At 72.6% G+C, this 56,534-nt stretch carries 47 protein-coding genes, 1 other RNA gene and 1 pseudogene (2 of these 49 only partly in view); 25 read left to right on the forward strand and 24 right to left on the reverse strand.

Annotation, left to right across the window (positions count from 1 at the left end; all coding sequences use genetic code 11):
- A protein-coding gene (locus ACGF2Y_RS05425) for a heme oxygenase (biliverdin-producing) (RefSeq protein ID WP_392943384.1) crosses the window boundary here: on the forward strand, positions 1-304 show its 3' portion. 362 nt of this gene lie to the left of the window's left edge; only the last 304 of its 666 coding nucleotides appear in the window; the start codon falls outside the window, past its left edge; it ends in the stop codon at positions 302-304.
- A gap of 318 nt (positions 305-622) precedes the next feature.
- On the forward strand, positions 623-2,821 hold the full coding sequence (locus tag ACGF2Y_RS05430) for a trypsin-like serine protease (protein ID WP_392943665.1): 2,199 nt from the start codon (positions 623-625) through the stop codon (positions 2,819-2,821).
- 33 nt (positions 2,822-2,854) lie between these two features.
- Here the strand turns inward: ACGF2Y_RS05430 and ACGF2Y_RS05435 are convergent, their stop codons facing one another.
- The 3 genes from ACGF2Y_RS05435 to ACGF2Y_RS05445 all read right to left on the reverse strand — a co-directional run bounded on the left by ACGF2Y_RS05435 (position 2,855) and on the right by ACGF2Y_RS05445 (position 6,863).
- A complete protein-coding gene (locus ACGF2Y_RS05435; RefSeq protein ID WP_392943385.1) occupies positions 2,855-3,532 on the reverse strand; it encodes a PhzF family phenazine biosynthesis protein in 678 nt (225 codons plus the stop codon).
- A 117-nt stretch (positions 3,533-3,649) separates the two neighbouring features.
- Positions 3,650-5,293 carry an HtaA domain-containing protein gene (locus tag ACGF2Y_RS05440; RefSeq protein ID WP_392943386.1) on the reverse strand — a complete coding sequence of 548 codons (1,644 nt, stop codon included), beginning with the start codon at positions 5,291-5,293 and terminating at the stop codon, positions 3,650-3,652.
- A gap of 91 nt (positions 5,294-5,384) precedes the next feature.
- A complete protein-coding gene (locus tag ACGF2Y_RS05445; RefSeq protein WP_392943387.1) occupies positions 5,385-6,863 on the reverse strand; it encodes an HtaA domain-containing protein in 1,479 nt (492 codons plus the stop codon).
- 135 nt (positions 6,864-6,998) lie between these two features.
- On the opposite strand from ACGF2Y_RS05445, the gene ACGF2Y_RS05450 reads away from it, so the two are divergent.
- From ACGF2Y_RS05450 to ACGF2Y_RS05465, 4 genes are all read left to right on the forward strand, one after another.
- On the forward strand, positions 6,999-8,144 hold the full coding sequence (locus ACGF2Y_RS05450) for a hemin ABC transporter substrate-binding protein (protein WP_392943388.1): 1,146 nt from the start codon (positions 6,999-7,001) through the stop codon (positions 8,142-8,144).
- Positions 8,145-8,194: 50 nt separating this feature from the next.
- Positions 8,195-9,280 (forward strand): FecCD family ABC transporter permease, encoded by a 1,086-nt coding sequence (locus ACGF2Y_RS05455; RefSeq protein ID WP_392943667.1) that lies wholly within the window; start codon positions 8,195-8,197, stop codon positions 9,278-9,280.
- A complete protein-coding gene (locus ACGF2Y_RS05460) occupies positions 9,277-10,116 on the forward strand; it encodes a heme ABC transporter ATP-binding protein (RefSeq protein WP_392943389.1) in 840 nt (279 codons plus the stop codon). The genes ACGF2Y_RS05455 and ACGF2Y_RS05460 overlap by 4 nt, the downstream gene beginning before the upstream one ends.
- 131 nt (positions 10,117-10,247) lie before the next feature.
- Positions 10,248-11,270 (forward strand): hypothetical protein, encoded by a 1,023-nt coding sequence (locus ACGF2Y_RS05465; RefSeq protein WP_392943390.1) that lies wholly within the window; start codon positions 10,248-10,250, stop codon positions 11,268-11,270.
- A 57-nt stretch (positions 11,271-11,327) separates the two neighbouring features.
- Here the strand turns inward: ACGF2Y_RS05465 and ACGF2Y_RS05470 are convergent, their stop codons facing one another.
- Both ACGF2Y_RS05470 and ACGF2Y_RS05475 read right to left on the reverse strand, forming a co-directional pair.
- Positions 11,328-12,074 (reverse strand): bifunctional DNA primase/polymerase, encoded by a 747-nt coding sequence (locus ACGF2Y_RS05470; RefSeq protein ID WP_392943391.1) that lies wholly within the window; start codon positions 12,072-12,074, stop codon positions 11,328-11,330.
- A gap of 163 nt (positions 12,075-12,237) precedes the next feature.
- Positions 12,238-12,906, reverse strand: coding sequence for a TetR/AcrR family transcriptional regulator (locus ACGF2Y_RS05475; RefSeq protein ID WP_392943392.1), 669 nt, complete (start codon positions 12,904-12,906; stop codon positions 12,238-12,240).
- Positions 12,907-13,088: 182 nt separating this feature from the next.
- On the opposite strand from ACGF2Y_RS05475, the gene ddaH reads away from it, so the two are divergent.
- On the forward strand, positions 13,089-13,904 hold the full coding sequence (gene ddaH / locus ACGF2Y_RS05480; RefSeq protein ID WP_392943393.1) for a dimethylargininase: 816 nt from the start codon (positions 13,089-13,091) through the stop codon (positions 13,902-13,904).
- Between the two features lie 120 nt (positions 13,905-14,024).
- Here ddaH and ACGF2Y_RS05485 read toward each other — a convergent pair whose 3' ends face one another.
- A complete protein-coding gene (locus tag ACGF2Y_RS05485; protein ID WP_392943394.1) occupies positions 14,025-15,020 on the reverse strand; it encodes a small ribosomal subunit Rsm22 family protein in 996 nt (331 codons plus the stop codon).
- A 232-nt stretch (positions 15,021-15,252) separates the two neighbouring features.
- On the opposite strand from ACGF2Y_RS05485, the gene ACGF2Y_RS05490 reads away from it, so the two are divergent.
- Positions 15,253-16,581, forward strand: coding sequence for a hypothetical protein (locus ACGF2Y_RS05490; protein ID WP_392943395.1), 1,329 nt, complete (start codon positions 15,253-15,255; stop codon positions 16,579-16,581).
- Between the two features lie 120 nt (positions 16,582-16,701).
- Here the strand turns inward: ACGF2Y_RS05490 and ACGF2Y_RS05495 are convergent, their stop codons facing one another.
- Positions 16,702-18,195: a Bcr/CflA family efflux MFS transporter gene (locus tag ACGF2Y_RS05495; protein ID WP_392943396.1), complete on the reverse strand. Its 1,494-nt coding sequence runs from the start codon at positions 18,193-18,195 to the stop codon at positions 16,702-16,704.
- A gap of 88 nt (positions 18,196-18,283) precedes the next feature.
- Here ACGF2Y_RS05495 and ACGF2Y_RS05500 point away from each other — a divergent pair, with 88 nt between their 5' ends.
- The gene (locus ACGF2Y_RS05500; protein WP_392943397.1) at positions 18,284-19,279 is read left to right on the forward strand and encodes a Gfo/Idh/MocA family protein; all 996 of its coding nucleotides are present in this window, start codon (positions 18,284-18,286) and stop codon (positions 19,277-19,279) included.
- 24 nt (positions 19,280-19,303) lie between these two features.
- Here ACGF2Y_RS05500 and ACGF2Y_RS05505 read toward each other — a convergent pair whose 3' ends face one another.
- Positions 19,304-20,971, reverse strand: coding sequence for an alkaline phosphatase D family protein (locus ACGF2Y_RS05505; RefSeq protein WP_392943669.1), 1,668 nt, complete (start codon positions 20,969-20,971; stop codon positions 19,304-19,306).
- Between the two features lie 144 nt (positions 20,972-21,115).
- On the opposite strand from ACGF2Y_RS05505, the gene ACGF2Y_RS05510 reads away from it, so the two are divergent.
- Positions 21,116-21,943 carry an SDR family oxidoreductase gene (locus tag ACGF2Y_RS05510; protein ID WP_392943398.1) on the forward strand — a complete coding sequence of 276 codons (828 nt, stop codon included), beginning with the start codon at positions 21,116-21,118 and terminating at the stop codon, positions 21,941-21,943.
- Between the two features lie 177 nt (positions 21,944-22,120).
- Positions 22,121-22,975 (forward strand): PhzF family phenazine biosynthesis protein, encoded by an 855-nt coding sequence (locus tag ACGF2Y_RS05515; RefSeq protein ID WP_392943399.1) that lies wholly within the window; start codon positions 22,121-22,123, stop codon positions 22,973-22,975.
- A 165-nt stretch (positions 22,976-23,140) separates the two neighbouring features.
- Here ACGF2Y_RS05515 and ACGF2Y_RS05520 read toward each other — a convergent pair whose 3' ends face one another.
- Both ACGF2Y_RS05520 and ACGF2Y_RS05525 read right to left on the reverse strand, forming a co-directional pair.
- Positions 23,141-24,163: a hypothetical protein gene (locus tag ACGF2Y_RS05520; RefSeq protein WP_392943400.1), complete on the reverse strand. Its 1,023-nt coding sequence runs from the start codon at positions 24,161-24,163 to the stop codon at positions 23,141-23,143.
- A 67-nt stretch (positions 24,164-24,230) separates the two neighbouring features.
- Entirely contained in the window at positions 24,231-24,857 is a 627-nt protein-coding gene (locus ACGF2Y_RS05525) for a TetR/AcrR family transcriptional regulator C-terminal ligand-binding domain-containing protein (protein ID WP_392943401.1), read from the reverse strand.
- Positions 24,858-25,027: 170 nt separating this feature from the next.
- Between ACGF2Y_RS05525 and ACGF2Y_RS05530 the strand changes: the two genes are divergently transcribed.
- Both ACGF2Y_RS05530 and ACGF2Y_RS05535 read left to right on the forward strand, forming a co-directional pair.
- Complete coding sequence (locus ACGF2Y_RS05530; RefSeq protein WP_392943671.1) at positions 25,028-26,419, forward strand: MFS transporter; 1,392 nt, start codon at positions 25,028-25,030, stop codon at positions 26,417-26,419.
- Positions 26,420-26,653: 234 nt separating this feature from the next.
- Entirely contained in the window at positions 26,654-27,556 is a 903-nt protein-coding gene (locus ACGF2Y_RS05535) for a glycosyltransferase family 2 protein (RefSeq protein WP_392943402.1), read from the forward strand.
- 16 nt (positions 27,557-27,572) lie between these two features.
- Here the strand turns inward: ACGF2Y_RS05535 and ACGF2Y_RS05540 are convergent.
- Positions 27,573-28,063: pseudogene (locus tag ACGF2Y_RS05540) on the reverse strand (GNAT family N-acetyltransferase).
- A gap of 255 nt (positions 28,064-28,318) precedes the next feature.
- Between ACGF2Y_RS05540 and ACGF2Y_RS05545 the strand changes: the two are divergent.
- The 3 genes from ACGF2Y_RS05545 to ACGF2Y_RS05555 all read left to right on the forward strand — a co-directional run bounded on the left by ACGF2Y_RS05545 (position 28,319) and on the right by ACGF2Y_RS05555 (position 32,084).
- Positions 28,319-28,711 carry a hypothetical protein gene (locus ACGF2Y_RS05545; RefSeq protein WP_392943403.1) on the forward strand — a complete coding sequence of 131 codons (393 nt, stop codon included), beginning with the start codon at positions 28,319-28,321 and terminating at the stop codon, positions 28,709-28,711.
- Positions 28,712-29,057: 346 nt separating this feature from the next.
- Complete coding sequence (locus tag ACGF2Y_RS05550; RefSeq protein ID WP_392943404.1) at positions 29,058-30,791, forward strand: DUF262 domain-containing protein; 1,734 nt, start codon at positions 29,058-29,060, stop codon at positions 30,789-30,791.
- Between the two features lie 30 nt (positions 30,792-30,821).
- The gene (locus ACGF2Y_RS05555) at positions 30,822-32,084 is read left to right on the forward strand and encodes a type II toxin-antitoxin system HipA family toxin (protein ID WP_392943405.1); all 1,263 of its coding nucleotides are present in this window, start codon (positions 30,822-30,824) and stop codon (positions 32,082-32,084) included.
- 77 nt (positions 32,085-32,161) lie between these two features.
- Here the strand turns inward: ACGF2Y_RS05555 and rnpB are convergent.
- An RNA gene (gene rnpB / locus ACGF2Y_RS05560) (RNase P RNA component class A) lies at positions 32,162-32,570 on the reverse strand.
- A 57-nt stretch (positions 32,571-32,627) separates the two neighbouring features.
- Entirely contained in the window at positions 32,628-33,197 is a 570-nt protein-coding gene (locus tag ACGF2Y_RS05565; protein ID WP_392943673.1) for a Uma2 family endonuclease, read from the reverse strand.
- A gap of 189 nt (positions 33,198-33,386) precedes the next feature.
- On the opposite strand from ACGF2Y_RS05565, the gene ACGF2Y_RS05570 reads away from it, so the two are divergent.
- Together ACGF2Y_RS05570 and ACGF2Y_RS05575 are read left to right on the forward strand one after the other, a co-directional pair.
- Positions 33,387-34,133 (forward strand): MerR family transcriptional regulator, encoded by a 747-nt coding sequence (locus ACGF2Y_RS05570; protein ID WP_392943406.1) that lies wholly within the window; start codon positions 33,387-33,389, stop codon positions 34,131-34,133.
- Positions 34,130-35,026 (forward strand): hypothetical protein, encoded by an 897-nt coding sequence (locus tag ACGF2Y_RS05575; protein ID WP_392943407.1) that lies wholly within the window; start codon positions 34,130-34,132, stop codon positions 35,024-35,026. Before ACGF2Y_RS05570 ends, ACGF2Y_RS05575 begins: the two co-directional genes overlap by 4 nt.
- Here the strand turns inward: ACGF2Y_RS05575 and ACGF2Y_RS05580 are convergent.
- Complete coding sequence (locus ACGF2Y_RS05580) at positions 34,977-36,398, reverse strand: RNB domain-containing ribonuclease (protein WP_392943675.1); 1,422 nt, start codon at positions 36,396-36,398, stop codon at positions 34,977-34,979. The genes ACGF2Y_RS05575 and ACGF2Y_RS05580 overlap by 50 nt on opposite strands.
- A 270-nt stretch (positions 36,399-36,668) precedes the next feature.
- Here ACGF2Y_RS05580 and yaaA point away from each other — a divergent pair, with 270 nt between their 5' ends.
- Positions 36,669-37,469 (forward strand): peroxide stress protein YaaA, encoded by an 801-nt coding sequence (yaaA, locus tag ACGF2Y_RS05585; RefSeq protein ID WP_392943408.1) that lies wholly within the window; start codon positions 36,669-36,671, stop codon positions 37,467-37,469.
- Positions 37,470-37,549: 80 nt separating this feature from the next.
- The gene (gene eda, locus ACGF2Y_RS05590; RefSeq protein WP_392943409.1) at positions 37,550-38,221 is read left to right on the forward strand and encodes a bifunctional 4-hydroxy-2-oxoglutarate aldolase/2-dehydro-3-deoxy-phosphogluconate aldolase; all 672 of its coding nucleotides are present in this window, start codon (positions 37,550-37,552) and stop codon (positions 38,219-38,221) included.
- A gap of 14 nt (positions 38,222-38,235) precedes the next feature.
- Here eda and ACGF2Y_RS05595 read toward each other — a convergent pair whose 3' ends face one another.
- The 4 genes from ACGF2Y_RS05595 to ACGF2Y_RS05610 form a co-directional block, all read right to left on the reverse strand.
- Positions 38,236-39,606: a bifunctional RNase H/acid phosphatase gene (locus tag ACGF2Y_RS05595; RefSeq protein ID WP_392943410.1), complete on the reverse strand. Its 1,371-nt coding sequence runs from the start codon at positions 39,604-39,606 to the stop codon at positions 38,236-38,238.
- Positions 39,606-40,349, reverse strand: a complete 744-nt coding sequence (locus tag ACGF2Y_RS05600) for a zinc ribbon domain-containing protein (RefSeq protein WP_392943677.1) — start codon at positions 40,347-40,349, stop codon at positions 39,606-39,608. Before ACGF2Y_RS05600 ends, ACGF2Y_RS05595 begins: the two co-directional genes overlap by 1 nt.
- Entirely contained in the window at positions 40,346-41,182 is an 837-nt protein-coding gene (locus ACGF2Y_RS05605) for a Nif3-like dinuclear metal center hexameric protein (protein ID WP_392943411.1), read from the reverse strand. Before ACGF2Y_RS05605 ends, ACGF2Y_RS05600 begins: the two co-directional genes overlap by 4 nt.
- Before the next feature lie 144 nt (positions 41,183-41,326).
- Complete coding sequence (locus ACGF2Y_RS05610) at positions 41,327-42,370, reverse strand: ABC transporter substrate-binding protein (protein WP_392943412.1); 1,044 nt, start codon at positions 42,368-42,370, stop codon at positions 41,327-41,329.
- Between the two features lie 212 nt (positions 42,371-42,582).
- Here ACGF2Y_RS05610 and ACGF2Y_RS05615 point away from each other — a divergent pair, with 212 nt between their 5' ends.
- On the forward strand, positions 42,583-43,941 hold the full coding sequence (locus tag ACGF2Y_RS05615; protein WP_392943413.1) for a hypothetical protein: 1,359 nt from the start codon (positions 42,583-42,585) through the stop codon (positions 43,939-43,941).
- Positions 43,942-44,532: 591 nt separating this feature from the next.
- On the opposite strand, the gene ACGF2Y_RS05620 is transcribed toward ACGF2Y_RS05615, so the two are convergent.
- The 6 genes from ACGF2Y_RS05620 to ACGF2Y_RS05645 all read right to left on the reverse strand — a co-directional run bounded on the left by ACGF2Y_RS05620 (position 44,533) and on the right by ACGF2Y_RS05645 (position 53,043).
- Entirely contained in the window at positions 44,533-45,480 is a 948-nt protein-coding gene (locus ACGF2Y_RS05620) for a 3-oxoacyl-ACP reductase (RefSeq protein WP_392943414.1), read from the reverse strand.
- Between the two features lie 34 nt (positions 45,481-45,514).
- A complete protein-coding gene (locus ACGF2Y_RS05625) occupies positions 45,515-46,591 on the reverse strand; it encodes a Zn-dependent alcohol dehydrogenase (protein WP_392943415.1) in 1,077 nt (358 codons plus the stop codon).
- 76 nt (positions 46,592-46,667) lie between these two features.
- The gene (locus ACGF2Y_RS05630) at positions 46,668-47,522 is read right to left on the reverse strand and encodes a MaoC/PaaZ C-terminal domain-containing protein (RefSeq protein ID WP_392943416.1); all 855 of its coding nucleotides are present in this window, start codon (positions 47,520-47,522) and stop codon (positions 46,668-46,670) included.
- A 276-nt stretch (positions 47,523-47,798) separates the two neighbouring features.
- On the reverse strand, positions 47,799-49,256 hold the full coding sequence (locus tag ACGF2Y_RS05635) for an MFS transporter (protein WP_392943417.1): 1,458 nt from the start codon (positions 49,254-49,256) through the stop codon (positions 47,799-47,801).
- 203 nt (positions 49,257-49,459) lie between these two features.
- Complete coding sequence (locus ACGF2Y_RS05640) at positions 49,460-50,653, reverse strand: lipid-transfer protein (RefSeq protein ID WP_392943418.1); 1,194 nt, start codon at positions 50,651-50,653, stop codon at positions 49,460-49,462.
- A 71-nt stretch (positions 50,654-50,724) separates the two neighbouring features.
- A complete protein-coding gene (locus ACGF2Y_RS05645) occupies positions 50,725-53,043 on the reverse strand; it encodes an acyl-CoA dehydrogenase (protein WP_392943419.1) in 2,319 nt (772 codons plus the stop codon).
- Between the two features lie 401 nt (positions 53,044-53,444).
- Between ACGF2Y_RS05645 and ACGF2Y_RS05650 the strand changes: the two genes are divergently transcribed.
- From ACGF2Y_RS05650 to ACGF2Y_RS05665, 4 genes are all read left to right on the forward strand, one after another.
- Positions 53,445-54,032: a class I SAM-dependent methyltransferase gene (locus ACGF2Y_RS05650; protein WP_392943679.1), complete on the forward strand. Its 588-nt coding sequence runs from the start codon at positions 53,445-53,447 to the stop codon at positions 54,030-54,032.
- Positions 54,033-54,066: 34 nt separating this feature from the next.
- Entirely contained in the window at positions 54,067-55,020 is a 954-nt protein-coding gene (locus ACGF2Y_RS05655; RefSeq protein WP_392943420.1) for an N-acetylmuramoyl-L-alanine amidase, read from the forward strand.
- 176 nt (positions 55,021-55,196) lie between these two features.
- Entirely contained in the window at positions 55,197-56,057 is an 861-nt protein-coding gene (locus ACGF2Y_RS05660; RefSeq protein ID WP_392943421.1) for a hypothetical protein, read from the forward strand.
- Between the two features lie 115 nt (positions 56,058-56,172).
- A protein-coding gene (locus tag ACGF2Y_RS05665; protein WP_392943422.1) for an LLM class F420-dependent oxidoreductase crosses the window boundary here: on the forward strand, positions 56,173-56,534 show its start. Its footprint extends 649 nt past the window's final position; the window shows 362 of its 1,011 coding nt (coding positions 1-362); the start codon lies at positions 56,173-56,175; its stop codon lies beyond the right edge, outside the window.

Here is a 56,534-nt window from a genome sequence, read left to right on the forward strand (position 1 = left end):
GCCCGCGGGTTACATCGCCCACCACTACACGCGCTACCTCGGCGACCTCTCGGGCGGCCAGATCATCCGCGACAAGGCGGAGAAGACCTGGGGCTTCGAGCGCAAGGGCGACGGCGTGCGGTTCTACGTCTTCGAGGAGATCACCAACCCGGCCGCCTTCAAGCGGGGTTACCGCGAGCTGCTGGACGCGGTGAAGGCGGACGACCTGGAGAAGCAGCGCATCATCGAGGAGTGCAAGCGGGCCTTCGCACTGAACACCGCGGTCTTCCGCGACCTGGGCGAGGTCTTCCCGCTCAGCGCGTGAACAACCTTCCCGCTCAGGGTGTGAACGCCGGCACATGATCACCGGCTGCTGAACGCACACGCATCGGCGCGCGGCTCCACCGGAGGTTCCGGGGGAGCCGCGCGCTTTCCTCATTTCTCCCCTTTTTTGCCGCACGAAAAGGGATAAAACCCCACGTCACATGGTGTTTGACGCCCCATAGACCTGCGGGTAGATTCCGGTTCCGCCTTCACTTCACTTTCACATGGCATCCGGGCGGGGGAGCCTTCTGGTGCGTGGGTGCCATGCCTGAAAGAACGATTTCCCGCCGCGGAGTCATGTCCGTCGACAGGAAATATCATCGTGCCCCGACTCCGCCCCCGTGCGGCTGTGACGAGCGGGCTGCTGGCAGCAGCCCTCGTCTCAGGCACCTTTCTGGCCCCTGCGGCCCAAGCCGTGGTGGGAACCCCGGCCGCCGACGACGCCTACGCGTTCACCGCGCGGCTGGACATAGGCGACGGCAAGCGCGCGTGTTCCGCCACGCTCGTCGACCGTGACTGGCTGCTGACGGCGGCCAGTTGCTTCGTGGACGACCCGGCCCAGGCCCAGCAGCTCCTGCCGGGCGCGCCGAAGGACGCCACCACGGCCTTCGTCGGCCGCACCGACAGCACCACCACCGCCGGCCAGGTCCGCACCGTGGTCGAGCTCGTGCCCCGCGCCGACCGGGACCTGGTGCTCGCCCGGCTGGCCAAGCCGGTCACCACGATCACCCCGGCCGCACTCGCCGCGACCCCGCCCGCCCCGGGCGAGACCCTCACCGGCACCGGCTTCGGCCGGACCTCCGACGAGTGGGCCCCGGTCCGGATGCACCAGGGCCGCTTCTCGGTCGACGGGTCCGACGCCACCACCGTGAGCATCACCGGTGTGGACGGCGCGGCCGTGTGCGCCGGCGACACCGGCGGGCCCGTGTTCCGCGAGCAGGGCGGCAGCGTCGAGCTCGTCGGCGTCAACAGCCGGTCCTGGATGGGCGGTTGCTTCGGCACTCCGGAGGAGGAGACCCGTACCGGCGCGGTGGAGAGCCGCGTCGACGATCTGCACGCGTGGGTCACCGAGACCGTGACGGCCGCCCCGTACGTCGACTTCAACGGCGACGGTCACCGCGATGTCGCCGTAGCCGACCCGAAGGCCACGGTGGCCGGCGCGACCGGTGCCGGACTGGTCCGCGTGGTGTACGGCAACGGCGCGGGCGTCTCCGAGCTGGTCCAGGGCGGTCCCGGTGTCAACGGTGGACCCGAGGCGGGCGACGGCTTCGGTACCGCGCTGGCCACGGTGGACTACAACGCCGACGGCTACACCGATCTGGTGGTCGGCGTGCCCAACGAGGACATCGGCAAGGTCGCCGACGCCGGGGCGGTGCAGATCGTCTACGGTTCGCCCGCGGGGCTCGGCAAGGGTCGCGGCGGAACCTGGTTCGAGCAGGGCAGGGGCTCCGGCGCGTTGCTCGGCTCGGCGTCCGAGGCCAAGGACTACATGGGCTTCTCCCTCGCCGCCGGGAACACCTCCACCGGTGAGCCGTACATCCTGATCGGCATGCCCGGAGAGGACCTGGGCGCCACCGTCGACGCGGGCAGCACGATCTATGTGCGCGGCGGCACGAGCGTCGCGGTCCACCAGGACAAGGACGGCGTGCCGGGAGCGGCCGAGGCCGGCGACCAGTTCGGCTACTCCGTCGCGGGTTCGCCGAACCACATCGCCATCGGCGTCCCCAGCGAGGCCATCGGCACCGTGGCGAAGACCGGCAGCATCCAGATCCTGAGACACGAGCTCAACGCCGACAAGATCCCCGCACCGGTGAAGTCGGTCCACCAGGACACCGCGGGCATCAGCGGCGCTGTCGAGGCGAACGACCTCTTCGGCAAGGCGCTGTCGATGACCTCCTACCGGCCCGAGGGCGCGGCCACGGACAGCGACTCGATCATCGCCGTCGGCTCCCCCGGCGAGGGCATCAAGGTCAACGGCGCCAACAAGGCGAACGCCGGCCGGGTGGTCACCCTGCACGTCACGGCACGCGGCGCGGTCAGCGAACTCCGGGACATCCAGCAGGAGAAGACGGACGTCATCGGGGTCTCCGAGTCGGGCGACCGGTTCGGCGAGCAGGTCTCCGTCGTCAACACCCGGCCCAAGAACGTCGGCACGACCACGACGATGCTGCTGGCCGTCGGCATCCCGGGCGAGAACCAGGGCACGGTCGTCGACTCCGGTGCCATCCAGAAGTTCTCACTGCTCGGCGCTCCCGGCCTCAACGACCGGTGGATCGTGCCGGGCAACGCCGGCCTGCCCGGCGCCCCCGGCACCGGCGAACGGCTCGGCAGCAGCATCACCGCCACCGGTACGCACCTGTACATCGGCATGCCCGACGGGCCCGCCGCCCGTGGTGCCGCGCATCTGATGCCGTGGTCCAACCTCACCGGCGGCGCGGTCGAGGCCGTGACCAGCTACGAGCCGGGCAAGGGCGGCCTGCCGGCCGTCGGCAAGGCGTTCGGCGGCGCTCTGCGGTAACGCGGCGAGCGGCGGGACGGGCCCGTCCGGGGTTCAGCCCCGGACGGCCATCAGGACGCGGCCCCCGACCTCCACCGTGCCGTCCGGCGCGGGTGCGGTGAGGATCTGGGAGCCGCGTCCCTGTGTGATGTTGAGGGCCCGGCCGAGCCGCGCGCTGAGCAGCAGGGCCGCCGCGCCCGTCGCCTCGTCCTCGACGATCCCGGTCTCCTCCCCGCGCCTCGGGAAGGCCCGCGCACGCACTCGCCCGGCGGCCTCGTCCTCCCAGGCCCAGGCGTAGAGCCAGCCCTCGCCGGGCGGGGGTCCCGGCAGCGCCTCGACCTCGGCGGCGCTCGCGTACTGCTGGAGCGTGCGCGGCGGGACCCACTCGGGGCGGGCGGCGATCCAGGTGAACTCCCCGTCCTGGCGGGCGAACACGTCCCCGACGGCCAGTTCCAGGACCTCCAGGTCCAGCAGCCAGGCGGTGCCCACCAGCGGGTGCCCGGCGAACGGCAGCCGCAGCCCCGGAGTGTGGATGTCCACCCGCCCGCGCTCCGGGTCGTCGACGAACACGGTCTCGCTGAAGCCGAGTCGCCGGGCGAGCCGCTGCCGGGACGCCTCGTCGGGGTGGTCGCGTCCGTCGCGTACGACGCCGAGGGCGTTGCCGTGCCGGCCGTCGGGTCCGCAGAACACCCGCAGGACGTCGATGCCCCGGGGTACGTCGTAGTCGTTCACGGAGGCATTCAAGCACTGCCCGGCGCCGGGGCGGGAACCGAGCGGGTACGGCCTCGGGGCCGTACCGGCGAGCACTGCTGCTTGCCGGTACGGCCCCGGGGGACACCTGCGGGTGGGTCAGGCGATGACGTCACGGCGGCGGCGCGCCGCGATCACGGCACCGGCGCCGGCCGCCACGACGACGCCGGAGGCGGCGATCAGGGCACCGGTCGGGACGTCGGAGCCGGTGGCGGCCAGGGCGCCGGAGCCGCCGACCGAACCGCCGGTGGAACCGCCGACCGTGGCGCCGCCGGTGGTGGAGCCGCCGGCCGTGGAACCGCCGGTGGAGCCCGAACCGCCGGTGGAGCCGGAGCCGCCGGTGGAGCCGGAGCCGCCGGTGGAGCCGCCCGGAAGCCGGGCGTCCTTGTCGAGGGAGACCGCGACGTTCAGGGCGTCGAGCTCCTCCCCCTGTGGGTACATGCCGCTGAACGCCTTGGAGCCGTCCTCGGTGAGCGTCGCCGGGATGTCCTTGAGGTTCACGATGCCGTTCTCGGCGGCGAGCGCGCCCGCGGGCACCTTCAGTTCCGCGAAGGGCACGCCGGTCAGCTCGGTGGCCTCGGGCTTCGGATTCGCCCCGGTCGGGCGCGGCTTGGTGGTGACGTCGGCGACGAGCTTGCCGGAGGTGCCCTCGATGTCGACCTTCAGGTTGCTGAGGGCGAGGTCGAGTTCGTACGCGCCGCCCGTCTCGTGGCCGAGGAAGCGCACCTTGCCCTTGAACGCGGCGTTCAGCGTGTTCTCGTCGGCGTCGAGGTGGCCGGTCGCCTTGGTGAAGCGGTAGCTGTCGGCAAGGGAGGCGGCGCCCTCGCTGGTCTCGACCTTGCCGTGCGCGATCGGGCCGACGACGTAGGAGCGGAACCGTTCCTTGACGCCCCAGTTCAGGGTGCCGTCGACGACCGGGCCGCTGACGGGCGCGGCGGTCTCGGAGGCGGTCGGGGTCGGGTCGGTGCTCGGCTTGCCGGTGGGCCCGGTGGGCTTGCCCGTCGGCTCACCGGTGGGCTTGCCCGTGGGCTCACCGGTGGGCCCGGTCGGCTTGCCCGTGGGCTGCCCGGTCGGCTCGCCCGTGGGCTGACCCGTGGCCGGCTTGACCGTCAGGGTGGCCGGGTCGATCGGGTCGCCCTCCTTGTACGCGGAGCCGAAGACGGCCGCGCCTTCCTCGGTGAAGGCGGCGGGGATGTCCGCGAACCGCATGCCCTCGGCGCCCTGGGTGGGCTCGACGTCGGTGAGGTCGAGCTCGGCCATCGTCAGGTCGTCGGTGACGACGGCGTCCTGGCCCGGGGACTTGGTGGTCACGTCGACGGTGATCCTGCCGCTCTTGCCGAGCGTGAGGACCTTGACGTCGGCGAGCTTGATGTCCAGGACACCGCCGTGCGCCTCGTAGTGCACGCTGCCCTTGAAGGAGGACGTCACGGCGTGGGTTCCCAGCTCGTACTCCCCCTTCTCCAGGGGGAACTCGTACGAACCGTCCGCGTTCCTGGTGGCCCCGTCCGCGAGTGTGGCGGTGCCGCCCAGGCGGTCGATCATGGAGCGGAAGGAGGCCTTGAGGCCCCAGTCCAGGGTGCCCGACTCCAGCTGGTAGATCTGTGAAGGGGCGCCGACCGCCGCGGGGGCGGCCCCGGCGACGGAGCCGTCGGCCGCGAGGGCCGGGAGGGCGAAGGCCGCGCCGAGGGCGGCGGCCGTGGCGACGGCCGCGGCCAGGGCTATGGGGCGGCGGGTTGCTGCCATGTCGGTGGTTCTCCTCAAGGAACAGGGGGCGGAAGAGCGGCGTGGGGGGAGGGGGTGATGATCCATAAGGCGCGCACGGGGGATGCCGGGGTCAGGAAGTCGGGGGCGCGTCGGGGCCCGCCGAGACGTCGGCCGCCTCGGGGGCCGGCTGCGCCGCGCGGCGGCGCAGGGCGAAGAACGCCGCTCCGGCCGCGGCGAGCAGCAGCACACCGCCGCCGACGGCGAGGTAGGTGCCGGTGCCCGGACCGGAGTCGGAGGCGGCGGCCGCCGGTGCGGCCGAGGGCTCCTCGGCGGTCTTCTTCGTGGGCTCGGCGGCTGCCGTCGGCTCGCTGCCGAGGTCCGGCAGCGCGGGCAGCCGGGCCTTCTCGTCGACGGCGACGGCGAGCGAGACCGGGTCCATCGCGGTGCCCGCCTTGTACAGGGAGCCGAACGCCTTCGCTCCGTCGGCGGTGAGGGTGGCGGGTACCTCGGTGAGGACGGCGAGGCCCTCCTTCGGCGCGAGGTCCTTCGCGGGGAAGGTGATGACGGGCACGCCCTTGCGGGTGGCGCCCTCGCTGGTGACGTCCGCCGACAGGGTGCCCTCGCCCTCGGCGACGGCGACGGTGACGCCGGCGAACTTCAGGTCGAGGCCGTGGGCGCCGGTGAAGCGGATGCTGCCGCTGAAGTCCGCGTCCAGCGTCTGCTTCTTCGCGTCGTACGTCCCCTTGCCCTGCGGGAAGCGGAACAGGGCCCCGCCGTCCTGGGCGCCGTCGGCGAGCGTCCACTCGCCCTGGCCGATGGAGCCGGTGACGTACTCGCGGAAGGTGCGGCGCACACCCCAGTCGACGGTGGCGTCCTCGAAGCGGCCCGCCTTCTCCTCGCCCTTCGGCTCCGCCTCGTCCTCGTCCTTCTTCCCGCCCTCGTCCTTCTTCTCGTCCGGGGCGGTCGGCTTCGGCTCGGCGGCCGCGCCCCTGGTGTCGACGGAGAGGCTGATCGGGTCGAGGGGGGTGCCCGCGGTGTAGTAGCCGGCGAAGGCGGCGGCACCCTGGGCGGTCAGCGTGGCGGGGACGCCGGTGAGGGCGATGGGGGTGGAACCGCCCTTCATGTCGATCCCGCCGAGGCCGAGCGTGGCCAGCGGCACCTGGGAGCGGCTGGAGACCTTGCCGGTCCCCCGCTCCTTGCTGACCATGTCCGCGTGGAGCGTGCCGCTGCCGCCGTTGATCCGGACGGTGGGGCGGCTGATCGTGAGGTCCAGCTCGTTGCTGCCGTCGGCCTTCTTGTGGCCGGTGAAGTGCACGCCGCCGGAGAAACCGGCGCTGAGCGCGCCGGTGTCCGGGTCGTAGGAGCCGGTCGCCGAGTGGAAGCGGAACTGGCTGCCGCCGACCGTGGCCGCGCCACCGGTCAGGCTCCAGCTGCCGTTCGCGATGGGCCCGGTGACGTAACTCTGGAAGGAGGACTTGATGCCCCAGTCCAGCCGGCCGCCCTGCACCGTGCGGCTTGCCGCTTGCGCGGTGATGGCGGGGAGCAGGGCTCCCAGCAGTACCGCGAGAAGCGCGACGGCGAGCGCGCGGGCCGATCTGGACGACGACATGACGTACCCCTCCAAGGACTGGATATGTAGGTAAGGCTAACCTAAGCTATTCCCGGCCTGTGCCGGAACCCCTCCGGTCACGCCGTTCCCGACGAACGGTCAACCGCACGCCGCAGAACGACAGGACGGTGCCCAGTGCGCATCTCGCAGGACTTCGCCTCCGGGGCGCCCGGGGCGTGTCCGGCCCCGATCCGCCGGACACACCATGACGGCCATGAGGGCGCAGCGGACGGACCACCGGTCCGCCGTCGCCCGGCCCGGGGCAGGGCGGCCGCCGCCCTCACCGCGGCGGTGGCCTTCGCCCTGGTCCTGACCGGCTGCGGCGGCGGGGATTCCACGGATTCCACGCCGAAGTCCGACGGAAGCGCCCGGGGCGCCGCCGACGCCGACCGGGTCGAGCCGCTGGCCGCCCCGCCCGCGCCGAAGCTGCCGGTGACGGTCGACTCGGCGGACGGCACGAAGGTCACGATCGGCTCCACCGACCGGATCGTGCCGCTGACCGGGTCGCTGAGCGAGATCGTCTTCACCCTCGGCTTCGGCGAGCAGGTCGTCGCCCGGGACATCACCGCCACCTTCGAACAGGCCGAGAAACTCCCGGTGGTGACCCGTGCCCACGACGTCTCGGCGGAGAGCGTGCTCTCGCTGAGGCCGACGGTCGTCCTCGCCGACACCAGCACCGGACCGAGCGAGGCGATCGGCCAGATCCGCGACGCGGGCATCCCGCTGCTCGTCGTCGAGCCCGCCAAGGAGCTCGCCGACGTCGGCCGCCGCATCGACACCGTCGCCGAGGCCCTCGGCGTACCGTCGGCGGGCACGGAGCTCAAGGAGCGCACCGAGGCCCGGATCGCCGCCGTGCAGAAGTCCATCCCGGCCCCCGAGGACGGCGAGAAGCCCCGGGTCGCCTTCCTGTACCTGCGTGGTTCGGCCTCCGTCTATCTGCTGGGCGGCGCGGAGTCCGGGGCCAGTTCACTGCTGGAGGCGGCGGGCGCGGTCGACGCCGGGAAGGAATCGGGCCTGGACAAGGACTTCACCGCCATCACCAGCGAGGCGCTCGCCAAGGCCGCGCCGGACGCGATCCTCCTGATGACCAAGGGGTTCGAGTCGGTCGGCGGTATGGACGGCCTGGTGAAGATCCCCGGCATCGCGGAGACCCCGGCCGGGATGGACCGCCGGATCGTCACGGTCGACGACGGCGTGCTGCTCAACTACGGGCCGCGCACCGACCGGGTCCTCACCGAGCTCGTCGAGCAGCTGTACGCGAAGGGCGGCAAGGGCCGGTGACCACCTCGTACGAGGAACGCACCGAGTCCGGGGGCAAGTCCATGGACGCCATGGGGAAGTCCACGGGCAAGGAGGCGAAGAAGGCGGGGGGCGCCGCCCCCGGGCCGTCCCGGAGCAGGGCGTTCGCGCTCACCCTGGTGCTCTCCCTCGCCCTGCTCGCCGGCTGTCTGCTGTCCGCCGCGATCGGCGCGTACTCCCTCCCGCTCGGCGACGTCCTGTCCTCCGTGCAGCACCGGATCGGGCTCGGCGGCCAGGAGCTGGACCGGGTCGGCGAGAGCGTCCTGTGGAACGTACGGCTCCCCCGGGTCGTCCTCGCGCTGCTCGTCGGCGCGTCCCTCGGCTGCGCCGGCGCCCTGATGCAGGGCGTGTTCGGCAACCCGCTCGCCGAGCCCGGCGTGATCGGGATCTCGGCGGGCGCCGCGGTCGGCGCGGTCGCCTCGATCGCGCTGGGGCTGTCCTTCTTCGGCAACTGGACGATCACCGTCTGCGCGTTCGTCGCGGGTCTCATCACCGTGCTGCTCGTCTATGCGCTCTCACGGTCGGGCGGCCGGACCGAAGTGGTGACGCTGATCCTCACCGGTATCGCCGTCAACGCGTTCGCGGGCGCGCTGATCGGTCTGTTCATCTTCTTCGCGGACAACGCGCAGATCACCCAGATCACCTTCTGGCAGCTCGGTTCGCTCTCCCAGGCGACCTGGCCCAAGGTGCTGGCCGTACTGCCGTGCGCGCTGGCCGGGCTCGTCGTCGCCCCCTTCTACTCCCGCAAGCTGGACCTGCTGGCCCTCGGCGAGCGGCCCGCCCGGCACCTGGGCGTGGACGTGGAGCGGCTGCGGATCGTCCTGGTGCTGGTGGTGGCGCTGCTGACGGCCGCCGCGGTCGCCGTCGCCGGGATCATCTCCTTCGTCGGGCTGCTCGTCCCGCATCTGCTGCGGATGGCGAACGGTCCCGGTCACCGCTTCCTCGTCCCGGGCAGTGCGCTCGGCGGCGCCCTGGTCCTGGTGGCGGGCGACCTCGCGGCCCGTACGGTGGCGGCCCCCGCCGAGCTGCCGCTCGGGGTGCTGACCGCGCTCTTCGGCAGCCCGTTCTTCTTCTGGCTGCTGCGCAGGACCCGTCGTAGGCAAGGTGGTTGGGCATGAGGACGCTGAGAGACCTGTTCGCGGTACGCGCCCGGGAGCTGCCCTCACCCGTCGCCGCCGGCTCCCCCGTCGTCGAGGCCGCCGGTCTGTCGGTCCGGCTGGGGCCCCGGCAGGTGCTGGACTCCGTCGACCTGACCGCGCACGCGGGCGAGGTGGTCGCCCTGGTCGGGCCGAACGGCGCGGGCAAGTCGACGCTGCTGGCGGCGCTGGCCGCCGATCTGCCCGCCGGGAGCGGCGAGGTGCGGATCGACGGCCGCCCGGCCCACGCGTGGTCCGCGCCGGAACTGGCGCTGCGCCGCTCGGTGCTGCCGCAGTCCGCCGCGCTGTCCTTCCCGTTCCCGGTGGAGGACGTCGTACGGATGGGGCGGGCGCCCTGGGCCGGTACGGAGCGGGCGGACGAGGACGAAGCCGCGGTGGCGGCGGCGATGGCGGCCACCGAGGTGACCCGGTTCGCGGGCCGCCCGTTCTCGGCGCTGTCGGGCGGTGAGAAGGCCCGGGTGACGCTGGCCCGGGTGCTGGCGCAGCGGGCCCCGCTGATGCTGCTGGACGAGCCGACCGCCGCCCTGGACCTGCGCCACCAGGAGCTGGTACTGCGGATCTGCCGGGAGCGGGCGGCCGCCGGGGACGCGGTGGTGGTCGTGCTGCACGATCTCGGCCTCGCCGCGGCGTACGCGGACCGAGCCGCCGTCCTGCGCGACGGGCGGATCGCGGAACTGGGCCCGCCGGAGAAGGTGTTCACCGGCGAGCTGCTCGGCGAGGTCTACCGGCAGCCGGTGGAGGTGTTCCCCCATCCGCGTACGGGCACACCGCTGATCGTGCCGGTACGTCGGACCTGAGCCGGCCTCGACGCTCGCCGCCAGGTCACGGTGCGGACGCTGTATCCGGTCCCCGCCCGCACACCGTTCGCCGCCCGGTAGGGTTTCGACGGTCAGTGCGGGCGACGGATCAGAAGGCGCAGAAGCAACGGATGACGAGACACCCTGGGCTGGGTCGGCTGACGGCGGGGCTCGCGACGGCGACGGTTCTGTGCGTGACGGCGAGCGGCTGTGTGACGGTGCACGGGGAGCTGGAAGTGCTGCCCGGGGCGAAGCCGGCGGAGGCCGCGCAGGCGCTCAAGGACTTCACCGACGCCTACAACGCGGCGGACAAGGCGTTCGATCCGGCGCTGGACGCGGACCGGGTGACGGGTTCGCTCGGCGCGATCAACCAGGCCGGGCTGAAGGCGCGGCGGACGTACAACCCCGAAGGCAACAAGGCGCACAGGCCGCTGGTGCTGGACGACGCGACGTACGTCATTCCCAAGAAGGCGGGCTGGCCGCGCTGGTTCCTCGCGGACACCGACTCCAACCGGGACCAGGACGGCGGGAAGCTGGACACCCGCTGGCTGGTGGTGTTCGTACGGTCGGGACCCGACGCGCTGTGGAAGGCGTCGTATCTCGCGGTCGTCCCGCCGTCCCAGGTACCGGAGTTCGCCCTGGACGGGGACGGGCTCGCCACCCCGGTGGAGCCGGGGGACGAGGGGCTGGCCGTCGCCCCGGCGGACCTGAGCACCGCCTACACGACCTATCTGCGGGACGGTGAGCCCGATGTGTTCACGCCGGGCACGGCGACCTCGGGCTGGCGCGAGACGCGCCGCACCACCCGGCGGGCGGGGTTCTCGTACCAGTACATCGACCAGCCGCTGACGGGTACGACGTTCGCACCGCTCGGACTGCGCACCGAGGACGGCGGGGCGCTGGTCTTCTTCAGCAGCAAGCACTTCGAGCGGCAGACCGCGGCGAAGGGGCTCAAGCCGGAGGTCAACGCGGATGTGAAGGCGCTGCTCACCGGCGAGGTGAACAGCAGCCTCACCAAGGAGCGGGTCTCCAGCCAGCTGGTACACGTGCCGCCGAGCGCGACGGGGGCCGGTTCCGGTTCGGACACGGGCGCCGGCGGCAAGGTGCGGATGCTGAACCGGCTGCCCGGCCTGGTCGCGGCGAAGGGCGAATAGCCCCGCCGGGCCGCCGTCGGCCGGGCAGCCGAGCGGCGGCTCAGGCGGCCAGGCCGCTCAGCGGCTCAGCGGCCAGGCGATCGAGTCGTGGTCCAGCTCGCTCTGCTCGGCACTGCCCGCGTACCGCGCACAGGCGTCGGTGAGTGTCTCCAGCAGGGTCAGCGGGTCGGGCAGCTCGTGCTCGGGGCCGCGCACCCAGTGGACGTCGAGCTCGCCGGGGAGCCGGGCGGGCGGCAGGAGGACATAGCTGCCCCGGCAGTGCCAGCGCAGGCCCGGGTGGGCGTCCATGGTCTCGGGGTGGCAGTCCAGCTCGCAGGGCCACCACTCGTCCTCGTCCTCGGGGGTGCCTCGGGTGGCGGTGAAGAAGAGCATCCGGTCCTCGCCGGACTGGGCGACCGGGCCGACGTCGATGCCCGCGTCGAGAAGACGCTCCAGGGCACTGCGGCCGGCGGTGAGCGGGACGTCCAGCACGTCGTGGACCATACCGGTCGCGGTGATGAAGTTGGCCAGCGGCTGGCCTGCGGCCCAGCGCTCGATCTGGGCGCGGTCGGTGGTCGACTGCGTCTGCCAGGCGAAGGAGATGGGGTGCCGGGCGGGGGTGGGACAGCCGATGCGTTCGCACGAACATCGGTATCCGAGGGGGTGGGCGGCGGGAGCGATGGGCATGCCCGCGTCGGCGACCGCCAGGAGCAGGGCCGCTCTGGCCGTCTCCTCGGCCCCGGCTCCCGGTGCTTTGGGACGTCGCCGCAGCCACTGGGGGATCCTGCTCTCAGTGCCGCGGAAACGGCCGGATTCGGCGCCCATCTATCCCCTCACCTCAGCAGTTCACCTCAGCGTTGCCTGTCCATCGTCGCACCATCCTGCGGTTCGGGTGGCCAGAGTTCACCAGCGGGGCCGTGTACCACTGCACTGAGTGAGCACCATCACGCCCGATGTCATCACATACCGGATATCGATCAAGGTCGTGTCAAGGCCGTGGAGTGAGCCCGCCGAGGGCGTGGTCGACGACCGCGTCGGCGTACGCGTGGGTGAGCGGCAGGGTCCGGAGCAGCCAGCGGTGCATCAGCGGGCCGATGAGCAGTTCCAGGGCGACCCGGGGATCGGCGTCGGCGCGCAGGTGCCCGGCCGCCCGGGCGGACCGCAGACGTGTGACATACAACGCGAGCTGCGGTTCGAGCAGCTTCTCGACGAACTCGGCGCCCAGCTTCGCGTCCACGATGCCCTCGGCGGTCAGCGCGCGGGTCGGGATCTCCAGCGCCGGGTCGTTCAGCTCGTCGACGGTGGCCCGCAGGACGTGCTTGAGGTCGGCGGCCAGATCGCCGGTGTCGGGGATGCCCTGCGCGGTGTCGCCGGACCGCCCGGTGTCGGGGATGCCCCGCGCGGTGTCGCCGGACCGCGGGCCGGCCTTCTCGGCGGTCCTGCCCGCCAGGTCCAGGAAGGCTTCCATCAGCACGGCGGCCTTGGAGGGCCACCAGCGGTAGATGGTCTGCTTGCCGACCCCGGCGCGGGCGGCGATCCCCTCGATCGTCGTACGCCGGTAGCCCACCTCCCCGACGAGGGCGAGGGCGGCGTCGTGGATCGCGCGGCGGGAGCGGTCGCTGCGGCGGCTGGAGTCGGGTTCCCTGGTGGATGCCATGCGGCCAATCTAGCGCCGGGCGAGCCGATACGTATCGTCTTGGTGGCGGTGACCGGGCGGTCCGGTGAACCACCCGATCGGATCACTGCGGATCCCGCGCGCACGGCGCACCATGGGCTCACGCACAGACCGTGCGCATCCCACCGTTCCGCGGCCCGGCCGCCGTTCGCGAGGAGCCCGAGTTGAACCGTGACGCCACCCCTCGTCGCTACCTGATGTGCGCCCCGGCGCACTTCCGGGTCACCTACTCCATCAACCCGTGGATGGACCCGTCCAAACCCGTCGACCTGCCGCTGGCCCGGACCCAGTGGGAGGACCTGCGCGACCGCTACCTCGCCCTCGGCCACACCGTCGAGCTGCTCACCCCCCGTCCGGACCTGCCGGACATGGTCTTCGCCGCCAACGGCGCCACGGTGATCGGCGGCCGGGTGCTCGGCGCGCTGTTCGCGTACCGGGAGCGCTACGAGGAGGCCGGGGCCCACCGGGACTGGTTCCGGGAGCACGGCTTCACCGAGGTCCATGAGCCGGAGCACGTCAACGAGGGCGAGGGGGACTTCGCCGTCACCGCCTCGTATCTGCTGGCCGGGCGCGGCTTCCGCGCCAGCCCGCTCTCGCACGCCGAGGCCCAGGAGTTCTTCGGGCTGCCGGTCGTCGGGCTCGATCTGGTGGACCCGCGCTACTACCACCTGGACACCGCGCTGTGCGTGCTGGACGCGGCGGCCGACGAGATCATGTACTACCCGGACGCCTTCTCCCCCGGCAGCCGGGCGGTGCTGCGCCGGCTGTTCCCGGACGCGCTGCTCGCAAGGGAGGCGGACGCGGCTGCGTTCGGCCTGAACTCGGTCAGCGACGGGCGGCACGTGCTGCTGCCGCAGGGGGCGACGGGGCTCCTGGGCCCGCTGCGGGACCGGGGCTTCGAGCCGGTCCCGATGGACCTGGGCGAGCTGCTCAAGGGCGGCGGCAGCGTGAAGTGCTGCACCCAGGAGCTACGCGGCTAGCCGGTCGGTCCGGGCCCGTCAAATCCGGGTCCGCGCCGGTCCGGGCCCTGCCGGTCGGTCGGTCCGGGTCGGCCGGTCCGGCCGGGGCCCGACGGGTCCGGGTCCGTCGGTCCGGGTCCGTCAGTCCGTGCTTTCCGGCGGCCAGGCATCGCCCCAGGCGACGTCCCTGGCCGCCCGGTACAGCCCGCCGTGGCGCTTGGTGACCGTGGAGCGGGCCAGGCCCTCGTCCCGGGTGCACAGCTCCAGCAGCACCTGGCCCTTGCGGATCTGCGGCCTGCGGGTGACCCGGGCGGCCGTGGGGGCGGCGGGGAAGCGGGTGGCGACGACGTAACTGAACTTCTCGTCCTCGTGGCTCAGCGAGCCGCCCTTGACCTGCCGGTGCAGCGAGGAGCGGCTGACCCGGGCCGAGAAGTGGCACCAGTCCGCCCCGGGCACGATCGGGCAGGCGTCGCTGTGCGGGCAGGGGGCCGCGATGCGCAGCCCGGCGGCGGTCAGCCGGTCGCGGGCCTCGATGATCCGGGCGTATCCGTCGGGGGTGCCGGGCTCCACGATCACCACCGCCTGCCCGGCCGCCGCCGCCGCGTCGACCAGTTCGGTCCTGGCCCCGGCCGTCAGCTCCTTGAGTACGTAGCTGACGGTGACCAGGTCCACCGGGGCCAGCTCCAACGCCGCACCGATCCGGGCCCGCTCCCAGCGGGCGTCGCGCAGCGAGGGCACCCCGGACGCCTCGGCCAGTTCGCGGCCGAGCGCGAGCGCCGGTTCGGCCCAGTCCAGGACGGTCGTCGCCGGGCCCTCCCAGGCCCCGGCCACCGCCCAGCTCGCCGCCCCCGTGCCGCCCCCGACGTCGGTGTGGGTGGCGGGCGTCCAGTCGGGCGCGGCCTCGACGAGGGCGTCGAGGGCGGAGCGTACGGCTTCGAAGGTGGCGGGCATCCGGTACGCGGCGTACGCGACGACGTCGGAGCGGTCCCGCAGGATCGGGGCGTTCGTCGGGGTCTCCCCGCGGTAGCTGGCGATCAGCCGGTCGACGGCCTGCACGGCCTGCTTGGGCGGCAGTCCGTCGAGCAGTCCGGCCAGCGCCGTGCGCAGGGACTGTGCGGTGGGGAGGGTGACGTTCACCGCCGAATTGTAGGCGGAGGCGACCCGGCGGGACGCATTCCGCTTCACCCGGGCCGGCGGGGGCACGGGGGGACCGTGCGGGCGGCGCGGGCGGCGGGCCGGGGCCCGCACAGGGGCTCCGCGTAACCGGTACGGAACGGGAGTCCCGCGAACTCCACGCCGCCGGAAGCCTGTTGCTACGCTGGCCCGCGCGCGGACGGGCACGAGACCAGGATGGTCCAGCGGGGGAGCCATGAGACAGAAGATCGTGCGGCTGACCCTGGTCGGCGGGGTGGTCCTCCTCGCCCTGCTCCTGCTCCTGGCCACCTGCGGCGGCGGTCCCGACGACGGCGACGGCGGCGGGAAGAACGGCGCGGCCACCGGGACGCCGAAGCCGGTGCCGCCGAGCGCGGGTCCGTCGACCCGGCTGACCGTTCCGCCGCAGTACCGGACGGACCGGGGCTGGGAGATCATCGGCTCCTCCCCCGACATCGCCGTCTCCCATGCGACGGGCCTGCTGGCCTATCTGGAGCGGGCCGACGGGAGCCGCTACCGGCTGCGCACCGTCGACACGGCCACCGGCGAGCCGGGCTGGCGGGGTCAGGTCTGGCGGCCGCTGGATCCGGCGCACTACCCCAAGCTCGCCACGGTGGCCAAGGGCGACCGGCAGTTCTTCGTGACCTGGTCCTACGGGAAGGCCGGCGACGGGCTGTCACCGGCGAGCACCTTCATCTCGCTCGATCTGTACGACGTCACGAACGGGAACCGGCAGCGCGTCGAGGTGCCGTGGTCCGGAGCCCCGGACGTCCGTACGACCGGACCGGACATCGTGATCAGCGACGCGAAGGCGAACAGCACCCTGGTCGACCCGGTCACCGGGGAGGTGTCCGAACTCGGCGCGGACCGGCTGAAGTACCCCGAGGGCTGCCCGGCCTGCAAGCAGCTCACCGAGGTGCACGGTCAGACCGCCGAAGGTCTGCTGCTGGGCGGGGCACGCGAGTTCTGGGTGCGCGGCGGCTGGTTCAGCCGCGAGGTCGCGCCCCGGGGCACCGACCAGGGCAGCGGTGTGGTGACGACGATGACCGCGGACCAGGTGCTGGCGAAGTGGGCGCCCGCGAAGAAGACCGGGCGGGCGGCGACCCACGAGCTGTGGGCGGTGCACGACGCGGCGACCGGCGAGGTGCTCGCCTCGGTGGAGTGCCACCGGCCCGCCATAAAGCCGGGGCGCTACCCGCAGGCGGTCCTCTCCCCCTCGGGCGACTACCTGATCGCCGGAAACCTGGCCTTCGACCTGGAGGCGAAGAAGGGCCGCTGCTTCGAGGACGAGGGCGGCGCCGCTCGTCTGACGCTCGCCACGGTCACGGACGACGGCATCGCGTACGGGGCCGAGAACGCGCGTGACGCCTCGGAGGCGCTGTCCGGCGGCGGGCTCCCGGTCTCGATGGACTTCGCCACCTGGAGCACCGAGCGGCTGTCGCGCAACGCGCGGCTGCCGGGGACGGAGACGACGGGGGTCGGGGTGTTCCGCTGGACCGACCGGCAGGACCGCACGCACCTGATCGGCTACCCGCGCACCGGCTGAATCCGCGGCGGCCGGGCGGCCGGTCCGGCTGAGGCCGTACCGACTGAGACCGCACCTGCTGAGGCTGTGCCCGCTGCCGCTGATACCCGCCTGTCGCGTCCGCCGTGCGCGGGCCTTCGCTCAGAGGCCGCCGTCCTCGCGCCCCGTACGCTGCCAGGGGCGGCACAGGAGCAGGAAGCAGGCCACCGCCGCCACCGCGCAGACCACCTGGACGAGGGCCATCGGGACGGCCGTGTCCTCCCCCGCGATGCCGACCAGCGGGGAGGCGATCGCGCCGATGAGGAACGAGGACGTGCCGAGCAGCGCGGAGGCGGAGCCCGCCGCGTGCTTGGTCCGCATCAGGGCCTGGGCGTTGGTGTTCGGCATCGCGAGACCCATCGCCGACATCAGCACGAAGAGCCCGGCCGCGACCGGCACGAGGCCGACCTCGCCGAAGACGCCGGTCGTCATGAGCAGCAGCGCGACGGCGGCCAGCACGATCACCGCGAGGCCGAAGCCGAGCACCTTGTCGAGGCGGAACCGGCCCACGAGCAGCTTGCCGTTGATCTGCCCGACGACGATCAGACCGACCGAGTTGAGCCCGAAGAGCAGGCTGAAGGTCTGGGGCGAGGCCCCGTAGATCTCCTGCATGACGAACGGGGAGGCGGCGATGTACGCGAACAGGACGGCGAAGGCGAGGCCGCCCGCGATCATGTAACCGGTGAAGACCCGGTCGGCGAGCAGCCCGCGCATGGTGCGCAGGGCCTCGGTGACCCCGCCGGTGTGGCGGTCGGCGGGCGGCAGCGTCTCGTGCAGCCACTTGCCCACGACGAGGGTGAGCACGATGCCCACACCGGTCAGGACGACGAAGATGCCGCGCCAGTCGGTGACCCGCAGGACCTGTCCGCCGATCAGCGGCGCGATGATCGGGGCGGCGCCGGAGATCAGCATCAGTGTGGAGAAGAACCGGGCCATCTCCACGCCGTCGTAGAGGTCGCGCACCACGGCCCGCGCGATGACGATGCCGGCCGCGCCCGCGAGCCCCTGGAGGAGGCGGAAGCCGATGAGGAGTTCGGCGGTGGGGGCCAGGGCGCAGATCGCGGTGGCGAGGACGTAGACGACCATGCCGAGGAGCAGCGGCTTGCGGCGGCCCCAGCGGTCGCTCATCGGTCCGACGACGAGCTGGCCGAGCGCCATTCCGGCCAGGCACGCGGTCAGGGTGAGCTGGATGGTGGCGGCGGGGGCGCTCAGGGAGTCGGTGACCGCCGGGAGCGCCGGGAGGTACATGTCCATGGACAGCGGCGGCAGTGCGGTGAGTCCGCCGAGGACCAGGGTGACCAGGAGCCCGGTGCGCCGGGCCGCCTTCGCCGCCGGGCCGGGGAGGCCGGCGGGGGCGGTGCCCCGCGCGGCGGCCGGGTCGGCGGAGAGAGCGTCCGCGTCCCCGTACGGGCCGGCCGAAGGGGTAGCCGTGTCCCCGTGCGGGACGGCGGAGAGGGCAGCCGCGTCCCCGTGCGGGTCGGCGGAGAGAGGACCCGCGTCCCCGTGCGGGACAGCCGGTGCGTCGTCGGCTCCGGGACCGGTCCCGGAGGTGGGTATGTGCGCTCGCTGGGCCCGGCTGCCACCGCTGTCCGGCATTCTCTTCTCCACATCGTTGAATCCGCATCTATGCTCTCAGCTCGGCCGGAGTGGTCGATACCTTTTCGGGTGGGCTGGGGTGGCGGGCATGGGTGGGACGGTGCGCTGGGGTGTTCTGGCGACGGGCGGCATAGCCGCGACCTTCACGGCGGACGTACAGAGACTCCCCGACGCCGAGGTGGTGGCGGTGGCCTCGCGCACGGAGGCCTCGGCGCGGGACTTCGCAGACCGGCACGGGATCGGGCGGGCCTACGGCAGCTGGGCGGAGCTGGTCGCCGACGACACGGTGGACGTGGTGTACGTGGCCACCCCGCACTCGGCGCACCATGCGGCGGCCGGGCTGGCGCTGAGGGCCGGAAAGCACGTGCTGTGCGAGAAGGCGTTCACGCTCAACAGCCGGGAGGCGAAGGAGCTGGTGGCGCTGGCCCGGGAGCGCGGCCTGTTCCTGATGGAGGCCATGTGGACCTATCTCAACCCGGTGGTCCGCCGGCTGACCGAGCTGGTCCGGGACGGGGCGATCGGCGAGATCCGTACCGTACAGGCGGACTTCGGCTTCGCGGGCGACTTCGCTCCGGGGCACCGGCTGCGCGATCCGGCCCTGGGCGGCGGGGCGCTGCTGGACCTCGGGGTCTACCCGGTGTCGTTCGCACATCTGCTGCTGGGCGAGCCGGACCGGGTGCGGGCGGACGCGCTGCTGTCCCCGGAGGGCGTCGACCTGAACACGGGGATGCTGCTCGGCTGGGACTCCGGTGCGAACGCGCTGCTGTCCTGCTCCATCGTCGGCGACCACCCGACGGCGGCCACCGTGATCGGCACGGCCGGGCGGATCGACATCCCGCGCGACTTCTTCCACCCGGACCACTTCGTCCTGCGGCGGACGGGCAGGGAGCCGGAGACGATCACGTCGGGTCCTGGCCCGCAGGGGCTCTCGGGCCTCCAGTTCGAGGCCGCCGAGGTGATGCGCGCGGTGCGGGCGGGCGAGCGGGAGTCCCCGCTCGTCCCGCTGGAGGGTTCGCTGGCGGTGATGCGGACGCTCGACGCGGTACGGGACCGCATCGGCGTCCGCTACCCGGCGGACCGCTGAACCCGCTGACGCGGGCGTGCGGCTCTACGCGGGTGTGAGCCCCGGGTTCCCCGCCTCGGTGACGAAGGAGGCGGCGGTGGCGAGCGGCGCTCCGGGGGTCGTGACGGCCGCCACCGTACGGAAGTCGACGCGGGCCTCCTTCGTACCGAGGGTGACGAGCGTGTAGCCGCGCCGCCCGTTGTAGTGCTTCAGGTGCGGGTTGGCGCGGGTCAGGTTCTCCCAGTTGGCGGGCCGGTCCGCGCCGTCCTTGCCGCTGCTGATGGAGGTGGTGACGATCTCCGTGCCGAGGGTGCGCGAGGCGGGGTCGTCGAAGTCCTTCTTCAGGTCGAAGGCGTAGGAGACGTGGACGTCGCCGGTGAGGACCATCAGGTTGTCCACCCCGGCGGCCCCGGCCCCGTCCAGCACCCGCTGCCGGGAGGCGGGGTAGCCGTCCCAGGAGTCCATGGAGAGCTTGTAGGCGTCGGTGGGCACGTTGCGCCGCTGGGCGAAGGTGACCTGCTGCGGGACGACGTTCCAGGTGGCGTCCGACGCGCGCCAGCCGTCGATCAGCCAGCGTTCCTGGGCGGCCCCGGTCATGGTGCGCGCGGGGTCCTCGGACTCGGGTCCCGGGGTGCGCCAGCCGTCGCCGTACGCCTGGTCGCTGCGGTACTGGCGGGTGTCGAGGATGTCGAACCGGGCGAGCCGCCCGAACTTCAGGCGGCGGTAGAGCCGCATGTCGGGTCCGGTGGGGCGCTGCGGGGTGCGCAGCGGCTGGTTCTCCCAGTACGCGCGGTACGCGGCGGCCCGGCGCAGCAGGAACTCCTCGGGGGTGACGTCGTTCTCGGGGATGCCGCCCGCGTAGTTGTTCTCGGTCTCGTGGTCGTCCCAGGTGACGACGAAGGGGTGGGCGGCATGGGCGGCGCGCAGGTCCGGGTCGGACTTGTAGAGGGCGTAGCGCAGCCGGTAGTCCTCCAGGGTGACCGTCTCGCGGTTGTAGTGCTCGGGGAGCCGGCGGTCGGTGTGGTCGCGCGCGCCGCCGGTGGCGTTGACGGCGTACTCGTAGAGGTAGTCGCCGAGGTGGAACACGACGTCGACGTCCTCGGCGGCGAGGTGGCGGTGGGCGGTGAAGTACCCGTGGTGGTACGCCTGGCAGGAGACGGCGGCCAGGGTCAGGGAGGCGTTGCGGGCCCCGGCGGCGGGGGCGGTGCGGGTGCGGCCGGCCGGGCTGGTCCAGCTGCCGGCGCGGAAGCGGTAGTAGTAGACCCGGCCGGAGTCGAGGCCCTGGACCTCGGCGCGGACGCTGTGGGCGAACTCGGGGTGGGCGGTGACCCGTCCGCGCCGCTCGATACGACGGAAGCGCTCGTCGCGGGCCACCTCCCAGCGCACCGCGACCCGGCCGCGCGGCAGTCCGCCGCCCGGCTCGTAGGGGCGGGGGGCGAGCCGGGTCCAGATCAGGACGGACGTCGGGTGCGGGTCGCCGGAGGCGACGCCGAGGGTGAAGGGGTCCTCGGCGATCCGGCGGGAGTCGAGTTCGGCGGCGCTCGCCGTGCCGGCTGCGGGCAGGTTCACCGCGAAGGCGAGCGCGGCGGCGGCTCCGGTGGCGGTCAGGAAGCGCCTGCGCCCCACCCCCGGCTCGAGTAACCGTGCGGCGGTGCGGAGTTCGGCGGCTCGGGTGCTCTGATCGGGCGTCATGATGGTCCGTGCGGGTGTCATATGCCCCTCCTCGGCCCGGATACTGTCGGTCTTCATGGCAGCCGCCCGTGACGACGCACCGTTGTCGCGTGCACAACATCCGCATGGCGGATCGATGAGCACCGCGTGCCCCGTGCACCGGTCCGTCCCGTACGCTGCCGGGCCATGAACACTGAGCAGACCCAGGAGACGCAGCAGACCCAGCAGACCGGGCAGGCCCAGGACACCGGGCAGACCCGGCAGACCGGCCGGAAGGTCGCTGTCGTCACGGGTGCGGGATCGGGGATCGGGCGGGCCGTCGCGCTCGCCCTCGCGAGCGCGGGCTGGTCGCTCGCGCTCGCGGGCCGGCGGGCCGAGCCGCTCGCGGAGACGGCGGCCGCCGCCGGGGACACCGAGGCGCTGTGCGTCACCACGGACGTGACCGACGCCGACGAGGTCGGCGCGCTCTTCTCGGCCGTACGGGAGCGGTTCGGACGGCTGGACCTGCTGTTCAACAACGCGGGCACGTTCGGCCCCGGCGGCGTACCTCTGGAGGACCTGGCCGCCGAGGACTGGCGGGCGGTCGTGGACGTGAACCTGACGGGCGCGTTCCTGTGCGGGCAGGCGGCGTACCGGCTGATGAAGGAGCAGGACCCGCAGGGCGGCCGGATCATCAACAACGGCTCGGTCTCCGCCCACGCGCCGCGCCCGCACTCGATCGCGTACACCGCGACCAAGCACGCGATCACCGGGCTGACGAAGTCACTGTCGCTGGACGGCCGCCCCTACCGGATCGCCTGCGGGCAGATCGACATCGGCAACGCGGCGACGGAGATGACCGAGCGGATGCGGACCGGCATCCTCCAGGCCAACGGGGAGCTGGCGGTGGAGCCGGTGATGGCGGCGGCCGATGTGGCGCGGACGGTGCTGCACATGGCGGAACTGCCGCTGGAGGCGAACGTCCAGTTCGCCACGGTCCTGGCGACGAACATGCCGTACGTCGGACGGGGCTGACACACCGCGCGGCATCGGACGGGGCTTGGCACCACGCGCGACCACCTCTTCGGTCTCCGGTCGGCCCACCGCACGCGGGAGGGGCTGCCGCAGTCCGGGCCGCAGCAGCAGCCTGATGCTGCCGGGGCCCCGGTGGGGGCGGGGAATGACGGGAGCGGCGGCACGGTTGACTGCTGCATGACACCTGATCAGAGGCCCGAAGTCCTGCGCTACACCGCCTTCTCCGCCGACCCCGAGGGCGGCAACCCCGCCGGAGTCGTCCTGGACGCCGCCGGGCTGGACGAGGAGCGGATGCTCGCCATCGCGGCGGAGCTGGGCTACAGCGAGTCGGCGTTCCTGACGGAGCGGACCGGCGAAGGCGCGTACACGATCCGCTACTTCAGCCCGAAGGCCGAGGTGCCCTTCTGCGGCCACGCCACGGTCGCCACGGCGCTCGCCCTGGCGGAGCGCGACGGGCCGGGCGAGCTGGAGTTCGCCACACTCGCGGGCCAGGTGCCGGTCACCGTCGTACGGGAGGGCGGCGAACTCCGCGCCACCCTGACCAGCGTGGCACCGAAGGTCGAGGAGACCGCCGCGGCCGACCTGGCGGAGGCGCTGGCGGCCCTGGACTGGGCGGCCGCCGATCTCGACCCGGCCCTGCCGCCCCGGATCGCCTACGCGGGTGCCCGGCACCTGGTGCTGGCCGCCGCCACCCGGGAGCGGCTGGCGGACCTGGACTACGACTTCGCCCGGCTCGAAGCGCTGATGCACCGGCTGGACCTGACCACCCTGCAACTGGTGTGGCGCGAGGGGCCTGAGCTCTTCCACGTCCGCGACCCGTTCCCGGTGGGCGGGGTCGTCGAGGACCCGGCGACGGGCGCGGCGGCGGCGGCCTTCGGCGCGTACGCACGGGAGCTGGGGCTCGTACCGGAGGCGGCCGTGCTGACCCTGCGGCAGGGGGCGGACATGGGCCGCCCCGGCACCCTCACCGTCGAACTGCGCGCGGGCGACGCCCGGGTCCGGGTCAGCGGAACGGGCGCCCGGATCGGCTGAGGACCGCCCGGCGTCGGCTGAAGGCAGCCCGGCGTCGGCTGGGGACCGCCGGGGGCGACTGGGGACCGCCAGGATCCGCCGGCGTACGGGGAGGGCCGGGGTTCAGCCGCTGGCGTACGGGGAAGGGCCGGGGTTCAGCCGCCGACGTACGGGAAGGGCCTAGGTTCAGCCGGTGGCGTCCTTGGCCGGGGAGACGTGGGCGTACCAGCGTTCCGTCTCCTCCGGATCGAGGGCACGCTCCAGCAGGACGTCGCCGCGCATGCCGGGAAAGAAGCGGCCCGCGGGCCAGGACCGCCGGCAGGACGGCTCGTCCAGGACCAGCAGCCGGACACCGTCGACGACGGGAATGTCGGCCGGTGTGCCCTCGTTCCAGATCACTTCGCCGTCCGGGGCCACCAGGTCGAAGGAGCCCGCGGTGTCCACCTGCCCGGGGGTCTCCCGGCAGACGGCCACTTCCTGCGCCGACGGCGCGCGGCCCTCCACATGGCCGCCGCCTATGAGCGCGTCGGCGAGCAGGGTGTGCAGCTGGAAGTTGTCCCCGATGCCGGAGAACCGCAGGAGGTAGCCGGTGCCGCTCGTCCGGTGGAGGGCGACGAGCGGTTCGTCGTCCAGCACCAGGAGGGCGTAGGCGAGGGACTTCAGCTCCAGGCCGGAGGCCCGCTCCACCGCGCCGAGCAGCCGCAGCGCCTCGCCCAGCGGGCCGGCCGCCCGCCGCACGCCGGGATGGTTCAGCATCGCGACGGCGGCCATCTCCCACTGGGGAAGCGTCCACCAGCCGACGGCCGCCTCGAGACCGGCCCGCTCGACGAGCTCCGGGCCCGGCTCGCCGCCGTCCGGGGCGGGAAACGCGCCGCCACCGGTCGAGGCCCACGCGTCGGAGAACACCAGAGCGTGTTCCAGGGCCCACCGCAGCCCGGCCAGCACCCCCGGGGCGCAGCGCTCGGCGTCCGCACCGCGCTCGACGCAGGCCCCGACGAGCACGGCGACGACAGCACGGGGGCCGGGCGGCACCTGCTCCAGCACGGCGGCGAGCCGCGGCCCGCCGTCCAGCAGCTCCGGCTCTTTGGCCTGCCCGAAGGTCTCCTGCAACCGGATGAACGCCTTACCGGTCCGTTTGGTGTCCCGCGCCGTCACCGCGGCTTCGAAGTCGGCGACGGCACCCCCGAACCCGGCTTTACCGAATATCATTCCGGCACTTTATCGACCTGGCCCCGGGCCACACGAAGCCGGTCACCGTCAAGCGCTCCCACACCTCTCACCGTACGAACACACCGGCCCGCGCCGCGGCGGCCGCGGCGGCCGCGGCCCGGTCGGCCGCTTCCTCGTCCAGCGGCGCGCCACTGGCCAGCAGCCGGTAGTACAGGGGCGCCGACACCGCCGCGATCACCTCGCCCGGGTCCGTGCCGGCGGGCAGTTCGCCGCGTTCGACCGCCGCCTCGACGCAGCCGGACCACTCCCCGATCCGCACCGCGTAGAAGCGGTGCAGGGCATCGGCGGTCCGGGGGTCGCAGGTGGCGGCGGCGATGACGGACACGAAGAGGGGCCCCTGCCGGGGGTCGGTCAGCGTGCGGACCACGAGGCGGGCGTTGGCTCTGAGGTCCCCGGCCAGCGATCCGGTGTCCGTACGCGGCAGCGACTGCTCCGCCATGTCCGAGAGCAGATCGGCCACCAGTCCGGCGGGAGCGGACCAGCGCCGGTAGACGGTCGTCTTGCCGACCTCGGCCCGCCGGGCGACGCCGGCCAGGTCGAGCCCGTCGAAGCCGTGCTCGACCAGCGCGTCCCCGGTCGCACGCAGCACCGCCTCGCGCACCCGTGCGGTGCGGCCGCCGGGGCGCACGGTGCCCGGTTCCCCACCGTCGGCGTCGGCACCTTCAGAAGTCATAACGGGCCTCCAGTTCCATTAACAACGCTCCCCCTGTTACGGTGACGCCACCTTAACGGAACAACAGAACCATTAAGCCGTTCCGTGCTCAGGAAGGCGCCCTTGCCATGCCCCGTACCGCTCCCCCGTCCACCGGAACGACGGCCGTCCCCCGCGCCGCCGGCCCCCGCATGACGAGACGCCAGAGGCTCGTGCTGGCACTGCTGCTCGGCTCCCAGTTCATGATCGCGGTGGACTTCTCGATCCTGAACGTGGCCCTGCCCGTCGTCGGCGAAGGACTCGGCTTCTCCCTCGCCCACCTCCAGTGGATCGCCACGTCCTTCGCGCTCGCCGCCGCCGGATTCACGCTGCTCCTCGGACGCGTCGCCGACCTCGTCGGCCGCAAGAACCTGTTCATCGGCGGCATGGTCCTCCTCGGCCTCTCCTCCGCGCTCGGCGGCCTCGCCACCTCGCCCGAGGTCCTCCTCGTCGCCCGTGTGCTCCAGGGCCTGGCCACCGCGGCCGTCACCCCAGCCGGACTCGCGCTGCTGACCACCGCGTTCGAGGAGGGGCCGCTGCGCGATCGGGCACTGGGGCTCAACGGGGCCCTGATGTCGGCCGGTTTCACCGCCGGAGCGATCCTCGGCGGCCTCCTGACGGACCTGCTCTCCTGGCGCTGGGCCTTCTTCATCAACGTACCGGTCGCGGCCCTGGTCGTGATCCTGGCCCCGTCGGTGATCACCGATTCCCGGCCGGCGCGGCGGCCCCGGCTGGACGTGCCCGGCGCGGTCACCGTCACCGGCGGGCTGCTGCTGCTCGTCCTCGGACTCACGCAGGCCGGCGAGACCGGCTGGACCGCCCCCACCACGCTGGCCTCCCTGGCCGCCGGCGCCGTCCTGCTCACCGCGTTCGTCCGCATCGAGCAGCGGGCCGCCGCCCCGCTCGTCCCGATGCACATCCTGAAGCGGCGGAGTGTCGTCTGGGGCAATGCCGCCGGGCTGATCGCCTTCGTCACCGAGACCTCGCTGGTGTTCCTGCTCACCCTGTACCTCCAGGAGGTCCTCGGCTACTCCGCACTGGCCACCGGCCTCGCGTTCGGCGTGCTGGGCATCGGCACGGTCGTCGGCGGGCTGCTCGGCGGGCGGGCGGTGGGCCGGTTCGGCAGCCGGCGCGCCATCGTGCTGGGCGGGGCCGTCCAGGCCGTCGCCACGCTCTCCCTCGTGGCGCTCGGCACGTCCGGTTCCTGGATCTGGCTCCTGCTGACGGCCACCTTCGTCGGCGGTGCGGGCAACATGCTGATGATCGTCGGCTTCATGGTCACGGCCACCTCGGGCCTGCCCGACGAGGAGCAGGGGCGGGCCACCGGGCTGGCGACGATGACCCAGCAGGTCGGCATCGCCCTCGGCATCCCGGTGATGAGCGCGGTCGTCACCGCCCGGACGGGGGCCGTGACGGGGCCGGAGTCGGTACTGTCCGGCGTCTCCACCGCCATCCTCGTGAACTCCGCCCTGGTCCTGGCCGGCGCCCTGCTCGCCGGGTACTTCCTGGCGGAACGGGAACGGACGGCAGCGGCGGAGGGGTGAGCCGGGCGGGACCGGCCCGGCCCTGAGCCCCGGCCCCCGCGCCGCCCGGCCCCCGCGCCGCCCGGCAGCAGGTGGGCGGCCGGCGGGGGGACATGGCCGTGTACGCGTTGCTGAACACCGTCGGGCCCGCAGATGACCGGGCGGCGGCCATGAACTGAACAGCGAGGCGTTACGATCGCGGGCACCGCGGCCGACCGGCGGCCGACCGGCAGCCGAGCCCCAGGAGTACCGATCTTGTCCGCACCACGCATCGGCGTATCCATCGTGACCATGGGGGACCGCCCGCAGGCGGTCGAGGCGCTGCTGGCGTCGGTCGCCATGCAGGACGTCCGGCCCACCCGGCTCGTGATCATCGGGAACGGCACGGCACTCCCGGACTTCACCGCGTTCCCCGGCCTGGAGGACCTCGACGGCGGGGTGACCACCATCGAGCTGCCGGAGAACCTCGGCTGTCCGGGCGGCCGGAACGCCGGTCTGCGCAGGCTCGCCGAGATCGGCGACGTGGACGTGGTGATCGAGCTGGACGACGACGGGCTGCTGGTCGACAAGGACGTCTTCCGCCGGGTACGGGACCACTTCGCGGCCGACGACCGGCTCGGCATCGTCGGCTTCCGGATCGCCGACGAACACGGCGAGACCCAGCGCCGCCACGTGCCGCGTCTGCGCGCCGGCGACCCGATGCGCGGCGGCGCGGTCACCGCCTTCCTCGGCGGCGGCCACGCGTTCTCCATGAACATGCTGGAGCAGACCGGCCCGTGGCCCGCGGAGTTCTTCTTCACCCACGAGGAGACCGACCTCGCCTGGCGCGCGCTCGACGCGGGCTGGAAGGTGCTGTACGAACCCGAGCTGCTGCTCCAGCACCCGAAGACGTCCCCGGCCCGGCACGCGGTCTACTACCGGATGACGGCCCGGAACCGCGTCTGGCTCGCCCGCCGCAACCTGCCCCTCCCCCTGGTCCCCGCCTACCTCGGCACCTGGACCCTGCTCACCCTGGCCCGCACCCGCGACGCGAAGGGGCTGCGCGCCTGGGCGGGCGGCTTCGCGGAGGGCGTCCGCACGCCGTGCGGCGAGCGCCGCCCGATGCGCTGGTCCACGGTGTGGCAGATGACCCGGCTGGGCCGCCCCCCGGTCATCTGACCCGCCTCCGACTGCCTCAGGGGGCCCAGCGGTAGAGCACGTCCGGCTCGTTCTCCTCGTTGCGGGTGCCGTCGTCGAACGCGACGGCGGTGAACCCGTGCCGCTCGTAGAAGGCGCGGGCGGCGGCGTTGCGCTGGAACACGTACAGGTTCAGGGCCCCTTCGCCGCACCGCGCACCTCCGCCAGCAGCCGGCTGCCGATCCCGCGCCGCAGTACGTCGGGCCGCAGGTAGAGATGATCGAGCTCGTCGTCCCCCGCGAGCACGGCGAACCCGAGCAGTTCCCCGCCCTCCCCGGCCTCCTCGGCCACCCAGACCGCGGTGCTGGTGGGAAGCACGACATGGGTGATCCACGCGAGGGTGTCCTCGTCGCTGTGGACCCGGGGCAGATACGGCATGGCGGCGGCCCGGGAGGCCAGGAAGAGGCCGGTGACCGCCTCCGCGTCCCGGGCCGTCGCCAGGCGTATCCCCACCGCGGCCGGTACCGCGGCCGGCGCTGCGTCCCGCACCTCGTCCGGTGCCACATCCGGGGCCGCATCCCCTACCGCGACCCGTACCGCGTCCGAGGCCGTACGTCCGCTCACGTGCCTGTTGTCCGCCACCCGCATCACTCCACATCTCAGGGCCGGTACGTCCCCGCACGTACGGGTGGGGAACAATGGCCGAGGGCAGCAGACCATGCGAAGGGATCGGCGCGCAGGTGAAATACCGGTGCGGCGAGAGGGCCGGGGACACGCCGGGAAACACAGGGGGAGAAAGTCGCGATGAGCTGGTTCTGGTGGATTCTCATCTTTTTCTGGGTCGGGGGCTTCGCCTGGACCCAGGACACCGCCCGCAAGGCCCTGCGCAAGCGGCACAAGCGGAAGCTGGAACTGCTGAAGGCGAAGACGCAGGGGCAGCTCGCGATCGAGGCCGCGCACAAGCCGCCGGAGCCGATGTGCGGCTGCACCCACCATCTCGCCAAGCACGACAAGCAGGGCCGGTGCCATGAGCAGGTCGAGGTGCCGACCGCCTGGGACGAGAACAAGAAGCCACTGCGCTACGAGGCCGGACAGTGCACCTGCCAGCAGTACGTGGGCCCGCAGCCGCTCTCGCAGGTGTACGCGGAGGAGCTGACGGACCGCTGGCCGATCGAGCCGCCCGGCCGGGATCGGTGACCCTGCACGGAAACGGCGCGCGAAGGGGCCTCGGACCAGGTGGTGCCTGGTCCGAGGCCCCTGCCGCTCGCCGGCAGAACGAGTCGGCCTCTACGCCGAGCGAGGGCACCGATGGCCCAGTCCAGGGCCTCGCAGTCAAGTCGTTCCAGCAGTCGGCGGGCGGTCGCGGGGTGTAGGTTCACCCACTCCAAAGACGGTTTCCTAGGCAATATGAAACATTTCATACTAACGGACCCTCGCAGCAACACCGTCCGAAAACCGATCGATCGACCGACTCGAGCCATGAGATGATCGCCGCACCTCACTTCGCTCTAGCCGGAGCCGGTCCGCACTCCTTGGAGGCAACATGACTACCAGCCCCGGGGGACTCGAGGCACAACCCACTGCCACCACTTACGAGCTCGGAGACCTGATCCCGCTCGCGTGGGGTGGACGTATCCGCGTGCCTCATTTTCAGCGTGACTTCCGATGGCAGAGTCAGGATGTACTGCGCCTTTTCGACAGCATCGTCAAGGGTTATCCCATTGGCAACCTCCTGCTGTGGGTGCGAAAGCAGCAGCCGGAAAATTTTATGCTGGGGAAGCTCCAGCTGACGGCACCCGCCCATGACGAATCCCTGTGGGTCGTGGACGGTCAGCAGCGTTTGACCAGTCTGGCCAATGCACTCAGCCCCGACGGCCACCCCTATAAGCCCTTCAATGTTTATTACGACCTGGCTGCGAAGGAGTTCCTCGAGAGCCCTCCGTCTCGAGAGCCGCACCACATCGCCTTGCCTATCCTGTTCGACTTGAAGAAGCTACTCACTTGGTTCCGGACAGATGGGCTGACTGCTTCCGAGCATTTCGACGAAGCCGAGCGTGTCGCCACAGCTCTACGGCAGTACAAGGTCCCCGCATACCTCGTACGTCAGGACGACAGGGCAGTCCTGACTGACATCTTCGACCGCATGAATAACTTCGGTCGCAAGCTGAACCGCGGCGAGATCTTCTCCGCACTATACTCGGGTGAGGAGAAAGGTGCCGATGAGCGCCTCACGCTGGCCAAGATCTCGGACAATGTCGGGGCTCGAACCAGCTTCGGCAGCATCGACATCGGCACAGTACTCGCGTCAGTCCTTGCACGACGCGGACCTGACCCGATGCGGGACATCCGTGTGGAATTCTCCCTGGAAGGCCGTCGTACGCAGTCGGAATTCCCTGACGAGGACGAGCCCACCGCATTTTCCCAGGGGGAGGAAGCAGTGGTTCGGGCAGTCAACTTCCTGATCGGAGAGGCTGGGGTACCCCATATCTCCCTACTGCCTTACAGAGCCCTACTCGTAACGCTCACCCGGTTCTTTGCTCATTTCCCAAACCCGAAACCCAACAGCGTCCGATTGCTACGGAGACTGTATTGGAGGCTCTCGCTCGTCGGCCCGATGGTGTTTCGAGGGAGCTTCACACAGTTCAGCCGCACGCTTGGCGGGAAGATCAAGCCGGGAGACGAGGAGGGCTCGCTGCACGCCATGCTGGCCACCATCTCCGACGCCAACCCGGTACTGCCCAGCGCTGACCGCTTCCGAACCAACGAAGCGAACACTAAAATCATCCTAAGCGCCTGGTGGTCCCTCCGTCCCCGTTCGCTCACGACGGGGGAGGTCCTGGATGCGCAGAGCCTCGACACTCTGCTGAAGCAGGACAGGACCGCGGCGAATGCCGCCCCGCTGATCTACCCCCGTCTCAAGGACCCACGGTCAAGACTGTCACCCGCGAATCGGCTCTTCCTGCCCACTGAGACGGACCCTGTATCCGAGATTCCGGGAGCTCTCGCAGTGCAACCCTTGGAGATCGATGACCGGACCTGGGAAGCCGTACTGGCCTCACACCATCTTGACCGGAACACTGTCGCGTTGGCGGACGAGCACCGCGACGCGTTTCTGACCAAACGGCAGGAACGCATCCGCGAGCAGTTGAGTGATTTCATCGGTCGCATGGCCGAGTGGGACTACGAGGACACTCCCTCGCTCGACGCACTGGACCTGGACGACGAGTTCAACGAGCTCGAAGAGGGTGGCCTACCCGCAGCCCCCGAGGGTTACTGAACCTTCGCCGCGAGCGAACGGAATTCCACGATGAGTACACTTCCCGAGACTTACTACGCGGTCCTGCTTCACGGACAGCGCGTTGGAACGCTGTGCCAGAAGGGTGATTACACGCGCTTCGTGTTGAATGATCACTACCTGGAGGATCCGCAACGTTCCGTCCTCGGCCTACGCTTCGAGGAAAACCTCAGGGCGCCGTACGCATCAGCGCTACGACTGCCAAAGTGGTTTTCCAACCTTTTGCCCGAGGGCCCACTGCGCGAATGGATCGCCGACGACAGAGGCGTCTCCCTCGATCGGGAGATGGAACTCCTCGCGCAGGTAGGACATGACCTTCCAGGAGCCGTGCAAGTACTTCGGACAGCGGGCCCGGAAGACAGATGGGAGTGGCAGGAGCACTCTAATCATCGCGATTCATCGAAGAATGGGGATGCGAGCACCTCTCCTTGGCGATTCTCTTTGGCGGGGGTGGCACTGAAGTTCTCTATGCTGGGTAACGGCGACCGCTTGTCAGTCCCTGCTGCCGGCGAACTGGGTGACTGGCTGGTCAAGTTTCCCGACTACAGACACTCAGACGTACCACGCAACGAATTTTCGATCATGTCTCTCGCCAAGTCAGCTGGAATCAACGTTCCCGATGTACGCCTCCTTCATCGCGACCAGCTTGAAGGGCTACCCGACCGCATGTGGCCGAATTCCGAGGAATGGGCCTATGCCGTGCGGCGCTTCGATCGGACTACGGATGGAAGCCGGTCCCGGATTCACATCGAGGATTTCGCGCAAGTTCGAGACAAGTACCCGCAGGATAAATACCTGTCCACTTTTGAAACCGTGGCAGCAATCTCATATCGAGGTCAAGACGTAACCTCTCTCCGCGAAGCTGCGCGACGGATTGCATTCTCCGTTGCTGTCGGAAACGGCGACGCGCATCTCAAGAACTGGTCCCTGATCTACCGCGACGGACGCACACCTTCACTGTCTCCCGTTTATGACCTGGTATCCACGGTGCCCTATGTCCCAGGCGACGAGCCGGAGGACCTGGGCATGAAGTTCGGTGGCAGTAAGCGATTCAGCATGGTGACGCTCTCCCACTTCGAACGGCTTGAAGCCACGCTGGAGCGAAAGTTCGGCACCTCTGACGCTCATTTGGCAGCCGTGGCGGAGCAGGTGGTGCGGGCAGTCGACGAGCACTGGCCCGCTCACGATGGAACACTCGCGAACAATCCACCACTTCGTCAGGCAGTGGGCACCTGGATCTCGAAAACTACAGGGCGTCTACTCAAAGCACGATGAGGCCAATCGGGCTCATCGACCAAATGAGATAGCAACACCCTCCAGCTACTCCTCAAGAGTGTTGCTGCAGGAAGCGGCAGACGAGTCGTGCTGTACGCCGGGTTCTGTCTCCCGGTCGCCTCGCGGCGGCCGGGGAGACGGCCATCCATCTAGGGCCGGCATTGCTGCCGGCCTCGTGCGGTCTACCCGTGAACTCGGGCGAGCAGCCCTCGGACGTTCACGCAGGGCCGTCCCGTTTCCGGCACGACCCCATCTTGACCTTGCTCCGGGTGGGGTTTACCTAGCCGCCTGAGTCACCTCAGGCGCTGGTGGTCTCTTACACCACCGTTTCACCCTTACCCGCGACCGAAGTCCCGGGCGGTCTGTTTTCTGTGGCACTGTCCCGCGGGTCACCCCGGGTGGCCGTTAGCCACCACCCTGCCCTGTGGAGCCCGGACGTTCCTCGGGAGGATCCGAGGATCCTCACGCGGCCGTCCGCACGACTCGTCTGCCGTGATCGCCATCCTACCGGGCCGTACAGACAGAAAGCCCTGCCGGTGTCCCTCAGCCGAAGTCCCCGGTCTCCAGATCGAACGCGAAGGGCTCGGGCAGCGGGAGCGGCTTGCCGTACGGGATCGTGAGGAGCTGGCGGTAGTCGTCGTTCTCCGGGTCGCTGAACAGCGTCACCGAGCTCTCGTCCCGGTCGATGAGCAGGTAGAGCGGGATGCCGCCTCGGGCATAGCAGCGGCGCTTGGCCTCACGGTCGGCCTGCGGCTTGGTGGAGGTCACCTCCACCACCAGGGCAACGCCTTCACAGGGCATCCAGGATTCGGCGCCGCGGAAGAGGCGGAGCCCCGTGGGCGCGAACGTGCCGTCGGGGATCGCGTGGTTCTTCGGGCAGGCGCCCCCACTTCTCAGCTTCAGGCCCTTGTTCCCGGAGTAGTCCATGTCGGTGCGGGACTTCCTCAGCACCTGCTTCAGGACCACGTTGATGTAGTCCTCGTGATCCCCGTCCGGCGGCGGCGCCACAACGATCTCCCCCTCGATCAGTTCCGCCCGGAAGCCTTCCGGCGTGTCCAGGGCCAGGAAGCCCTCCAGAAGGACTTCTGCCTGTGTGAGCGGCTCGTGCGCCATGGCAGTCATGTCACGCTCCTTCCTCGGTCGCTCGCCAGACTGGGGCATCGGAAGACCAGCCGTCCGTGAGATGGGAGTCCTTCCCCCGATCGTGGCACAGGACTGCGGGGAGGGGGCGGAAGCAGCGGTGGCGGGGCCAGCGGGGCTGTCGCTTGACCTTGCCGCAGCGTCAACGTTTCTACTGGTCGCATGCGTATCGGAGAGATCGCCGCGCTCGTGGGAGTCACTTCCCGGGCCGTCCGGCACTACCACCACATCGGTCTCCTGCCCGAGCCCGCCCGGCAGGCCAACGGCTATCGCGCGTACACCGTCCGCGATGCCGTGCTGCTGGCCCGCATCCGGCGGCTGACGGAGATCGGGCTCTCCCTGGACAAGGTGCGGGACGTGCTCGCCGACGACGCGGGGCGGGAGCCGGCCGAGGTGCTCGGGGAGCTGGACGCCGATCTGGCGCGGCAGGAGCGGGAGATCCATGAGCGGCGGCAGGTCCTGGCCGCGCTGCTGGCGGCTCCGCTCTCCTCGGACGGGCCGCTCTCCCCCGCCCTGGCCGCGCTCCTGGAGCACGCGCCCGCCACCTCGTCCCCGGCCGCCGCGAAGGACCGCGAGCATCTGGCACTGCTGGACGCGGCGGGCGGCGGGGCCGGGGCCGGGGTGTTCGCGGCGCTGCGGCCGCTGGCCGAGGACCCGGGCGTACTCGCGCTGTACGAGCGGCTCGACGAGCTGGCCGGGGCCGGGATGGACGACCCGCGCATCGTGCCGCTGGCGGCCGAGCTGACGGCCGCCGTACCGGACGAGGTCCTGGCGGTGATCCCCGAGGGAGAGCCGTCGGCGACGGGAGTCGGGCGGGTGCTGCTCGACGACTACCCGCCCGCGCAGCGTGAGGTGGTCCGCCGGGTGATGGAGGCGCTGGCCGAGCGGGTACGGGGGACGACTCCGTGACGGCAGCGACCGAGCGGACGGCGGGGCTGCGGGTGGCGCGGGCCGCCGCGTGGTCGGTGCTGCCCGCCGAACTGGTGCTGGCCTTCTGTGTGGTGGCCGGGGTGCGGATACCCACTGCGGTCCTGCCGGCGGCCGAGGCCCTGGTGGTGGCCGTGCTCGTCCTGGACGCCTCGGTGCTGTGGCGGCTGTACGCGGCCCGACGACGGGCCGGGACCGGACGGCGGGAGGCCCTGCGGTCGGCGGTGGGCGTTCTGGTGCCGGTGGCCGTGCGGCGGCTCGTGACGCATGAGTTCCGGGCCCTGCACAGCCTCGGGCTGTGGGTCGTGCGCCGCCGCCACCGGATTCCGGAGGGCGCGCTGCCCGTCCCGTACACCGGGCCCCAGACCGGGGTGATGTACACCTTCGCCTTCGTCTGCGTCCTGGAGACGGTGGTGCTGGCCCTGGTGATCCCCTGGCCGCTGGTCCACGCGATCCTGCTCGTGGTGGATGTGTACGGCGTGGTCGTGGTCTTCGCGATGCACGCGGCGTGCGTGACGCGGCCGCATCTGGTGGCGGCGGACGGTTCGCTGCGGCTGCGCTACGGCGCCCTGTTCGACCTCCGGGTGCCCGCCGCTCTCATCGCCACCGCCCGGGTCGAGCGGCGCTTCCCGGGCGGCGGGCCGGTCCGGGTGGACGAGGACGGGACGCTCGATCTGGCGGTGGGGAGCCAGACGACGGTGACCGTGGAACTGACGGAGCCGGTGGGGTTCGTGCGGCCGCTCGGCCGTCGCGGGAGCGCCCGTACCCTCCGATTCAACGCGGACGATCCCCGGGCAGCCGTCGCGGCTCTCGTGACGCCCTCGCTCACGCCGGAGCGAACAGCACCGAACCCGTCCCCGGGCCTGCCCGCGTGAGCCGGACCCTCAGCCGTTCCCCCAGCGGCAGCGGGGCCGTGCCGCCCTCGATCCGGCCGATCACCGCCGGGTCCCGGAGCTGGACCGTGCCGACGGCCGGATCACGGTCCTGGACGTCGACGACGTACGCGTCGAAGACCTCGCCCACCCGGCCCTCCAGCAACGCCGCCTCGACCAGGTCGACGCAGTCCCGCTCCACGGTGTTGGCGCGGCGCGTTCCCTCGGCCATCTCCTTCGGGAGGGCGGGGAGCGCCTCCTGTACCCACGCGGGGGGCTCCTGCCCGGCGGTCGCGGCGAGGCAGAGCTCGGACGTGTACCGGTCGACCAGGCGGCGCAGCGGTGCGGTGCAGTGCGTGTAGAGGTCGGCGACCGCCGCGTGCACGGCGGGGTCGGGGAGTTCGCCGTCGTCGAAGGCGGTGTAGCCCGCGCCGCGCAGGAGGGTGGTGCACTCCTGGAGGAACGCCGCGTGGTTGCTCTTCTCCGGGTCGAGGGAGCGGACGACCTCGGCGTACGGGACGTGGTGCGGCCAGTCGACGCGCAGGGCGTGGGCGGAGTGCCGCAGCCGGGCGACGGCTCCGTCCGGGGCGATCGGCAGGGTGCGCAGGATGCCGGTGCCGGTGCCGGCCATGAGGCGGGCGGCGGCCATGCCGGTGAGCAGGGAGACCTGGGCGTTCCAGCCCTCGGCGGGGAGCGGGGCGCGGTAGGCGAGTCCGTAGGAGCCGTCCCGCTGGACGATCTCCTGCTCGGGGACGTCGAGCGAGATACCGCCCCGGGCCAGCTCCTGTTCCTCGCGCAGCCGTCCGATGTCCCGGAGCAGGGCGAGGGGCTCTTCGGCGGTGCCCGCGTCGATCTGCCGCTGGACGCCCGCGTAGTCGAGCTTCGCGCGGCTGCGGACCAGGGCCCGGCGTACGCCGGTGGCGACGGCCCGCCCGTCGCCGTCCAGGTCGATCCGCCACAGTACGGCCGGGCGGGTCTCGCCGGGGAGGAGGCTGGCGGCGCCCTCGGAGAGGACGGTGGGGTGGAGGGGGATCCGGTCGTCGGGGAAGTAGAGGGTGGTGGCCCGGCGGTGCGCCTCGGCGTCGAGCGCGCCGCCCGGCCGGAGATACGCGGCGACGTCGGCGATGGCGTAGTGCACGCGGAAGCCGTGCGGGCGGCGTTCCAGGTACATCGCCTGGTCGAGGTCCGTGGAGGCGGGCGGGTCGATGGTGAGGAACGGCAGGTCCGTGGCGTCCTCGTGGTCCGCCAGGTCCGGGGCGCGCGCCGCCTCCGCCGCCTCCGCGAGCGCCTCGGGCGGGAAGGCGCCGGGCAGGTCGAGCCCGGCGCGCAGCGCCCGCAGGGCGGCCCCGAGCGAGCAGTCGGCTGCACCGGTCATACGCAGATGGCGGCGGGGCATGGACCGAGCGTAGGCCGGGAGGGGCCGGGCGGCATCCGGGACGGGCGGCGTCCGGGGTGGTCGCCGTACCGGGCGGGCGGCATCCAGGGCAGTCGCCGTACCCGGGCGGGCGGCATCCGGGACGAGCGGCATCCGAACCCCTCGCCGTACGGGAAGCACCGGCCCGTCCCCGTACCCTTGCCGAGGACCCGGAGAGCCCGCACGCCGACCGGGTCCGCGCTTGCGCCGTACGTACGAAGGAGAACCGCCGTGCTCGTGCTGTTGCCGCCCTCCGAAGGAAAGGCCGCCTCGGGGCGCGGGGCGTCCCTGAAGCCGGAGTCGTTGTCGCTGCCGGGGCTCGCCCCGGCCCGTGCGGCGGTGCTGGACGAGCTGGTCGAGCTGTGCCAGGCGGACGAGGAGAAGGCCCGTGAGGTGCTGGGGCTGAGCGTGGGGCTGCGGGGCGAGGTCGGCAAGAACACCGAGCTGCGCACCGCCGGAGCCCGTCCGGCCGGGGAGCTGTACACCGGCGTGCTGTACGACGCCCTCGACCTGGCCTCGCTGGAGACGGCCGCGCGGCGGCGGGCGGCCACGTCGCTGCTGGTCTTCTCGGGGCTGTGGGGCGCGGTCCGCATCGGCGACCGGATCCCGCCGTACCGCTGCTCGATGGGGGTGAAACTGCCCGGTCTCGGCGCGCTCGGCGCGTACTGGCGTACCCCGATGGAGACCGTGCTGCCCGAGGCCGCCGGGAACGGGCTCGTCCTGGACCTGCGGTCCTCGGCGTACGCGGCGGCGTGGAAGCCGAAGGGTGAGGTGGCCTCGCGCACGGCGAGCGTGCGGGTGCTGCATTCCCAGCTGGTGGGCGGGGTGGAGAAGCGGTCCGTGGTGAGCCACTTCAACAAGGCGACCAAGGGCCGGCTGGTGCGCGATCTGCTGCTGGCGGGTGCGCGGCCGAAGGGCCCGGCGCAGTTGGTGGAGGTGTTGCGGGACCTCGGGTACGTGGTGGAGGCCGAGGCGCCGGCGCGGGACGGGCGGCCGTGGTCGCTGGACGTGGTGGTGACCGAGATTCACTGACCGGCCTCGCCCGGAGTGAAGGCGTTGCACATCGCGCAACGCTCGTTGCAGATGTCGCCTTGCGCGCGCAGGATGGCCCCATGACCTCCTCCGTGCCGTCCGCCACGCCGTCCACCGTGCCGTCCGCCCCGTCCGGCGCCTCCGTGCTGGATCTCGCGCCCGTCGTCCCCGTCGTCGTCCTGCACGACGCGGCCGACGCGGTGCCGCTGGCGCGGGCCCTGGTGGCGGGCGGGCTCCCGGCGATCGAGGTGACGCTGCGGACGCCCGCCGCGCTGGAGTCGATCCGGGCCATGGCCGCGGAAGTCCCGGGCGCGGTGGTCGGCGCGGGCACGGTGATCTCGCCGCGGCACGTACGGGACACCGTCGACGCCGGGGCCCGGTTCCTGGTCAGCCCGGGGTGGACCGACGCGCTGCTGGAGGCGATGAAGGCGTCCGGCGTACCGTTCCTGCCCGGCGTGTCGACCACCTCCGAGGTGGTGGCCCTGCTGGAGCGCGGGGTGCGGGAGATGAAGTTCTTCCCGGCCGAGGCGGCGGGCGGCACGGCCTATCTCAAGGCCCTGTCCGCTCCGCTCCCCCAGGCCCGGTTCTGCCCGACCGGCGGCATCACGCTCGCCTCCGCGCCGTCGTACCTCGCCCTGCCCAACGTCGGCTGCGTGGGCGGCAGCTGGATGGTCCCGGGCGACGCGGTGGCAGCGAAGGACTGGGACCGGGTGGCCCGCCTGGCGGCCGGGGCGGCGGCGCTCGCCGGGTAGCCGTGCCGACCCGGTCAGGCCGTGGACCGGGTCGTCGGGCTCCTGTTCCCGCCCCGCTGGCGCAGGTGGGAGGTGTCGTTGAGCAGGCGTACGGAGGCGTTGCCGTCCCCGTAATAGGCGACCGTGGAGATCGAGGCCGCCGACAGCTCCATCCTGAACAGCGCCTCCGGCGGGGCCCCCAGGGCAAGCCGGACGAGCGTCTTGATCGGGGTCACATGGGTGACGAGCAGGACCGTGCGGCCCGCGTACCGGGCGACGATCCGGTCCCGGGTGGCCGCGACCCGCTCGGCGACCTCAGCGAAGCTCTCGCCGCCGCCGGTCGGGGCGGTGTCCGGGGAGGCCAGCCAGGCGGTGAGGTCGTCGGCGTACCGCTCCCGCACCTCGCCGAAGGTCAGGCCCTCCCACGCGCCGAAGTCCGTCTCGCGCAGGCCCTCGTCGATCCGGACGTCCAGGCCGAGGCGGGCGGCGACGGCCGCGGCGGTCTCACGGCAGCGGCGCAGCGGGGAGCTGACGATCTCCTGGACGGCGCCCAGGGCGGCGAAGTGCCCGGCGGCCCGCTCGGCCTGGGCGCGGCCGGTGGCGGAGAGCTCGGGGTCGGTACCGCCGCTGCCGGAGAACCGCTTCTCGGGCGTGAGGGCGGTCTCGCCGTGCCGGAGCAGGATGAGCGTGGCGGGCGCGCCCAGGTCGGGGGCCGAACCCCAGCCGGCCTGCGGGGCTCCGGCGGACGCCGGCACGGCGGCCGGGGCGGTGGCGTCCGGCGCGGCCGCCTCCGGTACCGGAAAGAGCGTGTCGGCCGCCGGGGTGGCCGCGCCGCGGGCGGCCGCCAGAGCCGCACGGGCCCTGGCGGCGCCTGCGGCCTGGTCGCCGGGCGGGCCCTGGACCGGCGGCGGGGTGCTCGCCACGCGTGCCGGGGCGTCGAGCGCGGCCGTGGAGGCGGACGCCTCCCACTGCCTGCCGTCGCGGCCCGCGTCCATCGCCTCGTTGGCGAGCCGGTCCGCGTGCTTGTTCTGCGCGCGCGGGATCCACTCGTACGTCACACAGGACGGCGGCAGGACCGCGGCGGCGCGGGCCGCCAGCGGCTTCATGTCGGGGTGCTTGATCTTCCAGCGCCCCGACATCTGCTCGACGACCAGCTTGGAGTCCATCCGGACGTGGACCCGCAACGCGTCCCCCACGTCCGGGAACAACGCCTTCGCGGCCGTCAGACCGGCGATCAGGCCCCGGTACTCGGCGACGTTGTTCGTCGCGACCCCGATGTACTCGGCGGCCTCGGCGAGAGGCTCGCCGGTGGCCGGGTCGATGACGACCGCGCCGTAACCGGCGGGCCCCGGGTTGCCCCGGGATCCGCCGTCGGCCTCGACCACCAGCTGGCGGGCGACGCTCATTACAGGCCCGACTCCGAGGTGCGGACCAGGATCCGGTGGCAGTTCTCGCAGCGCAGGACCGTGTCGGGGGACGCGGCCCGCACATCGCCCACCTCGGCCATGTTCAGCTCCAGCCGGCAGCCCTCGCAGCGGCGCTGGTAGAGGCGGGCGGCGCCGACCCCGCCCTGCTGGGCGCGGAGCTTGTCGTACAGCTTCATCAGGTCGGCGGGGATGACCTCGGCGACGATCTGGCGGTCCTTGGTCACCGTGGCGGCCTCGGCGTCCAGCTCGGCGGTCGCGGCGTCACGGCGGGCGGTGGCGTCGTCGACCTTGGTCTGGACGGCGGCGACCCGCTCGGTCAGCTCGGCGACCCGCTCCTGGGCGCCCTCGCGGCGCTCCATGATCTCCAGGACGACGTCCTCCAGGTCACCCTGGCGCTTGGCGAGCGAGACGATCTCGCGCTGGAGGCTCTCCAGGTCCTTGGGCGAGGAGACCGCGCCGGAGTCCAGGCGCTCCTGGTCGCGGACGGCACGCTGGCGCACCTGGTCGACGTCCTGCTCGGCCTTGGTCTGCTCGCGGGTGGTGTCGCTCTCCTCGGTGGTGGAGGCGACCAGCAGGTCACGCAGCTGGGCGAGGTCGCTGCTGAGCTGCTCGATCTCGGCGTGCTCCGGCAGCGAGGTGCGCTTGTGGGAGAGCTGTGCGAGACGGAGGTCGAGGGCCTGGACGTCGAGAAGTCGGATCTGGTCGGCGGGCGCGGCGTTCAGTTGGGGGCTCCAGAGGAATGGTGGGTGGTCCAGGGGTCGGTGACCTGCTTCGAGACATGGACCCGCAGGTCCCATCCGTGGCGGTCGGAAAGCGCGTCGAGCTGGGCGGCCGCCTGCTCGCACCAGGGCCATTCGGTGGCCCAGTGCGCGGCGTCGACGAGGCCGAGCGGCGAGTGCCGCACGGCCTCGGACGCCGGGTGGTGGCGCAGGTCGGCAGTGAGGAAGGCGTCGACTCCGGCGGCGCGCACGGCCTCGAAGAGGCTGTCGCCGGAGCCGCCGCTGACGGCGACGGTGCGCACGAGCGCATCCGGGTCGCCGGCCAGCCGGATGCCCTGCGCGGTGGCGGGGAGCCGGGCGGCGGCACGGGCGGCGAAGTCGGCCAGGGTCTCGGGGTGGTCCAGCTCGCAGATCCGGCCGAGTCCGCGCCGGCCCCCGGGGTCGGTGGGGTCCGGCACGAGGGGGCCGGTGATCCGCAGGTCGAGGGCGCCGGCCAGGGCGTCGGAGACACCGGGGTCGGCGGTGTCGGCGTTGGTGTGCGCGACGTGGAGCGCGATGTCGTGCTTGATGAGGGTGTGGACGACCCGGCCCTTGAAGGTGTCGGCGGCGACCGTCGTCGTCCCGCGCAGATAGAGCGGGTGGTGGGTGACGATCAGCTGGGCGCCGAGCTCCAGGGCCTCGTCGGCGATCTCATGGACCGGATCGACGGCGAACAGCACCCGGTCGATCTCCGCGTCCGGATCTCCGCAGACCGTCCCGACCGCGTCCCATCCCTCGGCCCGCTCGGGGGGCCAGAGGGCGTCGAGGGCGGCGATGACTTCAGACAGACGGGGCACGGGAGAAAGGCTACCTGTCCGGCGTGGTCCGCCGCCCCTGGCCGCCGGACCTGTACGTCAGGACCGACGGCCCGGCACGAATCGTTACTTCTGGACGTCCGGCCGCCGCTCCTGGAGGTCCGGCCGGTGCACCCGCGCTTCCGGCTACTTCACCAGGTCGGCGCGGAGGTCGTCGAGGACCAGCCCGGCCGAGGTGACGCCGAGGCCCAGGTACCAGGTCTCGTCGGAGACGTCCTTGGCCCGGCCCTCCTTGACGGCCTTCAGGTTCTTCCACAGCGGGTTGGACCGGGCGGTGTCCCGCTGGGTGGCCTTCGCGTCGCCGTAGACGCCGGTGAAGATCCAGTCGGCGTCCGCCTCGTCGATCCGCTCCGGGCTGATCTCGGCGGCGAGTTCGTCGATCTGCTGGTTCTTGGGGCGCGGCAGGCCGACGTCCTCAAGGATCGTGCCGATGAACGAGGCCTTGGCGTAGAGCCGGAGACGGTCGGGCAGGTAGCGGACCATCGACACGGTCGGCTTGTCGGGACCGATGTCCTCGCCGAGCCCGACCGCCTTCTCCTCGTACGCGGCGAGCGCCGACTCGGCCTGCTTCGTACGGTCCAGCGCCTGGGCGTTGAGGAGGTAGTTCTCCTTCCAGGTGAAGCCCGGACGGATGGAGAACACGGTGGGGGCGATCTTGGACAGCTCGTCGTACTTGTCCGCGGCGCGGAGCTGACTGCCGAGGATCAGGTCCGGCTGGAGGCCCGCGATGGCTTCGAGGTTGAGGCTGTTGATCGTGCCGACGCTCTTCGGCTCGCCCGCGTCCTTCTTCAGGTACGAGGGGATGGCCGCGTCGCCCTCGCTGGGGGCGTAGCCGACCGGCTTCAGGCCCAGCGAGACCACGTTGTCGAACTCGCCGACGTCCAGTACGACCACGCGCTTGGGCGCGGCCTTGATCTCGGTCCTGCCCATGGCGTGGGTGACCGTACGGGGGAACTCGCCGGCCCCGGCGTCGGTGCCGTACCCCGCCGTCTTCTTCGCCGCGTCCGCGAAGTCCTTGCCCCCCGTGGCGACGGCGGCCTTCTTCCCGCCGCCCGCGTCGGACTTCGCCGCGTCCGTGTCCCCACCGTCACCGCCCCCGCAGGCCGACAGGGAGAGAGCGGCCGCCACGGCCAGGGCGACTGCGGCGGTACCGCGGGGCCGAAGGGACATCACTTGCTCCAGTTGATCCGCGTACGTGCTCGGGGGCACGGGTTCTTGGTTAGGGCTGCCTAACCATAGACACGGTCGCCTTCGACAGCACACTCACCCCTTTCAGCTCAGGAGAATCCAGACATCGCCACCCTTATGTGTGAAGTGAGGTGACTCGTGTTGTTCGGCTGGAAGTGCGAAACCTAGCTTTCGTAGCCGGAGGTGACGAGTCCATGACTGCCTGTGCCATCGAGGGTGGATCCGCCGGGGCCGCCGCGACGGCGGACCCCGAAGTCGAACCCGGAGCGGACCCTGAAGCGGAACCCGGAGCAGAACCCGGCATCGAAGGGTTCGGCGGCCCCGGAGGGTCCGCCGGGGCGGACGTTCCCGGCCTGCCCGGATCCGGTCCGGACGAGAAACCGGAGGCGTCGGGCGCCGCGCGCGGCCCCGTGTCGTCGGCCGGTGACGCGCCGCGTCCCGGCGGCTTCACGCTCACCGCGGACGGGGCATACGCCGCCCGGCTCACCGCGGCTCCCGGCCCGCCGGGCGAGCGCGCCTGGTATCCGGAGCGGTGGACGCTGGACGGGCCGGAGCCGTACGCGGTGCCCCTCCCCCTCGACCAGCCCGAGGAGCCGGACGCCCAGGTGGCGCCGCTCGCCGACGGGCGGGTGCTGATCCGGCGGCGGGTGGCGGACCGGCAGATGTTCTCGCTGCTCTACCCGACAGGGCCCGGGACCGGCGAACTCCTGCTGGGCGCGGTCGAGTGCGCCGGGATGACCCTGCTGCCGCCGTCACCGGACGGCCGGTGCGTGTACGCCCTGTCGGCCGGCGAGCACGACTCGTCGCTGTGGCTGGTGGCGGGCGGAGCGTTCGGGCCCGAGGAGGTCGCGCGGATTCCCGGGCGCTGTTCGGGTGGGGTGTGGCTGGACCGGTCCGGCCGGATACTGGCGCTGGACCGGCAGGCGCCGGGCGGCGGACCGGTCAAGGCGGTCGCCGTCGACCTGGGGCGGGGGGCCGAGGTGACGCCGCTGCTCCAGATCGCGCCGGGGAGCAACGACCGGCTGCTGCTCGCGGACGCCGACAGCGGGCTGCTGCTGCTCCGCTCCGACGCCCCGGGCCACGACCGGCTCGGCTGGGGGGTGCTGGGGAGCTGTCTGCCCGTCAGGTTCCCGGAGTGCCTGCGTCTCCCGGACGTGGCGGTGACGCCGTTCGCCGTACAGCCGGGTCAGATGCTGATGCCGGAGAGCTGCGCGGTGGCGCTGCGGATCGACGGGGCGGCGGGCAGCTGGGTGGGCGTCTGGCGTCCGGCGGGCCGGCGGCTGCACCAGTTCGCGGCCCCGCTGGGCTGGGTGCCGGGGGCCGGCTACTGGAGCCGGGACGGGGTGCTGCGTCTCCCGTACGCGAACGGCGCGACGCCCTGCGGCGTGGCGCTGCTGGACGCCCCGGAGGACGTGGAGCCCTCCCCCGCGACCGGCTGTACGCATGGCGGTGAGGGCGGAACGCAACCGTCCGCCGCCGTCACCGCTCCTGCTGTGTGCAGGCCCGTTCCGTTGGGGCAGGCGCCTCTGCACCGAGCCGCCCGGCCCGGCTGAGGGCCGGCCTGCCGCTCCTGGTGGATCCCGCATCCGACGCCGCGCGCCGATCCACCAGGAGCAGCGTCCCGTTGTTCGCGTACTGGTAGGTACGTGCATATTCCGATACGGAGATCCGGGGATGCTGCGGCAGCGCGGCGAGGTGCCGCAGCTGTCGTCGCGCGCCCGCCGGGATGAGCGGGACAGCCCTTAAGCTGGAAGCCTGGGCTACGCGGCCGTACCGGGCGGGTGCCGACGGTGACCGCGTCGGATGGCGGTGGCGGGGCTCGCGACACACGCAGGTGCGACACAGGTAAGCGATCACGACGGGGTGACTTCCCACATGTCCGAAGCCCGAACCGACACGACCCAGCAGCGCCCGACGGGGGCGGACGAGGGGGGCGCAACAGGCGGTTCCGGAAAGCACCGAGGGGGTGCGTCGGCGGAGAACACGTCGGTGCAGCCGCACGGCCGCCACCGCCGGCCGGCCGAAGAGGGGTCCAGGGCGGCCTGAGCCGCGCAGCAGACGCACGACAGCATGACGTGAGGGCCCGGACCGGCGGACAGCCGGTCCGGGCCCTCACCGCGTGCGGCCCTCCCCCGCTGCCGCCGCTACCCCCGCTTCAGGCCGAGGACCTCGGCCGCGGCGAAGGTCTCGCCCGGGGGCCGCTCCGCGTAGTACGGGGTGAGCAACCGGTCCAGCTCCGCGAAGGTGAAGGTCTCCTTCGCCGCGTCGAACCGGGCCGCCACCCGGGGCCGTTCGACGAGGGCGACCATGCCTCCGTGGACGACGAGCAACTGCCCGTTGACCCCGGCCGCCGCCGGTGAGGCGAGATAGCCGACGAGCGGGGAGACATGCTCGGGGGCCAGCGGGTCGAGGGCCCCGTCCGCCGGTTCCTCGAAGCCCGCGAACACGTCCTCGGTCATCCGGGTCCGGGCGCGCGGGCAGATGGCGTTGGCGGTGACGCCGTACTTGGCGAGAGCCAGTGCGGTGGAGGTGGTGAGTCCGACGATGCCGCCCTTGGCCGCCGCGTAGTTGGGCTGGCCCGCCGAGCCCGCGAGGAACGCCTCCGACGAGGTGTTGACGATCCGCCCGTAGACCGGACCGCCGGTCGCCTTGGAGCGGGCGCGCCAGTGGGCGGCGGCGAAGTGCGTGGTGTTGAAGTGGCCCTTGAGGTGGACGCGGATGACCGAGTCCCATTCCTCCTCGGTCATCGAGAAGACCATCCGGTCGCGCAGGATGCCCGCGTTGTTGACCAGGATGTCGAGCCGGCCGTGGGCGGTGACGGCCAACTCGACGAGCGTGCGGGCCTGTTCGTGGTCGGAGACGTCGCCGAGGTGGGCGACGGCCTGTCCGCCGGCCGCGCGGATCTCGGCGGCGACCTCCTCGGCGGGGGCGGCGGACGCCTCGCCGGAGCCGTCACGGCCGGGCTGCCCGTAGTCGTTGACGACGACGGCCGCGCCGAGGCGGGCCAGTTCGAGGGCCTCGGCCCGGCCGAGGCCGCGGCCCGCGCCGGTGACGATCGCGGACAGTCCGTCCAGCGGGAGGGGATGTGACATCGGATTCCTCAACGTCGTTGGTCGGGTGCCGGGTTCAGAGTTCGATGCAGGTACGCAGCGACTCGCCCGTGCGCATCTGGTCCAGGGCGTCGTTGACTCCGTCCAGCCGGACCCGGTGGGTGATCATCGATTCCAGGTCGATGCGGCCGGCCCGCCAGAGTGCGATGGTCCGTTCGTAGGAGCGCAGGACGTCCCCGCCGCCGTACATGGAGGGCAGGATGCGCTTCTCGTCGAAGAACAGCTCGAACATGTTGAGCTGGAAGTTGTCGTCCATGGCCCCGGCCCCGACGACGCACAGGGTGCCGCCGCGCCGGGTGTTCTCGTAGGCGGTGCGGGCGGTGGCGGACTTTCCGACGACCTCGAAGACGTAGTCGAAGCCCTCGCCGCCGGTGATGCGCTGTCCGGCGTCGGCCAGTCCGTCGGGGGCGACGGCCTCGGTGGCGCCGAAGCGCAGGGCGGCCTCGCGGCGGGAGGCGACCGGGTCGACGGCGACGATCTGGGCCGCGCCCCGGACCCGGGCACCCTGGATCGCGGAGATGCCGACGCCGCCGCAGCCGATCACCGCGACCGACGAACCGGCCTCCACCTTCGCCGTGTTGATGGCCGCGCCGAGGCCGGTGGTGACCCCGCAGCCGATCAGGGCGGCGATCTCGAACGGTACGTCGTCGGGGATCGGCACCGCGCCGCCCGCGCCGACGACGACCTCCTCGGTGAAGGTGCCGGTTCCCGCGAAGCCGAAGACATCACCGCCGGGGCGCCTGAAGTTCGGGGTGCCCGCGTTCATGAAGCCCGCCAGGCACAGCTGGGACTGGCCGCGCTTGCAGGACGGACAGGCACCGCAGGCGGGCAGCCAGCAGACGAGGACCCGGTCGCCGACGCTCAGGCCGGTCACTCCGTCGCCGACGTCGACGACCTCGCCCGCGCCCTCGTGGCCGGGGACGAAGGGGGCGGGCTGCGGGAAGACGCCGCTCATCGCGGAGACGTCGGAGTGGCAGAGGCCGGTGGCGCGGATGCGGAGCCTGACCTTTCCGGGGCCGAAGCCCACCGCCTCGACGTCGTCGAGGACTTCGAGCTTCTCCTGGCCTGTCTCGTGCAGTACGGCTGCGCGCATGGGTACGGCTCCCCTCACATCGTCATCTACATCGGAGTGTTGGAACGTTCAGGGGTGTGCGTTCAGGAGTGTGCGTTCAGGAGTGCTCGACGAGCGTGTCGGCGAGCACCGGTGCGTCGTCCCGCTCGGCGGCGGTGACCGTCACCTGGACGCGGCCGCCCCCGGTCCACATCCGGATGCGGAGGGTCTCGCCGGGGAAGACCACGCCGGCGAAACGGGTGCGGTAGGCGGTGATACGGGAGACGTCACCGTCCAGCAGAGTGTCGGTGACGGCCTTCAGGGTCATGCCGTACGTGCACAGTCCGTGCAGGATCGGCCGGTCGAAGCCGGCCAGCTCGGCGAAGTCGGGGTCGGCGTGCAGCGGGTTCCAGTCCCCCGAGAGGCGGTAGAGCAGCGCCTGGTCCTCGCGGACGGTCCGCTCGACCGTGCGGTCGGGGGCCCGCTCCGGCGGGGCGAGCCGGTCGGACGGACCGCGTTCGCCGCCGAAGCCGCCCTCGCCGCGTACGAAGATCTGGGCGTCGTTGGTCCACAGCGGTCCGTCGTCGTCGCCCGCCTCGGTACGCAGCACGATGACGGCGGCCTTGCCCTTGTCGTACACCGCGGCGACCTTCGAGGTCTGCACGGCGCGGCCGGTCACCGGGATCGGGCGGTGGACGCGCAGGGACTGCCCGCCGTGCAGGACGGCGGCGAGGTCCACGTCGATCCCCTGCGCGCCCATACCGCCGAAGGCGGCCGTCCCCCCGCCCGCGACGGTGGCGAAGCTCGGCAGCACCTGGAGCCGGGACTCCAGGGTGTAGCGCAGTTCGCCGGGGTCGGTGGCGGGGCTGCCCGCACCGAGGCCCAGGTGGTAGAGCTGAACGTCCTTGTGGTCCCAGCCGATCTCGGCTCGGCGGGGTTCGGCGGCCAGCGCCGTCCGGGCATCAATGGGCATGACGAAGCCGCTCCTTGATGGTCCTTGGTGTTCCTTGACGATCCTTGATGGTGGGGAGACCCCGGCGCGGCCGTCCGCACCGCCGGCCGCACCGAGGTCGTGCGGGGACCGGCAGGGCACGCCCCTTCTAGAACGCGTTCTAGCCGATGGCCCATGTATAACGCAGGCCACGGAAGTTGGGAAGACTGCTGACGTTGCGTCAGATCCCTGCGGCCGCGTCGAGCGGCCACGCCGGGCGGCGGAGCGTGCGCCGACGCCGGGCGGCAGGGCGTGCGGCTACGCCGGTCGGCTGGGCGTACGGCGCGGCCCGCGATGGTTCGGCAGCCAGATCAGCATCACGATCACTCCGGCCAGCAGCACCCCGCTCGCCGTACGGAAGGCCAGCGCGTAACCGGCGGTGACCTCGGCCGCGTCCCCGGAACCCGCGGTGCGTGCGGCGGCGACCGTGGAGAGCACCGCGAGGCCCAGCGCACCGCCCATGGTGCGGGAGGTGTTGACCAGGCCCGAGACGAGTCCGGCGTCGCCCGCGTCCGTGCCGGAGGTGGCGAGGGCGGCGAGCGGGGTGGAGGCGAGACCGGCCCCGGCCATCATCAGGACGCCGGGCAGACAGATCGCGGTGAGGTAGGAACCCTCCACGCCCATCGTGGACTGCCAGCCGAAGCCCGCGGCGGTGATCAGGACCCCGGTGACGGCGAGGCTCTTCGCCCCGGTACGCGTCATGAGGCGGGGGGCCAGCTTGGAGCCGATGATGACGGCGGCCGAGGTCGGCATCAGCGCGAGACCGGCCTGCAACGGCGTGTAGCCCAGGACGTTCTGGGCGTACACGGTCATGAAGTACCACATGGAGAAAGTCGCCGACCCCATGAGCAACATCGACACGTTGGCCGAGGACACCGCCCGTACGGAGAACACGCGCAGCGGGATCAGCGGCACGGCGGTGCGCGCCTCGACCAGGACGAAGGCGGCCAGCAGCGCGACTCCGCAGAACAGCGGCACGAGGGTGGCGGCGGCCGCCCAGCCCTCCGCCTCGGTCTGGACGATGCCGTACGCGACGGCGGCGAGGCCCGCGGTGACGAGGACCGCGCCCAGCAGGTCGATGCGGCGGCGGTCGCCCGCGCGGCCCTCGGTGATCCGCAGGGCGGCGGCGGCCAGGACGAGCGCGCCGATGGGCACGTTGATCAGGAGGACCCAGCGCCAGGAGAGGGCGTCGGTGAGGACCCCGCCGATGAGCCCGCCGGCCGCGCCGCCGCCCGCTCCGACCGCCATCCAGGTGCCGATCGCCTTCGTCCGGGCCGGGCCTTCGGGCACGGCCGCGGTGAGGATGGTGAGGGTGGCGGGGGCGAGGACGGCGGCCCCGAGGCCCTGCACGGCACGGGCGGCGAGGAGCTGCCAGGGCTCCTGGGCGAGGCCGCCGGCGAGGGAGGCGGCGGTGAAGACGCCGAGCCCGACGAGGAACATCAGCTTGCGCCCGTAGATGTCGGCGGCCCGCCCGCCCAGGAGCATGAACCCGGCGAACGCGATCGAGTACGCGTTGACGACCCACTGGAGCCCCCCAGCGCTCAGCCCCAGGTCGGCCCGCATGGAGGGCAGCGCCACGTTGACGACGGAGACGTCGAGGACGACGAGGAACTGGCCGGTGCAGGCGGCGAGCACGACGGCCCAGGTGCGGGGCCGTATTCGGGAGGAGGCGGACGGGGCGGAGACGGGCGCGGAGACGTCGGGCATGAAGGTCATGGTCCCAGGCGGCGACCGGCCCGTACATCGGGTACCGGATCCGGGTCTCGGGCCGCCCGGGTACCGGATCCGGGCTCGGGCCCCGGTCCCGGACTCAGGTCCCGACCCCCGGCCCCCGCCCCCCGTAACCGAGGTACCGCACGCACACCGCGCGTACCGAAAGGCCCCCGCCGCCCCGGGGCTTCGCGGCGGCCCCGTCCGTCTCAGCCGCGCCGCAGCAGCGTGACCACCGCCGCTCCGCCGAGGCCGATGTTGTGGGCCAGGGCGGTCCGTGCGCCGGGGACCTGGCGGGCTCCGGCCTCGCCGCGCAGCTGCCAGGTCAGCTCGGCGGCCTGGGCGATGCCGGTGGCGCCCAGCGGATGGCCCTTGGAGATCAGCCCGCCGGACGGGTTCACGACCCACCGCCCGCCGTAGGTGGTCGCCCCGGACTCGACGAGCTTGCCGGACTCCCCCTCGCCGCACAGGCCCAGCGCCTCGTAGGTGAGGAGTTCGTTGACGGAGAAGCAGTCGTGCAGCTCGATGACGTCGAGATCGTCGGGGCCGAGGCCGCAGGCCGTGTAGACCTGCTGGGCGGCGGCCCGGGACATCGGGGCGCCGACCGCGTCGATGCAGCTGCCGGAGGCGAAGGAGGCCCCGGTGTCGGTGGTCATGGCCTGGGCGGCGATCTCCACGGCCCGCTCCCCCAGGTCGTGCCGCTCGGCGAACCGTTCGGAGACGACGACGGCCGCCGCCGCCCCGTCGGAGGTGGGCGAGCACTGGAGTTTCGTGAGGGGGCGGTGGACGGTGCGGGCGGTGAGGATCTCCTCGACCGTGTACGGGTCCTGGAACTGGGCGAACGGATTGTTCACCGAGTGCCGGTGGTTCTTGGCCCCGACCGCAGCGAGCTGCGCGGGCGTCGTCCCGTACCGCTCCATGTGCTCGCGGGCCGCGTTGCCGAAGATCTGGGCGGTGGGCGGGGACATCGCGAAGCCGTGGCCGGCGGCCATGACCCCGTAGTGCCGGGCGACGGGCGAGGTCGCGAAGTCGTCGGCGCCTCGGGAGCCGCCGCCGAGCGAGCCGCGGGCCATCTTCTCGAAGCCGAGGGCGAGGACGCAGTCGCTGCCGCCGCCCTCGACGAACTGCCGGGCCAGCATCAGGGCGGTGGAGCCGGTGGCGCAGTTGTTGTTGACGTTGTAGACGGGGACACCGGTCAGTCCCAGCTCGTAGACGGCCCGTTGTCCGGCGGTGGAGGGCTGGAAGCAGTAGCCGACGGGGACCTGGTCGACCTGGTCGTAGCGGACTCCGGCGTCGTCGAGTGCGGCGGTGCCCGCCTCGCGGGCCATGTCCCAGTACTGCCAGTCGCGGGTCTCGGGCTTCTCGAACTTCGTCATGCCCACGCCGACGATATAGGCCTTCATCTTCCGACTCCCTCTTGTCCTGTGTGGTCAGTCCAGTAGTCCTGTGCGGTCAGTTCCGCTGTCCTGTGCGGTCAGTCCCGGGGGAGGCCGAGAATCCGTTCGGCGACGACGTTGAGCTGGATCTGGGTGGTGCCGCCCGCGATGGTCAGGCAGCGGGACATCAGGAAGCCGTGGAGGGCCCGCTCCCCCGCCGCCGGTTCGTCCACCGCGCCGTCCGGGCCGAGGAGTTCGAGGGTGAGTTCGGCGGCCTTCTGCTGGTGGACGGTCTGGATGAGCTTGCGCACGGAGGCTCCGGCGCCGGGTTCGCGGCCGGAGACCTGCTGGAGCGTGGTGCGCAGCCCGATGCAGGCGAGCGCGTGGGCCTCGGCGGCGAGCGCGCCGATCCGGCTGCGGGCCGGGTCGTCCAGCCCGGCCGAGCGGGCGATCAGGGCTTCGAGCCCGCTGTCGAAGGTCATCCGGTCGGCCATGTGGACGCGTTCGTTGCCGAGGGTGTTGCGGGCGACCCGCCAGCCGCCGCCGACCTCGCCGACGACGGAGTCGGCGGGCAGCAGGACGTCGTCGAAGTGGACCTCGTTGAAGAGGGCCTCGCCGGTGATCTCCTTCAGCGGGCGGATGCCGATGCCCCGGGCCCTCTTCATGTCGACCAGGAAGTAGGTGAGCCCGCGGTGCCTGGGCGCGTCCGGGTCGGTGCGGGCGAGCAGAATGCCGTGGTCGGCGGTGCGGGCGGCGCTCGTCCAGACCTTCTGCCCGGTGATCCGCCACCCCTCGTCGGTCCGTACGGCGCGGGTGCGCAGGCCGGCGAGGTCGGATCCGGCGTCGGGTTCGGAGAAGAGCTGGCACCACTGGAGGTCGCCGCGCAGGGTGGCCGGCAGATAGCGCTCGCGCTGCTCCTCGGTGCCGTACGCGATCAGGGACGGCACCACCCAGGTGGCGATGGTCAGGTCGCTGAGGGCGATGCCCTGGTCCGTCAGCTCCTGCTGGATCGCCAGCTGTTGTACGGGGCCCGCGCCCAGCCCGTACGGGGCGGGGAGGTGCGGGGCGGCGTAGCCGGTGGCGGCGAGGGCGCGGCGGGCCCCGGCCGGTGTCAGCCCCCGGGCGGCGGCGAGGTGGGGGCGGGCCTCGGCGCGGTGGCGGGCGGCCTCGGCGGGGAGTTCCAGGGCGAGTTCGCGGCGGGCTCCGGTCGCGGCGAGGCGGACGGCGCGCAGCCGGTGCGGGTCGGCCGCGCCGAGGAGCTGGCGGGCGAGGACGGCCCGGCGCAGCTGGAGGTGGGCGTCGTGCTCCCAGGTGAAGCCGATGCCGCCGAGGATCTGGATGGCGTCCTTGGCGCAGGTGTACGCGGCCTCGGGTGCGGTGGCGGCGGCGAACGCGGCGACGAGCCCGCGCGCCCCTGGCCCCTGACCGTCGGGCCGGGCGCGTTCGCCGCCGGAACCGGCCACGCCGTCGGCCTCGTCAGCCACGTCTGCGGCGCGGGCGGCGGCGTCCCAAGCGGGGGCGCGGGCGGCTTCGTCGGCGGTGCGGGCGGCGTCCCAGGTGAGGGCGCGGGCCTGTTCGAGGCGGACGAGCATGTCGGCGCAGAGGTGCTTGACCGCCTGGAACGCCCCGATGGGCCGCCCGAACTGCTCGCGTACGGTGGCGTGTTCGACGGCCGTGTCCAGGCTGCGGGCGGCGGTCCCGCAGGCGTCGGCGGCGAGGAGGACGGCGGCCAGGTCGCCGACGAGCGCCGGATCGGCCACCGGCACGGCCCGGTGCGCCGGTACGCGGACGGCGTCGGCGCGCACCTCGGCGGTGGGGCGGGTCGGGTCGACGCTGCGGTGCGGGCGCACGGTGAGCCCCTCGGCCCCGGCGTCCACGAGGAACCAGCGCTCGCCGTCGGGTGTGGCGGCGGGCAGCAGGAGCAGGTCGGCCGCGCCGGCGGTCAGGACGGGCGGGACGGTGCCGTCGAGCCGGTGGCCGCCCTCGGCGGGGGTGGCGGTGAGGGTGCCGGGGGTGAGGGCGACGGCGGCGGTGCGGTCCCCGGCGGCGAGCTCCCGGAGCGGGCCGCCCAGCGCCCCGGCCCCGGCGGCCACCGCGCGGTGGAGCACGGCGGAGGCGAGCGTGGTCGTGAGGTACGGGCCGGGCAGCGAGGCGTACGCGGCCTCCTCCAGGACGACGGCGAGGTCGAGGAGGCCCCCGCCGCCACCGCCGTACGCCTCGGGCAGATGGACTCCGGCGAGCCCCTGCCCGGCGAGCGCCTCCCAGTGGGCGGGGCGTACGCCGGGGGCGGCCGGGCTCCCCGCGTCGAGGAGTTCACGCACCTCGCCGGGTGGCGCGGCGCGGGCCAGCCACCCCCGTACGGAGTGCGCCAGCGCGCGGTGCTCTTCGGTGATGCCGATACCCGTGCCGATGCCCATGCGAATCCCCGCCGGTCGCAGCCACTGGAACGGCGCAAGAGTAGAACACGTTTCACTTGGGCGGAAGGCCTGACGGGGAGTCAGGTTACAGCCGGATCCGGGCCGGAACAGGCCGCCACCGGGCAGCGTTCACCCTGCATGCGCGCAAGGACCCCTGCCCTCACCCCAGGCTCCGCTCCGGACTCCACCCTGGCCCCCGCGATGGCCCCCGCGATGGCCCCCGCCGAGGCCGTCGGCCGGCCCGTGCGGCACGATGGGTCGCCGTCGACAGGCCCCTGGGCCACCCCGCCCCACCTGGAGGAACCCCCGTGACCGCCGAGTCCGCCGCCGTTTCCGCTTCCGCGTCCGCCGCCGGACCCGAGCCGGAGATCCTCGCCGCGTTCGAGGCCGCCAAGGGCTTCATGCCGGTCCACGAGGGCCTCGCCCTGTACGCCGCCGCGACCGAGGCCGGTGCGCTCGGGCTGCCGCTGCTGGAGGTGGGCACGTACTGCGGACGGTCCGCGATCCTGCTCGCGGACGCGGCGCGCGCCGCCGGGGTGGCCGCGCTCACCGTCGACCACCACCGGGGGAGCGAGGAGCAGCAGCCCGGCTGGGAGTACCACGACCCGAGCGTGGTGGACCCGGAGGTCGGACTGATGGACACCCTGCCGACGTTCCGCCGCACGCTGCGCCGGGCCGGCCTGGAGGACCACGTGATGGCGCTCGTCGGACGGTCCCCGCAGGTCGCCGCCGTGTGGGGCGGGCCGCTCGGGCTCGTCTTCATCGACGGCGGGCACACCGACGAGCACGCGAACGCCGACTACGAGGGCTGGGCCCCGCACGTCGCCGGGGGCGGGCTGCTGGCGATCCACGACGTGTTCCCCGACCCGGCCGACGGCGGGCAGGCCCCGTACCGGATCCATCAGCGCGCACTGGCCTCCGGGGCGTTCACCGAGGTGTCGGTGACGGACTCGCTGCGCGTGCTGCGCCGCACGGGGACCGGGATCTGAGCCGTCCGGACAGCCGGATGGGTAGCATCGCCGCGTGCCGTACGACGACAGCCCTCCCACCGCCCGCCGCGCCCGGCCCCTGCCCGCGGCCGCCGCGCTGGCCGCCGTATGCCTGACCGCCGCCGGATGCGGCGGCGGCCCGGAAGCCGGGGAGGCCGGTGCGGCCTCGCCGCGGCCGGGCGGCGGCGTGTCCCGGACGGCCCCGACGCCGACCGGCCGGCAGCCGGAACCAGCCGGATCCGTCCGGCCCACGCCATCCGGATCCCCCGAGGCCCCACCGTCCGGATCCGCTTCCGCGAAACCGCCGCCGAAGGGCCCGCTGACCGGCCGGACCGTGGTGATCGACCCGGGGCACAACCCCCGTAACCGCGATCACACCCGGGAGATCAACGAGCAGGTCGATATCGGCACCGGCCGCAAGGAGTGCGATACGACCGGCACGTCCACCGATGACGGTTACGCGGAGGCCCGGTTCACCCTCGACGTGTCCCACCGGCTGCGCACCCTGCTGGAGGCGAAGGGCGCCCGGGTCCGCCTGACACACGACGCGGACCGGCCGTTCGGGCCGTGCATCGACGAGCGGGCCCGGATCGGGAACGAGGCGAAGGCCGACGCGGTGGTCTCGGTGCACGCCGACGGATCAGCCGTGGACAACCGGGGCTTCCATGTGATCCTGCCCGCCCGGGTGAAGGGCGGCGGGGCCGACACCTCGAAGATCGTGAAGAGTTCGGCCGATCTCGGCGCGAGGATCGCGGGACACTTCGTCCGCACGACCGGAAGCGCGCCTTCCAATTACATCGGCGGAAATACCGGGCTGGACACGCGTAATGATCTCGGCGGACTGAATCTGTCGACCGTGCCCAAGGTGTTCGTCGAATGCGGCAATATGCGTGACCCGAAGGACGCCGCCCTGCTCACCAGCGCGAGTTGGCGGCAGAAGGCGGCCCAGGGGCTGGCCGACGGCATTACCGGCTACCTGAAGGGGTAGTTCTGCGGTGATATTGGGGGGATGGCCGCTCACGATCCGGGCTCGGGCGCAACCCGCCCGGCCAGACGATAGATTCATCCGTACGATGGGAAGCCGCTCCCGAGCTTCATGCCCCACCCGCCGCACCGGCGGCAGCGACGACCGCCCCGACGAGACGACCGACTAAGGACCTTCACGTGAATATCCGATCCCTCACTCGAGGCGACGGCGTGGTGATCGGAGCAGCGGTCGTGCTGTTCATCGCCTCTTTCCTCGACCTCTCCGGCTACGACTGCCCGCAGGGCGTCGACTGCTCCCGGTTCAGCTCGAACGCCTGGGACTCCCTGACGTTCCTGATGAGCATCTACCTCGCCGGTGTCATCGGCGCGGCGCTGGTGATCCTCGGGCGGGCCATGCCGGGCCGCAAGGTCGCCGGGCTCGATGTCGGCCAGTTCGGTGTGGCGCTGACCGTCTTCGCGCTGTGGACCGCGTTCTGGACGATCCTCGACGTCAGCGACGCCGGCGCCGGCCTGATCCTCGGCCTGCTGGCCACCATCGCGCTCGCCGCCGCCACGGTCGCCGGTCCGCTGATCCCCGCGTTCAAGGCGCCGCTCCTCAGCCCGGCCGGCCCGGCGCAGGGCGTGCAGGGCGGACAGGCCCCCTACGGTGCGCAGCCCGGCCAGGGCTACGGCTTCCCGGGCGCCCAGCAGCAGCAGCCGTACGGCGCCCAGCCGAGCCAGGGTTACGGCTACCCCGGCGCCCCCCAGCAGGACCAGCCCGCCCAGGCCGACCCGGCGCAGGCGCAGCAGGCCCAGGCACAGGCGCAGCAGCCTTCGCAGGGCGGCGCGGCCCCGGCGGGCGACTTCACCCCGTTCTGGTTCGCCGTTCCGGTGGCCCGCCCGCTGTACGGCGAGGACGGTGCGCCGAACCCGATCGCCGAGCTGGCGCCGGGCACCTGGTACCTCGCGGTGGAGCAGCGCGGCCAGAGCCTCATCGCCCAGACGCAGGACGGCCGTCGTGGTGTCCTGCAGGACACCACGGGCATCCAGCGCGGCTGATCCCGCACGCACACGACAGCGGCCCCTCGCCCTTCCGGGCGGGGGGCCGCTGTCGTACAGTCCAAACCGCACACCCACACCTGACGCTTCGTCAATTATGGCCGGAGGGAACGGAATGCGGCTCGGACTCGCGCTCGGATACTGGGGCCGCGGCCCGGATCCCGGCCAACTCGCCCTGGTCCAGCAGGCCGAGCGGCTCGGCTACGACTCGGTGTGGACGGCGGAGGCCTGGGGCTCGGACGCCTTCACCCCGCTGACCTGGATCGCCGCCCACACCTCGCGGATCCGGCTCGGGACGGGCATCGCCCAGATGGCGGCCCGCACGCCCACCGCGACGGCCATGCACGCACTGACCCTGGACCATCTCTCCGGCGGCCGGATGCTGCTCGGCCTCGGCCTGTCCGGGCCGCAGGTGGTGGAGGGGTGGTACGGGCGGCCGTTCCCCAGCAGCCCGTTGACCGCGACCCGCGAATACGT

The sequence above is a fragment of the Streptomyces sp. NPDC048142 genome (genome assembly GCF_043202835.1).
In the GTDB taxonomy this organism is placed as follows: domain Bacteria; phylum Actinomycetota; class Actinomycetes; order Streptomycetales; family Streptomycetaceae; genus Streptomyces.

Excerpts from the sequence above, each read along its gene's own strand:
- ACGF2Y_RS05525 (WP_392943401.1), bottom strand. The coding sequence starts at position 24,857 with ATGACTTCTGAAGGTGCCGACGCCGACGGTGGGGAACCGGGCACCGTG.
- ACGF2Y_RS05510 (WP_392943398.1), top strand. The coding sequence starts at position 21,116 with ATGAACACTGAGCAGACCCAGGAGACGCAGCAGACCCAGCAGACCGGG.
- ACGF2Y_RS05445 (WP_392943387.1), bottom strand. The coding sequence starts at position 6,863 with ATGTCGTCGTCCAGATCGGCCCGCGCGCTCGCCGTCGCGCTTCTCGCG.
- ACGF2Y_RS05460 (WP_392943389.1), top strand. The coding sequence starts at position 9,277 with ATGAGGACGCTGAGAGACCTGTTCGCGGTACGCGCCCGGGAGCTGCCC.
- ACGF2Y_RS05625 (WP_392943415.1), bottom strand. The coding sequence starts at position 46,591 with ATGCGCGCAGCCGTACTGCACGAGACAGGCCAGGAGAAGCTCGAAGTC.
- ACGF2Y_RS05620 (WP_392943414.1), bottom strand. The coding sequence starts at position 45,480 with ATGTCACATCCCCTCCCGCTGGACGGACTGTCCGCGATCGTCACCGGC.
- ACGF2Y_RS05570 (WP_392943406.1), top strand. The coding sequence starts at position 33,387 with ATGCGTATCGGAGAGATCGCCGCGCTCGTGGGAGTCACTTCCCGGGCC.
- ACGF2Y_RS05545 (WP_392943403.1), top strand. The coding sequence starts at position 28,319 with ATGAGCTGGTTCTGGTGGATTCTCATCTTTTTCTGGGTCGGGGGCTTC.
- ACGF2Y_RS05520 (WP_392943400.1), bottom strand. The coding sequence starts at position 24,163 with ATGATATTCGGTAAAGCCGGGTTCGGGGGTGCCGTCGCCGACTTCGAA.
- ACGF2Y_RS05500 (WP_392943397.1), top strand. The coding sequence starts at position 18,284 with ATGGGTGGGACGGTGCGCTGGGGTGTTCTGGCGACGGGCGGCATAGCC.
- ACGF2Y_RS05615 (WP_392943413.1), top strand. The coding sequence starts at position 42,583 with ATGACTGCCTGTGCCATCGAGGGTGGATCCGCCGGGGCCGCCGCGACG.
- ACGF2Y_RS05495 (WP_392943396.1), bottom strand. The coding sequence starts at position 18,195 with ATGCCGGACAGCGGTGGCAGCCGGGCCCAGCGAGCGCACATACCCACC.
- ACGF2Y_RS05645 (WP_392943419.1), bottom strand. The coding sequence starts at position 53,043 with ATGGGCATCGGCACGGGTATCGGCATCACCGAAGAGCACCGCGCGCTG.
- ACGF2Y_RS05475 (WP_392943392.1), bottom strand. The coding sequence starts at position 12,906 with ATGGCATCCACCAGGGAACCCGACTCCAGCCGCCGCAGCGACCGCTCC.
- ACGF2Y_RS05580 (WP_392943675.1), bottom strand. The coding sequence starts at position 36,398 with ATGACCGGTGCAGCCGACTGCTCGCTCGGGGCCGCCCTGCGGGCGCTG.
- ACGF2Y_RS05465 (WP_392943390.1), top strand. The coding sequence starts at position 10,248 with ATGACGAGACACCCTGGGCTGGGTCGGCTGACGGCGGGGCTCGCGACG.
- ACGF2Y_RS05640 (WP_392943418.1), bottom strand. The coding sequence starts at position 50,653 with ATGAAGGCCTATATCGTCGGCGTGGGCATGACGAAGTTCGAGAAGCCC.
- eda (WP_392943409.1), top strand. The coding sequence starts at position 37,550 with ATGACCTCCTCCGTGCCGTCCGCCACGCCGTCCACCGTGCCGTCCGCC.
- ACGF2Y_RS05440 (WP_392943386.1), bottom strand. The coding sequence starts at position 5,293 with ATGGCAGCAACCCGCCGCCCCATAGCCCTGGCCGCGGCCGTCGCCACG.
- ACGF2Y_RS05530 (WP_392943671.1), top strand. The coding sequence starts at position 25,028 with ATGACGAGACGCCAGAGGCTCGTGCTGGCACTGCTGCTCGGCTCCCAG.
- ACGF2Y_RS05470 (WP_392943391.1), bottom strand. The coding sequence starts at position 12,074 with ATGGGCGCCGAATCCGGCCGTTTCCGCGGCACTGAGAGCAGGATCCCC.
- ACGF2Y_RS05595 (WP_392943410.1), bottom strand. The coding sequence starts at position 39,606 with ATGAGCGTCGCCCGCCAGCTGGTGGTCGAGGCCGACGGCGGATCCCGG.
- ACGF2Y_RS05490 (WP_392943395.1), top strand. The coding sequence starts at position 15,253 with ATGAGACAGAAGATCGTGCGGCTGACCCTGGTCGGCGGGGTGGTCCTC.
- ACGF2Y_RS05505 (WP_392943669.1), bottom strand. The coding sequence starts at position 20,971 with ATGACACCCGCACGGACCATCATGACGCCCGATCAGAGCACCCGAGCC.
- ACGF2Y_RS05650 (WP_392943679.1), top strand. The coding sequence starts at position 53,445 with ATGCCGGTCCACGAGGGCCTCGCCCTGTACGCCGCCGCGACCGAGGCC.
- ACGF2Y_RS05635 (WP_392943417.1), bottom strand. The coding sequence starts at position 49,256 with ATGACCTTCATGCCCGACGTCTCCGCGCCCGTCTCCGCCCCGTCCGCC.
- ACGF2Y_RS05550 (WP_392943404.1), top strand. The coding sequence starts at position 29,058 with ATGACTACCAGCCCCGGGGGACTCGAGGCACAACCCACTGCCACCACT.
- ACGF2Y_RS05555 (WP_392943405.1), top strand. The coding sequence starts at position 30,822 with ATGAGTACACTTCCCGAGACTTACTACGCGGTCCTGCTTCACGGACAG.
- ACGF2Y_RS05565 (WP_392943673.1), bottom strand. The coding sequence starts at position 33,197 with ATGGCGCACGAGCCGCTCACACAGGCAGAAGTCCTTCTGGAGGGCTTC.
- ACGF2Y_RS05630 (WP_392943416.1), bottom strand. The coding sequence starts at position 47,522 with ATGCCCATTGATGCCCGGACGGCGCTGGCCGCCGAACCCCGCCGAGCC.
- ACGF2Y_RS05515 (WP_392943399.1), top strand. The coding sequence starts at position 22,121 with ATGACACCTGATCAGAGGCCCGAAGTCCTGCGCTACACCGCCTTCTCC.
- ACGF2Y_RS05455 (WP_392943667.1), top strand. The coding sequence starts at position 8,195 with ATGGGGAAGTCCACGGGCAAGGAGGCGAAGAAGGCGGGGGGCGCCGCC.
- ACGF2Y_RS05610 (WP_392943412.1), bottom strand. The coding sequence starts at position 42,370 with ATGTCCCTTCGGCCCCGCGGTACCGCCGCAGTCGCCCTGGCCGTGGCG.